48 protein-coding genes (2 of these 48 cut by a window edge) are annotated in these 57,671 nt (G+C 49.0%); 8 read left to right on the top strand and 40 right to left on the bottom strand.

Annotated features, from left to right (window positions below):
* A protein-coding gene (locus AC50YG_RS13470; protein ID WP_494827394.1) for a helix-turn-helix domain-containing protein crosses the window boundary here: on the bottom strand, window positions 1–869 show its beginning. 1,399 nt of this gene lie to the left of the window's left edge; only the first 869 of its 2,268 coding nucleotides appear in the window; it begins with the start codon at window positions 867–869; its stop codon lies off the left edge, out of view.
* A 570-nt stretch (window positions 870–1,439) separates the two neighbouring features.
* On the opposite strand from AC50YG_RS13470, the gene AC50YG_RS13465 reads away from it, so the two are divergent.
* Complete coding sequence (locus AC50YG_RS13465) at window positions 1,440–1,586, top strand: S-layer homology domain-containing protein (protein ID WP_494827776.1); 147 nt, start codon at window positions 1,440–1,442, stop codon at window positions 1,584–1,586.
* A 78-nt stretch (window positions 1,587–1,664) separates the two neighbouring features.
* On the opposite strand, the gene ltrA is transcribed toward AC50YG_RS13465, so the two are convergent.
* From ltrA to AC50YG_RS13425, 8 genes are all read right to left on the bottom strand, one after another.
* Window positions 1,665–2,927 (bottom strand): group II intron reverse transcriptase/maturase, encoded by a 1,263-nt coding sequence (gene ltrA, locus AC50YG_RS13460; RefSeq protein WP_494827392.1) that lies wholly within the window; start codon window positions 2,925–2,927, stop codon window positions 1,665–1,667.
* Between the two features lie 649 nt (window positions 2,928–3,576).
* The gene (locus AC50YG_RS13455) at window positions 3,577–4,251 is read right to left on the bottom strand and encodes a HoxN/HupN/NixA family nickel/cobalt transporter (RefSeq protein ID WP_494827391.1); all 675 of its coding nucleotides are present in this window, start codon (window positions 4,249–4,251) and stop codon (window positions 3,577–3,579) included.
* Window positions 4,252–4,286: 35 nt separating this feature from the next.
* Window positions 4,287–5,126: an urease accessory protein UreD gene (locus AC50YG_RS13450; RefSeq protein ID WP_494827390.1), complete on the bottom strand. Its 840-nt coding sequence runs from the start codon at window positions 5,124–5,126 to the stop codon at window positions 4,287–4,289.
* On the bottom strand, window positions 5,119–5,835 hold the full coding sequence (gene ureG, locus AC50YG_RS13445; RefSeq protein WP_473755188.1) for an urease accessory protein UreG: 717 nt from the start codon (window positions 5,833–5,835) through the stop codon (window positions 5,119–5,121). The genes AC50YG_RS13450 and ureG overlap by 8 nt, the downstream gene beginning before the upstream one ends.
* A gap of 56 nt (window positions 5,836–5,891) precedes the next feature.
* Complete coding sequence (locus tag AC50YG_RS13440) at window positions 5,892–6,614, bottom strand: urease accessory protein UreF (protein WP_494827388.1); 723 nt, start codon at window positions 6,612–6,614, stop codon at window positions 5,892–5,894.
* Between the two features lie 27 nt (window positions 6,615–6,641).
* Window positions 6,642–8,708, bottom strand: a complete 2,067-nt coding sequence (gene ureC, locus AC50YG_RS13435) for an urease subunit alpha (protein WP_494827383.1) — start codon at window positions 8,706–8,708, stop codon at window positions 6,642–6,644.
* Complete coding sequence (locus AC50YG_RS13430) at window positions 8,705–9,031, bottom strand: urease subunit gamma (RefSeq protein WP_341278614.1); 327 nt, start codon at window positions 9,029–9,031, stop codon at window positions 8,705–8,707. Before AC50YG_RS13430 ends, ureC begins: the two co-directional genes overlap by 4 nt.
* A 236-nt stretch (window positions 9,032–9,267) precedes the next feature.
* Window positions 9,268–9,852 carry a TetR/AcrR family transcriptional regulator gene (locus AC50YG_RS13425; RefSeq protein WP_494827381.1) on the bottom strand — a complete coding sequence of 195 codons (585 nt, stop codon included), beginning with the start codon at window positions 9,850–9,852 and terminating at the stop codon, window positions 9,268–9,270.
* 175 nt (window positions 9,853–10,027) lie between these two features.
* Between AC50YG_RS13425 and AC50YG_RS13420 the strand changes: the two genes are divergently transcribed.
* A complete protein-coding gene (locus AC50YG_RS13420) occupies window positions 10,028–11,272 on the top strand; it encodes an MFS transporter (protein WP_494827380.1) in 1,245 nt (414 codons plus the stop codon).
* A gap of 367 nt (window positions 11,273–11,639) precedes the next feature.
* Here the strand turns inward: AC50YG_RS13420 and AC50YG_RS13415 are convergent, their stop codons facing one another.
* The 3 genes from AC50YG_RS13415 to AC50YG_RS13405 all read right to left on the bottom strand — a co-directional run bounded on the left by AC50YG_RS13415 (window position 11,640) and on the right by AC50YG_RS13405 (window position 15,078).
* Window positions 11,640–12,683, bottom strand: a complete 1,044-nt coding sequence (locus tag AC50YG_RS13415; protein WP_494827378.1) for a Leu/Phe/Val dehydrogenase — start codon at window positions 12,681–12,683, stop codon at window positions 11,640–11,642.
* Between the two features lie 287 nt (window positions 12,684–12,970).
* On the bottom strand, window positions 12,971–13,363 hold the full coding sequence (locus AC50YG_RS13410; RefSeq protein WP_494827377.1) for a DoxX family protein: 393 nt from the start codon (window positions 13,361–13,363) through the stop codon (window positions 12,971–12,973).
* A gap of 53 nt (window positions 13,364–13,416) precedes the next feature.
* A complete protein-coding gene (locus AC50YG_RS13405) occupies window positions 13,417–15,078 on the bottom strand; it encodes an AraC family transcriptional regulator (protein ID WP_494827375.1) in 1,662 nt (553 codons plus the stop codon).
* Window positions 15,079–15,272: 194 nt separating this feature from the next.
* Here AC50YG_RS13405 and nikA point away from each other — a divergent pair, with 194 nt between their 5' ends.
* Window positions 15,273–16,910, top strand: a complete 1,638-nt coding sequence (nikA, locus tag AC50YG_RS13400) for a nickel ABC transporter substrate-binding protein (protein ID WP_494827374.1) — start codon at window positions 15,273–15,275, stop codon at window positions 16,908–16,910.
* 1 nt (window position 16,911) lies between these two features.
* Window positions 16,912–18,108: a staphylopine family metallophore export MFS transporter CntE gene (cntE, locus tag AC50YG_RS13395; protein ID WP_494827372.1), complete on the top strand. Its 1,197-nt coding sequence runs from the start codon at window positions 16,912–16,914 to the stop codon at window positions 18,106–18,108.
* 32 nt (window positions 18,109–18,140) lie between these two features.
* On the opposite strand, the gene AC50YG_RS13390 is transcribed toward cntE, so the two are convergent.
* From AC50YG_RS13390 to sbnA, 9 genes are all read right to left on the bottom strand, one after another.
* Window positions 18,141–19,721 carry a helix-turn-helix domain-containing protein gene (locus tag AC50YG_RS13390; protein WP_494827371.1) on the bottom strand — a complete coding sequence of 527 codons (1,581 nt, stop codon included), beginning with the start codon at window positions 19,719–19,721 and terminating at the stop codon, window positions 18,141–18,143.
* A 45-nt stretch (window positions 19,722–19,766) separates the two neighbouring features.
* Entirely contained in the window at window positions 19,767–20,720 is a 954-nt protein-coding gene (locus tag AC50YG_RS13385) for a FecCD family ABC transporter permease (protein WP_494827369.1), read from the bottom strand.
* Between the two features lie 44 nt (window positions 20,721–20,764).
* On the bottom strand, window positions 20,765–21,754 hold the full coding sequence (locus AC50YG_RS13380) for a FecCD family ABC transporter permease (protein WP_494827367.1): 990 nt from the start codon (window positions 21,752–21,754) through the stop codon (window positions 20,765–20,767).
* Between the two features lie 99 nt (window positions 21,755–21,853).
* Complete coding sequence (locus tag AC50YG_RS13375) at window positions 21,854–22,834, bottom strand: ABC transporter substrate-binding protein (RefSeq protein ID WP_494827366.1); 981 nt, start codon at window positions 22,832–22,834, stop codon at window positions 21,854–21,856.
* Between the two features lie 146 nt (window positions 22,835–22,980).
* On the bottom strand, window positions 22,981–24,855 hold the full coding sequence (locus AC50YG_RS13370; protein WP_494827364.1) for an IucA/IucC family protein: 1,875 nt from the start codon (window positions 24,853–24,855) through the stop codon (window positions 22,981–22,983).
* A 4-nt stretch (window positions 24,856–24,859) separates the two neighbouring features.
* Window positions 24,860–26,677 carry an IucA/IucC family protein gene (locus tag AC50YG_RS13365; RefSeq protein WP_494827363.1) on the bottom strand — a complete coding sequence of 606 codons (1,818 nt, stop codon included), beginning with the start codon at window positions 26,675–26,677 and terminating at the stop codon, window positions 24,860–24,862.
* Complete coding sequence (locus tag AC50YG_RS13360) at window positions 26,674–27,924, bottom strand: type III PLP-dependent enzyme (RefSeq protein ID WP_494827362.1); 1,251 nt, start codon at window positions 27,922–27,924, stop codon at window positions 26,674–26,676. The genes AC50YG_RS13365 and AC50YG_RS13360 overlap by 4 nt, the downstream gene beginning before the upstream one ends.
* Entirely contained in the window at window positions 27,915–28,934 is a 1,020-nt protein-coding gene (sbnB, locus tag AC50YG_RS13355; protein ID WP_341278632.1) for a 2,3-diaminopropionate biosynthesis protein SbnB, read from the bottom strand. The genes AC50YG_RS13360 and sbnB overlap by 10 nt, the downstream gene beginning before the upstream one ends.
* The gene (gene sbnA / locus AC50YG_RS13350; protein WP_494827361.1) at window positions 28,931–29,968 is read right to left on the bottom strand and encodes a 2,3-diaminopropionate biosynthesis protein SbnA; all 1,038 of its coding nucleotides are present in this window, start codon (window positions 29,966–29,968) and stop codon (window positions 28,931–28,933) included. Before sbnA ends, sbnB begins: the two co-directional genes overlap by 4 nt.
* A 232-nt stretch (window positions 29,969–30,200) precedes the next feature.
* On the opposite strand from sbnA, the gene AC50YG_RS13345 reads away from it, so the two are divergent.
* Together AC50YG_RS13345 and AC50YG_RS13340 are read left to right on the top strand one after the other, a co-directional pair.
* The gene (locus tag AC50YG_RS13345; RefSeq protein WP_494827360.1) at window positions 30,201–31,430 is read left to right on the top strand and encodes an MFS transporter; all 1,230 of its coding nucleotides are present in this window, start codon (window positions 30,201–30,203) and stop codon (window positions 31,428–31,430) included.
* Window positions 31,431–31,458: 28 nt separating this feature from the next.
* Entirely contained in the window at window positions 31,459–33,252 is a 1,794-nt protein-coding gene (locus AC50YG_RS13340) for an IucA/IucC family protein (protein ID WP_494827358.1), read from the top strand.
* A 344-nt stretch (window positions 33,253–33,596) separates the two neighbouring features.
* Here the strand turns inward: AC50YG_RS13340 and AC50YG_RS13335 are convergent, their stop codons facing one another.
* From AC50YG_RS13335 to AC50YG_RS13280, 12 genes are all read right to left on the bottom strand, one after another.
* Window positions 33,597–34,523 (bottom strand): ABC transporter ATP-binding protein, encoded by a 927-nt coding sequence (locus AC50YG_RS13335; RefSeq protein ID WP_494827356.1) that lies wholly within the window; start codon window positions 34,521–34,523, stop codon window positions 33,597–33,599.
* Window positions 34,487–35,590 (bottom strand): ABC transporter ATP-binding protein, encoded by a 1,104-nt coding sequence (locus tag AC50YG_RS13330; RefSeq protein ID WP_494827354.1) that lies wholly within the window; start codon window positions 35,588–35,590, stop codon window positions 34,487–34,489. The genes AC50YG_RS13335 and AC50YG_RS13330 overlap by 37 nt, the downstream gene beginning before the upstream one ends.
* A 13-nt stretch (window positions 35,591–35,603) precedes the next feature.
* Window positions 35,604–36,617: an oligopeptide ABC transporter permease gene (gene opp3C / locus AC50YG_RS13325; protein ID WP_494827352.1), complete on the bottom strand. Its 1,014-nt coding sequence runs from the start codon at window positions 36,615–36,617 to the stop codon at window positions 35,604–35,606.
* Window positions 36,610–37,551, bottom strand: a complete 942-nt coding sequence (locus AC50YG_RS13320) for an ABC transporter permease (protein WP_473755211.1) — start codon at window positions 37,549–37,551, stop codon at window positions 36,610–36,612. Before AC50YG_RS13320 ends, opp3C begins: the two co-directional genes overlap by 8 nt.
* 112 nt (window positions 37,552–37,663) lie before the next feature.
* The gene (locus AC50YG_RS13315) at window positions 37,664–39,349 is read right to left on the bottom strand and encodes a peptide ABC transporter substrate-binding protein (RefSeq protein WP_494827350.1); all 1,686 of its coding nucleotides are present in this window, start codon (window positions 39,347–39,349) and stop codon (window positions 37,664–37,666) included.
* 233 nt (window positions 39,350–39,582) lie between these two features.
* The gene (locus AC50YG_RS13310; protein WP_494827348.1) at window positions 39,583–41,094 is read right to left on the bottom strand and encodes a monooxygenase; all 1,512 of its coding nucleotides are present in this window, start codon (window positions 41,092–41,094) and stop codon (window positions 39,583–39,585) included.
* 30 nt (window positions 41,095–41,124) lie between these two features.
* Window positions 41,125–41,631 carry a MarR family transcriptional regulator gene (locus tag AC50YG_RS13305; RefSeq protein WP_494827346.1) on the bottom strand — a complete coding sequence of 169 codons (507 nt, stop codon included), beginning with the start codon at window positions 41,629–41,631 and terminating at the stop codon, window positions 41,125–41,127.
* A 102-nt stretch (window positions 41,632–41,733) separates the two neighbouring features.
* On the bottom strand, window positions 41,734–42,294 hold the full coding sequence (locus AC50YG_RS13300; RefSeq protein WP_494827344.1) for a nitroreductase family protein: 561 nt from the start codon (window positions 42,292–42,294) through the stop codon (window positions 41,734–41,736).
* A gap of 401 nt (window positions 42,295–42,695) precedes the next feature.
* Window positions 42,696–43,679, bottom strand: a complete 984-nt coding sequence (locus AC50YG_RS13295; protein ID WP_494827342.1) for a glycoside hydrolase family 43 protein — start codon at window positions 43,677–43,679, stop codon at window positions 42,696–42,698.
* A gap of 22 nt (window positions 43,680–43,701) precedes the next feature.
* Window positions 43,702–44,547, bottom strand: a complete 846-nt coding sequence (locus AC50YG_RS13290) for a carbohydrate ABC transporter permease (protein WP_341278645.1) — start codon at window positions 44,545–44,547, stop codon at window positions 43,702–43,704.
* A complete protein-coding gene (locus tag AC50YG_RS13285; protein ID WP_494827339.1) occupies window positions 44,544–45,401 on the bottom strand; it encodes a carbohydrate ABC transporter permease in 858 nt (285 codons plus the stop codon). The genes AC50YG_RS13290 and AC50YG_RS13285 overlap by 4 nt, the downstream gene beginning before the upstream one ends.
* An 81-nt stretch (window positions 45,402–45,482) precedes the next feature.
* The gene (locus AC50YG_RS13280; protein WP_494827337.1) at window positions 45,483–46,829 is read right to left on the bottom strand and encodes an ABC transporter substrate-binding protein; all 1,347 of its coding nucleotides are present in this window, start codon (window positions 46,827–46,829) and stop codon (window positions 45,483–45,485) included.
* A gap of 189 nt (window positions 46,830–47,018) precedes the next feature.
* Here AC50YG_RS13280 and AC50YG_RS13275 point away from each other — a divergent pair, with 189 nt between their 5' ends.
* The gene (locus AC50YG_RS13275) at window positions 47,019–48,101 is read left to right on the top strand and encodes a GntR family transcriptional regulator (protein ID WP_473755219.1); all 1,083 of its coding nucleotides are present in this window, start codon (window positions 47,019–47,021) and stop codon (window positions 48,099–48,101) included.
* Window positions 48,102–48,196: 95 nt separating this feature from the next.
* On the opposite strand, the gene AC50YG_RS13270 is transcribed toward AC50YG_RS13275, so the two are convergent.
* The 3 genes from AC50YG_RS13270 to AC50YG_RS13260 all read right to left on the bottom strand — a co-directional run bounded on the left by AC50YG_RS13270 (window position 48,197) and on the right by AC50YG_RS13260 (window position 51,395).
* Window positions 48,197–49,261, bottom strand: a complete 1,065-nt coding sequence (locus AC50YG_RS13270) for an LLM class flavin-dependent oxidoreductase (protein ID WP_494827335.1) — start codon at window positions 49,259–49,261, stop codon at window positions 48,197–48,199.
* Window positions 49,262–49,439: 178 nt separating this feature from the next.
* Complete coding sequence (locus AC50YG_RS13265; RefSeq protein WP_494827333.1) at window positions 49,440–50,573, bottom strand: SMP-30/gluconolactonase/LRE family protein; 1,134 nt, start codon at window positions 50,571–50,573, stop codon at window positions 49,440–49,442.
* A 42-nt stretch (window positions 50,574–50,615) separates the two neighbouring features.
* Window positions 50,616–51,395: an SDR family NAD(P)-dependent oxidoreductase gene (locus AC50YG_RS13260; RefSeq protein ID WP_494827331.1), complete on the bottom strand. Its 780-nt coding sequence runs from the start codon at window positions 51,393–51,395 to the stop codon at window positions 50,616–50,618.
* A 354-nt stretch (window positions 51,396–51,749) separates the two neighbouring features.
* Between AC50YG_RS13260 and AC50YG_RS13255 the strand changes: the two genes are divergently transcribed.
* On the top strand, window positions 51,750–52,415 hold the full coding sequence (locus AC50YG_RS13255) for a TetR/AcrR family transcriptional regulator (protein WP_494827330.1): 666 nt from the start codon (window positions 51,750–51,752) through the stop codon (window positions 52,413–52,415).
* 115 nt (window positions 52,416–52,530) lie between these two features.
* Here AC50YG_RS13255 and AC50YG_RS13250 read toward each other — a convergent pair whose 3' ends face one another.
* The 4 genes from AC50YG_RS13250 to AC50YG_RS13235 all read right to left on the bottom strand — a co-directional run.
* The gene (locus AC50YG_RS13250) at window positions 52,531–54,525 is read right to left on the bottom strand and encodes an ABC transporter substrate-binding protein (protein WP_494827328.1); all 1,995 of its coding nucleotides are present in this window, start codon (window positions 54,523–54,525) and stop codon (window positions 52,531–52,533) included.
* Window positions 54,526–54,733: 208 nt separating this feature from the next.
* Window positions 54,734–56,692: an AraC family transcriptional regulator gene (locus AC50YG_RS13245; protein ID WP_494827326.1), complete on the bottom strand. Its 1,959-nt coding sequence runs from the start codon at window positions 56,690–56,692 to the stop codon at window positions 54,734–54,736.
* Window positions 56,693–56,837: 145 nt separating this feature from the next.
* Window positions 56,838–56,969 (bottom strand): hypothetical protein, encoded by a 132-nt coding sequence (locus tag AC50YG_RS13240; protein ID WP_494827324.1) that lies wholly within the window; start codon window positions 56,967–56,969, stop codon window positions 56,838–56,840.
* A protein-coding gene (locus tag AC50YG_RS13235; protein WP_494827322.1) for an RNA polymerase sigma-70 factor crosses the window boundary here: on the bottom strand, window positions 56,966–57,671 show its 3' portion. Its footprint extends 194 nt past the window's final position; 706 of the gene's 900 nt are visible here — the last part of the coding sequence; the start codon falls outside the window, past its right edge; it ends in the stop codon at window positions 56,966–56,968. Before AC50YG_RS13235 ends, AC50YG_RS13240 begins: the two co-directional genes overlap by 4 nt.

The raw sequence follows: 57,671 nt of genomic DNA, 5'->3' as shown, positions 1-57,671 counted from the left end.
TTGCGGGTAATATAAATGATGTAGAGGACGGCTAACAACAAGGTAGCCAGCCCAATAATAATCCATACATAAGAAATGACAGATACCCAGGCGAACAGTTGACCCGCGCGGAGGCCGCTGCTGAACGTCCAGCCCAGCTTTGGCGACACTAGCGTCGTTAACACAGTGCCTTTCTCGTCGATACTACCCAGCCCTAAATTACCTTTAGGAAAAATAGTTTCGCCTTCCTGACCCGTTACATGAAGAAAGGAAACATTGCTGCGCGTCATATCATCTATCATTCGGCCTAGAGGATAGGCGCCGAGATTAATGACTAAAACGCCTTCCTGGCCGAAGGGAAGCGGCAGCCGCTTATGCATGCTGATGACTTCCTCTGGCTTATCGGATTCCAGCAGCTTGAAGGAACGGATTTGCGACCAGCGCTGGAAAGCTGGCTCATCCAGCGACTGCTCCAAATAAGCGCGATCAGCAAACACCTCCTGCGTCGTAAATCCATATTTACTAACGATACGCCGATCGGACAGACGGTATATATACATGGAATCCAGCAGTTCATTATTGCTTTCCATGACCCACAGCTTTTTGGCGAGCTCCAAAAATTCGGGACTGCCCTTCTCCACATCACCCGCGAGAAATTGTCCGTAAACCGGGTCATTTTCCATTTGGCGCAATATTTCCATCTCCACTTGATTGACCGCTCTATCGAGACTATCGACGACATAGGAAGTGGAAATGCGATTCGCCTTCTCCGTTTCGTTCCGTGAAATCTCATTTACAATGAGGAAGGAGAGGAAAATGACAATAGATATCGTCAAGATGAAAATCGGAAAATAGGAGAAAAGCAATCTGCGATACCAATTTTTTGACATAATCCTCACTCCATATCTGACAGCATCGAAATTGGCTTGTAATTATTCATTACCAACGCCATTAAATGATAGGTTTTCTAACATTGTATCAGATATATCGAGAAAACAAAGCTTAATTCTAAAAATGATGGCAGGAAAACCCTTACATTTGCAATTTAGGCTGGCTGCATAAATGGACAAAGAAAAAAGGAATGCCTCTAGGCCTCGACAAGCCCGCACATTCCTTGAAATGGTTCCACTTGCTTCCATTTACTCCTTGTACTCCTGTTTCTACTTGGCGATGTCGATTTTGTCCAGCGTCAGCATCTCATGCATGACTTTCGCCGCATCTCGATGCTTCGCCACCATCAGCGGTTAGCTTGTCCCACAGCTCGTCGACTTCCGCTTGCATCTCGCCGTTGCGTGACTCGCTAATGATTTTCGAATTTTTGAGAATTGAAATATAGAAAGCAATAGCCTCCTCAACGTTGTCATTGGACCATACAATGGGGTGATTTTTGCATGGATAGTCGCTCCTTAAATTTGAAATAGGGCTTTAAGTATGGCTGATATGGTTGCATAGTCTGATGGATAGGGTTTGATCATATTCCATATTTTTTTGCTCCATCACTTCAACAAGACGGAAGCTTCCAGCCGGATAAAACGCTGACGCGCGCTGAAATGGCGGCCGTCATCACGCGATTGATGGATTATTTGATCCAACAGCCGAATCAATAAATGTTCAAATCGAGTAGGAGGGGGCGCCAAGCCCCCGACCTCTCACACCACCGTACGTACCGTTCGGTATATGGCGGTTCATGTCATATTCCGCAATTGATTGTATCTGTCCGTTAGGCTTCTCAGACCAAGGGATAACCAGTATTGGCTATCCAGCGTTCGATGAAGAATTGGACTACATGCGATACGCCAATATTTCTTCCTCGAATTTCCCCACTCATAGGCTTTCTGTTTCGGAACTCCCAGCGACTGCAGTTTTCTAACCTTCGTCTTGGGTTGCTTCCATTGCTTCCAAACACACATTCGAAGTCTTCTTCTTGTCCATTCATCCAACTCTTGGAATACACTTTTCGTATCCACTAGTGCGTAATAACCACACCAACCTGTCAGATATTGATTTAATTCCTTTATTCGCATCTCGATTGGGATCGCTTTGCTGCGTGAGGTGATCATCTTGATCTTTGCTTTGACCCGCACTAAGGATGGTTTTGCGATCTTTATGCGCGGGTTCCTCTTATCCCAGCTGAATGTAAACCCTAGAAACTTCCGTTTCCATGGGCGGTCTACCGCGCTTTTCTCTCGATTAACCCTCAGTTTCAGTTTCCCTTCGATATATGCGGTAATGGATTTCATCACGCGATGCCCTGCTTTCCATGTTTTCACGTAGATGTTACAGTCATCGGCATATCTCACGAAACGAAGGTTCCTCTTTTCCAGTTCCTTATCTAATTCGTCAAGGACAATATTAGATAATAATGGACTCAGCGGACCTCCTTGCGGCGCTCCTTCCGTTGATGCTTGAACAAGACCACCTTCCATGACTCCTGCCTGCAAATACTTCCGAATGAGTTTCAAAACGGTTTTGTCCGTAACTCGTTCGGCTAGCTTCGCCATTAGGCGGTCATGATGGATACGGTCGAAGAATTTCTCCAAATCCATGTCTATTACAATACGATGTCCCTCTTGCATGTAACTACGCGCTTTCCTCACTGCATCATGACCCCGCTTTTGCGGACGGAATCCATAACTTCGCTCGGAGAACGTCGGGTCAAATACAGGTGTTAATACTTGCATGATCGCCTGCTGAATGAGTCGATCTGACACGGTTGGTATCCCTAATAACCTTATTACACCGTTCGGTTTCAGGATTTCCACCCGACGGACTGGACTAGGCTCATAGGTTCCATTTCGTATGTTTTCGCGAATCGCTTGCCAGTTTTGTACGATGTGTCTGCGTAAATCTTTTACCGACATACCATCTATGCCATGGCTTCCTTTATTCGTCTCGACCCTTGTTAGAGCCAAAAGCATGTTTGCTCGTGACAGCATTTCCTCAACCATCTTTCGATACACTCCCTTGCGTGAACGGTTCTTCTCTTTGTGCCTTAGATGGGCTCTGCCCTTCTGAGTACCCTCGCGTATTCACCGCTACTTTCCTCAGATAGGTCCCTTCAAAAAAAACTGGGATTGTCTGCTTTCAACGCCCATCCTCGAACGCCAAGTTGGTCCGTTCCTATTCCATGTTCAGCCCTTCCGCGAGCTGTTGCAACAGCTTGCGTACTATGGCCTCTGCTGACTTCTGTACGTTCAGCTTGTCCTCGCGAACAAGGTTACGAAGTTCACTTCGCTCTCGTACAGATCTCCCCAGGTAAGAGCACTATCTTCCTCTCCATCTATCTGCTCCATTTACTCTCGTACGCCTTCGGCAGTATGGACTTTGACTTGTGATGCAGCCTCATCCAACGTACGTTAGCCTTGTATGAAGTTCGTGTTCCTCAGACCGGAGATTTGCCGCCGACTTCCTTCAGATTCCGTCTCACGGCGGACACCCTTGCCTTAGGCTATGGCTACTACTGCCTTCACCATTCGGGACTTGAACCCTAGAGATAGCACCCATGCTGGGCGCACACCAAAAAAGCTCAAGACCCCGAGGTCTTGAGCTTTTTTGTACTTTTTGTCATAAACCACTTACACCAAGGCTTCTACTAAGCTACATCCATAATCCGAACAAGCCTTCATTCACACCTAGATTATACATATAATACAACCCAAATATAGCACTAACGATGCCGGTTGCCCCAATTAGGACGCGATTGAGCTTAAAGCGGCTGGAAGAGAGAATAAACGGAATGCTGATGAAGGTGGTAAAGCATAACATGCCGATTACCGTACCAACACCAAATACAGCGATATAGATCAAACCTTCGCTAATACTGTTCACAGTGCTCATCGTCAGGACGACCATGGCTCCACTGCCAGCGAGGCCATGAATGAAGCCAATCAGCAGCGATTTACGATAGGAGCCATGAAAATGCTGGCTTTCCTTAGCACCCGCACCCGCACCCGCATCCACATTCGCGCGCATGCTTCTAAGCGAAATAATCGTATTCACTCCCAGTACTACGATCATCACTCCAACCAGAAACTCTAAGGACATCGCCCATTTTTCCGTCATTTCACTTCTCATGGCCATGAGAATAAACCCGACAATAAACAGCGTCAGCGAATGTCCGATCCCCCAAAATACGCCGGAAAAAGCGGATTTGCCGATATGCTTGCTTTTAATCGCAATCGTGGATACCGCAATAACATGATCCGGCTCAAGCGCATGCTTAATGCCGAGCAGAAACCCAATGGCCAGCACAGAGAGTATACCCGCGTCCATCTCCCATAACCCCCTGTTTTTAATGCCTATAACAACTACTTCCGCAGCTTAAAAGCATCCTTACCCAGCAGCAGTGGACGCAGCTCGCTCCAAATGACATGGAACAGCGCCTCAAGCTCTGCCCCGCTATATCCAAGACAGCGCACGACTAGCCCGTTCGCCTCCAAAAGCGACACTCCGCCGTAAACCCTCTGCCCTGCTCCTCCTCCACTTGACGTCTTCACGTTTAGATAACGATCAAGCACCCGCCGCACCGCATCCACATGCTCTGCCCCGACAGCCTCGGATAAGCACCAGAAGCTTCCGAAATGAGAATATCCCCCGAGTACCGATTCAGGCGAAAATCTCAAAGGCTCCAGACGCAGCGAGTCCCATACGACCAGCCGATCCCCCCAATAGATCGACAGCTCGCTATGCAGCATTTCGTATTCAAACATCTCCCCAAAACCTGCGCGGCCAGGCGTCAGCATATCGCTCATAAACAGCTGCGCCCCCTGCTCCATATGTACCGACGTAATTCCTCTATAGCGAACATCCTTATAAGGAACGAGCGGACCGGGAAAATACTCCAGCGTAGCACCTTTCCCGACTCGAAAAAGATTGCTCTGTCCACTCGTTGTCCCGCCCATTCCCGGATGCAGCTTGCATGACGACTGTGTCGTAAGCAGAAGATGAGCATTTTCCCCTACTGTGCATTCCAGCTCCTGAACATCTCCGCCAAACAGGCCGGGAGACGATTCCATTAAATAAATAATCATCTCCCCGGACGGCCCTTTGAACGGGCGGGTAATTTTCAGCGGTGCTTGATGAGCCGAATAGCTCAAAACATTTTTCTCATTAATATAATCAATCTCACCCTGCCATCGGCTATGCATGGTCGTGATGATGCTCGTGATGGTGGTGATGAGTATGACTATGCTTTAGGGCTGGGCAAGCTGCGATAATCCATTCCACGACTTTAGCGGCACTTTCTTCACTTTTGAGATTGGTCATTACAAATGGACGATCACCGCGCATCCGCTTGGAATCCTCGCTCATCACTTCTAGGCTGGCGCCAACATAGGGGGCGAGGTCAATTTTATTAATGACGAGCAGATCGGAGCGGGTAATGCCCGGCCCGCCTTTGCGCGGAATTTTCTCGCCTTGGGCAACATCAATGATGTAGATAAACATATCGACCAGCTCTGGGCTGAATGCTGCCGCCAAATTATCGCCGCCGCTTTCAATGAACAGCAGATCCAGGTCGGCAAAACGCTCCTCCAGATCCTCGACCGCTTCCATATTCATTGATACATCCTCGCGCACAGCAGTATGCGGGCAGCCTCCTGTTTCCACGCCAATGATGCGCTCCTGCGGCAAAACACCTGTTTTGGTCAAAATAACTGCGTCCTCTTTCGTATAAATATCGTTGGTAATAATACCAATGCTGTAGTCCGGATACATGATTTCACTGATTTTCTCCAGCAGCGCTGTTTTCCCCGAGCCTACAGGACCGCCAACTCCGATTCGAAGCGCCCTTCCTCCTTGAAACGGCGTGCTGTTCCAGCTGTCATGGGCATGGCTATGAGTTGCTCCTCCACACATATAATCATCTCTCCTTCATCTTTTTTTATTGCCAGCACGGCTAACTTTCTCCACAATCAGGACATAAATAAACGGGAATACAAGCTCTCATGGCGCATAGCCGCAATTTCCTGCATGACGTTTGCAGTATACATCCGACTTGGCAAAAGCGGCTCTGTCGTTATCGCCGCCGCCTCGCGTTCCAGAAGCGGGAACAAGGCAGCCATCATTTTTTGACCATCTGTCTGGCCCAAGCTCCACATCCGAATTAAATTTTGCAGCATGCTGTTAACCGTCTGATATAAAAAGCTGAGCACCGCCATATGAGGCGTCAGCTGCAAATATGCGCAAATCCAGCCATGAACGATCGCCGCGTTTGCGTCCCCGCGCTCATGCTTAATCCAAGCCGCATAATCGCCCAGCAGCGATTCGGGGTATACCGCCTGCACGGTATGCAAATACCGTTTGCCGATTTTGCTTGCCCCTTCTCTTGACTCCCGCGCCAGGCGCGTCCCCGTCATCCTGCGCGATAAATCCAGCAGCTTCGCTTTAATCGTTTCCTGCTCCTGCTGCTCAGACTGCTGCAAGTAAGCAGGCACCCATATCGCGCTCCAATACACGCCAGTTCCTTCAATGGGGGCAACCGTACCACAAATGTAGCTATCCATCCACGCCAAAAAATCGGGAATTGTGCGAATCCGCTCCTCCTGCACATACGTTTCTAGGCCGAAGGAGTGGGAAAAGGCCCCTGTCGGAAAGGCCGAGTCCACCAGCTGCGCCACCTGCAAAAAAGACATCATACTCGGCTTCTCCCTCCAAGCGAGCTGCTAAAATAAGTAATACCGCTGTGCCATCGGCAGCTCGCTTAGCGGCTCGCATATAGCCTGCTCGCCATCTACGAGTACCTCATACGTATCTGGATTAACGGTGATTTCCGGCGTTAAATCATTCAACAGCATGTCACGCTTGCCGATGTTTCGGCAGCCCGATACCGGCAGTACCTGCTTTGCAAGGCCCAGCTGCTGCTTAATGCCAGCATCGGCAGCTGCCTTCGATACGAAGGTAATACAACTGCTGTATTTCGCCTTCCCATGCGCTCCGAACATGAGCCGACCGATTTTAGGCTCCGGTGTTGGAATCGAAGCATTAGGATCGCCCATGATCGCGAAGGCAGGCATGCCGCCCTTCAGCACCATTTCCGGCTTCGTCCCGAAAAATTCCGGCTTCCACAAGACGAGATCCGCCCATTTCCCCGCCTCGACCGAGCCTACATATTTCGAAATGCCATGGGCAACGGCAGGATTTATCGTGTATTTAGCTACAAAACGCTTCACCCTGCTGTTGTCGTTGGCACTCACCTCTCCCACTTTGCCATCCGCAACAGCCTCGACATCCGTGCCAGCCCCGCCATCTCCAGCCAATGGGCCGCGCTGGCGCTTCATTTTATCGGCTGTCTGCCACGTACGGGAAATGACCTCTCCCACTCGGCCCATCGCCTGAGAATCGGAGCTAATAATGCTAAGCGCTCCTAAATCATGCAAAATATCTTCAGCGGCAATCGTTTCAGGGCGTATGCGAGAGTCAGCAAAAGCGACATCCTCGGGAATGTTGCGATCGAGGTGATGGCAAACCATCAGCATATCCAAATGCTCTTCTATCGTATTAATCGTAAAAGGCTTTGTAGGGTTCGTCGAAGATGGAATGACGTTCGGATGGCCTGCGAGCGTAATAATATCCGGCGCATGGCCGCCGCCCGCCCCTTCGGTATGGTACGTATGAATCGTCCGTCCGTTAATGGCTTTAATCGTCTCTTCCACAAAACCCGCTTCATTCAGCGTATCGGTATGAATCGCTACCTGGATGTCCATTTCATCCGCGACTGTGAGTGCCGCGTCGATAACAGCTGGTGTTGACCCCCAATCCTCATGAATTTTAAGGCCAATCGCCCCCGCAGCTACTTGCTCGCGCAGCGTATCCAGACCGGATGAGTTGCCTTTGCCGAGAAAACCAATATTCATCGGGTATTCCTCAGCCGCCTCCAGCATGCGGTGGATATGCCAGCTGCCCGGCGTACAGGTCGTTGCTTTCGTCCCCTCGGCCGGCCCCGTTCCTCCGCCAATCATCGTTGTCACGCCTGAAGACAGCGCCGTCTCTATTTGCTGAGGGCAAATAAAATGAATATGCGTATCAATGCCGCCTGCAGTGATGAGCTTCCCTTCCCCCGCAATAACCTCTGTCGAAGCGCCAACGATGAGCTCAGGATGAACGCCGTCCATCGTGTCCGGATTGCCCGCCTTGCCAATGGCAACGATTTTCCCATTTTTGATGCCAATATCGCCCTTTACAATACCGGTGTAATCAATAATAACGGCATTGGTAATGACCGTATCGAGCACATTCTCATCCCGTGTACGAAATGCAGACTGTCCCATCCCGTCGCGCAGCACCTTGCCTCCTCCGAACTTGCATTCATCGCCATAATGGGCATAATCGCGTTCAATCTCTATAAACAGCTCTGTATCAGCAAGCCTAACCCGGTCGCCTATCGTCGGCCCAAACATGCTGATATAGGCTTCTCTAGAGATTGGCAAGCCTACCTGTTTATCCTCTCCTTCCGTGCTAAGCGGCGCAGCCCTCCCGCCATAAGCTACGAGCTGTACCAGCTTCTCCTCGCCTGGCTCGAAGCGCACAGCCGTGCCTGATGGAATATTGAGGCGAAAGCCTTCTGCTGCCGCACGGTCAAAATCCAGCTTCGGATTCACCTGTGCAAAAGGAAAATGCGACCCGACCTGAATCGGACGATCCCCGCGGTTCATAACTAATAGGTCTCTTACGATGCGACCTGTATTTTGCCATACCATATCCTGCTTTGGAACCACCTCACCGGGAATCATGCTTGACTCTCCTTCCTTCGCGGAACGATTGGATCATGAATCGTTACCAGCTTCGTTCCATCCGGAAAGGTAGCCTCAACCTGTACCTCATGAATCATCGACGAGATGCCCTCCATGACTTCATCTTCAGCAAGAATGGTACGGCCGTAACTCATGAGCTCAGCTACCGTCTTCCCATCCCTTGCGCCTTCCATAATTTCATAAGTAATAATGGCAACAGCTTCGGGATAATTAAGACGCAGGCCGCGAGCCTGCCTTCTCCGTGCCAAATCAGCCGCCAAAACGATAAACAGCTTTTCCTTCTCTCTCTCCAGCAAATACATAGCTACACTCCCTTTATAGCGTCATCTTCGTCATGTTGTATAAACTACAAGTCTCTTGTCATATATACTAACATGAAAACCCTTATATTTGGATATTTTGAATAAAAAAATAAATATTGCGTCCGAACGCCAGCCAGCCTCATAAAAAAAAGCCTCCAGCCCCACGAAATCCGTGGTTCTGAAAGCTGGGCAAAGGTGCTTCTTCCCTATCCTTCTAGCACCTCTTTCCATATCGGTTATGAATCTAGCAAACTCAATATCATATTCATGCTATTGTCAACAAAAGAACGATCTGGGCGAGCTTTCATCAAAACCGTAAGTCCAATTAACGACACGACCAGCGTCTGCGCCAAGCCCTTGGCGTTGATATTGCGATTAAGCTCGCCCGTGCTAATACCGCGTTCAATCGTCTCCTCAAAAATAACCGAAAGATACATCTGATGCTCTCTCGTCAAAATTTCAAATTTCTCATCGTGAGGGGACAGCTCCACCATCGTATTGATGCAAAAGCACCCCAGCTTTAAGCCTTCCCGGTATTCTATATCCAGCTTTTGCTCAAAAAAAGCACGAAACGCTGCTTTAACCGAAGTCTTCTTCTGCAGGCTCGCACGTACTTGAGCAGCATGTTCTCTTGTATATTTTCGCAGCGCAGCTTCAAACAGCGATTTCTTATCCCCAAAGGCCGCATAAATGCTTGGACGCTGAATGCCCATCGCCGCGGTCAAGTCACTTAAGGAAGTAGCTTCAAAGCCCTTCTCCCAAAAAATCCGCAGTGCTGCATCCAATGCCTGCTCCTCATTAAATTCGCGTATACGAGCCATAGAAACCTCCAATTAAATAACGATCAGTATACTATTATATTAAAATCCAATAGGAGAATTGTCAACGTAAAATCAATTATTCCTTGACAAGCTTCCAGCTTTAATTTTATAGTAAGCAAGCATAATTATGTACTGATCAGTACATAAACTCACATCCATAAAGGAGTTATTTTTGATGCTGAAAAAAGGATCACCATTTGCGGATCACGCCGCCACAACCGCACTCACTCAAGCAAACGACAACCCTGCCCCGGCTTTATCGCGAAAAACAGCCCTACTATTCGCTTTCGCCTGCGGACTTGCCGTAGCAAATATTTATTTTGCCCAGCCCTTGCTGGACACTATTTCGGGCGAGTTTGGCATTGCTGCCTCTTCAATAGGTGCGGTCATTACCGTTACCCAAATTTGCTATGCGCTTGGCTTGCTATTGCTTGTGCCGCTTGGCGATTTCTTGAATCGCCGCACACTCGTTGCCTCGCAAATGCTATTATCCGTCATCGCCTTACTCGTCGTCGGCTTCTCCACAAACTCAGCTGTTCTGTTTGCAGGCATTGCCGTCGTCGGGCTGCTTGCTGTTGTAACCCAAACCTTGGTCGCTTTCGCAGCCGCGCTAGCTTCACCTTCTGAACGCGGACAAATCGTTGGAGTCGTTACGAGCGGCATCGTGATGGGCATTTTGCTGGCTCGCACCTTTGCTGGAATTTTGACAGACATCGCTGGCTGGCGCTCTGTTTATTTAGCTTCTGCAGCCCTTACTCTTATGATGGCCGTCGCGCTGTACCGCATATTGCCACGCGATGAGCAGCAGCGTGACAGCCTACCGTACTGGCAGCTGCTGCGCTCTGTACTCACCTTATTTGTGGAAGAACGGGTGCTTCGGATCCGTGCTGTGCTGGCATTGCTCATTTTTGCCGCCTTCAGCATATTGTGGACGTCTTTGGTACTGCCGCTTAGCGCTCCGCCCTTCTCGCTTTCGCACACCGCTATTGGCGCCTTCGGTCTAGCCGGCGCAGCCGGAGCTTTAGCTGCAGCGAGAGCAGGACGGCTTGCTGACCGCGGCTTTGGCCAACGAACAACAGGCATCGCGCTTGCACTGCTGCTTATTTCCTGGCTGGCTATTCGTTATGCCGACCAATCCCTTTTCCCATTAATAATAGGTATTATCTTGCTCGATTTAGCCGTACAGGCCGTACATGTCACCAATCAGAGCATGATCTTAAGCGTTCGACCGGAGGCGCGAAGCAGACTGACCGCTGGTTATATGGTATTTTATTCCATTGGCAGTGCAACTGGTTCGATTGCTTCTACCAGCATTTACGCTTATGCAGGCTGGAGCGGCGTATGCTGGCTAGGAGCAGGCGTTAGCGCCATAGCACTTCTATTTTGGGCGGCAACCCGCTTGCCGAAAGTAGCTTCCTAGCTCTCCATTTTTTCAATGGTGCATCCGCCAATTGTATTGGGGTTTCCATTGCTTTAGGCCGTTATCCCCTTAGCTCAGAAAAAAATATCGGCTCACCATTTGACACAAAGCTTCTGAGCTAAGGGGATAACTTAGCAAAGCGCAAAAAACAGCATCAGCGTTTTGCATTAATGAAGGATACAATTGCGGCGGAAAGACCAGTTGTTCCAAACCAGCTGTTTAAATACATCGGAAAAGCTGCTGAAAACAAGCTAGTAATTCCCCAGGAAATAAATGAGCATATAACGACTACTGCAACAAGCTTGCGCATGCCTTTAGCTAGCCATTCTATTTAGTGTTCATTTGGCTATTACAAAATAACGCTCATTTATACCCGATGTTTATTTATCCGCATCTCTGCCAGTCGATCCGCTGCACGGAAAGAAGGAATTTGCTGCTCTCTCGATATTTCAAAAATACGCTGGAGCTGGCTGTAAATTCCCTCTACCTTGCTGAGCACTCGCTCCCTGTTATAGCCATATAATTCGTCAGCGACATTCATTAAGCCGCCGGAGTTGACGACGTAGTCTGGAGCATATAATATGCCCTGGGCCGCGAGCTGATCTCCATGCTTTTCTTCCTTCAGCTGATTATTGGCAGCACCCGCAACCACTTTCGCCTTAAGCAGCGGAAGGGTATCATCATTAATTATCCCCCCCATTGCGCATGGGGCAAAAATATCACATTCGACGCCATAAATATTATTCACTCCCACCGCTTTTGCCCCAAACTCAAGCACTGCACGCTCTGCATTTGCTTGCACGACATCAGTCACAATCAGCTTAGCACCCGCTTCATGCAAATAGCGGCATAAATGATAGGCAACACTGCCTACACCCTGTACCGCAATCGTTTTTCCCAACAGATCCGTTGACCCGAAAACCTCAAGGGCAGCGGCTCTGATGCTGTGAAATACACCGAGTGCTGTAAATGGCGAAGGATTACCCCCACTTCCAAACTTTGGCGATACTCCTGTAACGAACTTCGTCTTCTGACGAATAAAATCCATATCCGCCACAGTCGTCCCTACATCCTCCGCCGTGATGTATCGGCCGTTCAATGTTCCAATGAATCGTCCAAACGCATGAAACAGCTCCTCGCTTTTATCCGTCATGGGGTTGCCGATAATGACCGCCTTGCCCCCACCCAGATTAAGCCCTGCAACGGACGATTTATAGGTCATGCCTCGCGCAAGCCGGACGACATCGTGGACGGCGGCCTCCTCCGTTGCATAGGGATACATGCGAGTACCGCCAAGCGCCGGTCCAAGCGTCGTATCATGAATAGCGATAATTGCCTTTAAGCCCGATTTGTGATCATAACAAAAAACGAGCTGCTCCACATCATATTGCTCCAACCGCTCAAAATACAAAACACCCACTCCTATCTCCATTAAAATAATGTCAGATATAATAACACTATTATCATCCGTGAGGTTCATACCCTCTCGATAATCTATTCTTTAAAGCTATGATTTGACTCATCAGCTTGCCTAGCCAGCCATGCAAGTTTTACTAGACGGTTTGCCTTCGATGGGCCGCTCTTATAGATGGGCTGCAAACAAAAAACAGCCTTATTTTCTCGGCGATCCAGAACCGTAATCGTTCTGGACGCGAGTAAATAAGGCTGTTTAGGCAAGCAATTTCATCCTATCCCTCTTTATTTTTGAAAAGGAATTAGCTTACGGACTTGCTCGTTACGCAGCCAAATGCCGCCCCAAGCTAACACAGCAAGATATACTGGAAATAAGGTGTTGCTGAATAATGGAGCATCCAGGCGCAGATGGGTTACGATGACCCCGCCGAAATACCCGGTCAGCAGTACAACGCCGAGGAATGACGTACGCGGCAGCGCATACAAAATCGTTGATACTAACGCAAGAACACCCATAATAACAATATGATGCTCCTGAAATCCGAGCTGAATGGTCGACTCAACTACAACCGCAGGCTTAAACAGCTTCATAATGCCATCAAACAGCATAAACAAAATAACCAATCCACTCATGATCCAAGATGTCCAGAGCCGTCCTTTTGAAATGCGCGTGTTCATCGTTATTTTCCCCTTACGTTTTTTTGAACATATTGTATCACATTTCTCAGCTGCTACGGCAAGCGGAAAATACGTGGCAGCGCGGGCAAAAGCCTGTCCCTTGTAATTGGATCATCGAAATTCCATTTGGCCTCCGTTACATAAACCCGGCTGCTGTCAAACGACTTCCAATAACCGCTGTTTATAATTCGCGAAGCCTCGCTTCTGGAACGCTCGCTCTCACCTACTAATAAGAATAGACGGTCAGCATAATATTCACTCATTTGCTCCTGATCAATCCCTTGAAATGGTATTCCTGCTTCAATTAATTGCTTCACCTTGACAGCTGGCTCAAACGCCATTGGATGATAAAGCGTTAAGGCGATGCCCCTCATGCCCATGACATACAAATCGCCATCTACTAGAACGAAAATAGCAGCCGTTTCCCTCTCCATCGTGTGTAAATTCAAATGCCGCCACATTTCTCCGGCTTTGCGCTCATAGCGTTCAATCCACCTCGTTGCCTGCTCTTCCTTTCCGAACAGCTCCGCCACCTGCATGAGCCGGTCATAGGTGGGCTGCAAGCGATCAATGGATACGGTAGGCGCTATTTTGGACAGCTCCTCCATTCGATCCTGGCGGAAGCTGCTGTAGAGAATCAAATCCGGGTACAGCGCTTTTACCTTACCGAGCTCCCCCAGCAAGCCAATATCTGAAATATTTTTCAGCTCATTGCGATAAACGACCTTTCTGCCGATGACCGTCATGTCCGCTCCTACAGGCCTAATACCCAGAGATAACAATTCGCCAAGCACATAACCCACTACAACGACTCGTGAAAAAGGGCTAACGTCCTGCTTGATTGTCTGATTGCTGACGCCGTGCGTTTTAGCATATTGCTTCGGAGTCAGCCCCATGGCATGCCGGAACCTGCGGGCAAAATAATATTCGTCCTTGAACCCTGTTTGACGGGCAATAACACGCAAAGGATCATCTGTCAGCAGCAGCAGTTCCTTCGCGCGATTCAAACGAAGCTCCGTCAAATAATCGAGCGGCTTCTTTCCCGTCAAGGTTTGAAACAAAGCGCTATATTGCCAGCGGGCTACACCGGACATTTTCGACAGCTGCTCCACGGTCATTTCCTCCCGGTAATGCTCCACCATATAAGCGATGCTTTCCTGAACAGCAAGTTTAGCATCCGACAAGGAGTGTGAAGCTGCAACATGCTCCATCAGCAGCACAAGAAGCTCCTGTAACCGAATCTGCTGCTTGAATTGATCCACTTGCTTGCCACCTTGATTATTTGCGGCACCCTCAGCAGCCTGCTCCAACAAATCAATGAGCCGAGACATCGCTGCCACATCAATTCTCGTCTCGTAGGGCAAATTCAACCCGATCTCAAGCGCTGGCTCCCGTTCTCCCATACGATAGGCATCGAAAGCAATCACATATACCGCTCCGCGATGCCCCTGCATATCCCTTGCTTCTATTTGTGCTTGTGCACCGGGAGCAAGCAGAAAGCACGCCCCTTTTTCGGCATAAATGGCGTGGCCCTCCAGATGGAGCTTCCCTCCATTTTGAGCAAAGGCAATGATGCGATGCCCCTTGCTTTCTAATGAAGGGATTATCCGATCAAACCCACAATCTACTATGTTAACCGACGTAAGAATATACAAGTAAGGCAGTGATAGGGAAGCTGTTGTTTCACCCGGTTTTAACAATGGAACGTCATCCATTGGCGAGCCCCCTTCTCTTCATAATTGTACTAGTATATCGGAATATAAAAGGGCTATCAACAAACATTCGAGCCCGTTCTTCATTTTGTCCAATAAAAAAACAGACATTTCTCTATTGTTAGCTGCGATAATAATCCTTAGTATTATTGAACGTAATAATCATTCTCAATTGATGAAAAGGGGTACCTGCTCAGATGTCCAGAATAAAAGGAATTACCACCCTGCAGATGATTTTAGCTTTATTCGTATTAGTCATCCTCGCAATGGGATGCTCGCAGCAAGAGGCGTCATCTACGGGCAACAAGGCGGGAACGAATACAGCCGCCCCACAGGAAAAAGCGATTACCGTGGCTTGGCTAAGAGATATAGGCCCGCTTAATCCTCATGTCTACTATCCATCGCAATTATTTGCCCAGTCCATGCTCTATGAGCCATTGGTCAGCTACAATGAGGGTGGAGAGCTTAAACCGCAGCTCGCTGAGTCATGGGTCATTTCAGCCGATGGCAAAGAATATACGTTCAAGCTCCGCCAAAATGTCAAATTCGCGGATGGAACGCCTTTTAATGCAGCTATTGTCCAGAAAAACTTTGAAGCTATAATGCTCAACAAAAGCGTCCACAGCTGGATTGGACTCGTCAAAGTGCTTGAAAAAACGGAAGCTGTCGACGAATATACGTTCAAAATAACGTTGTCCGCACCTTACTATCCAACCTTGCAGGATTTGGCGATTGTGCGGCCTTTCCGTTTTCTTGCTGAAGCCGGATTCCCGGATGACGGTGATACGACGAAAGACATCAAGCAGCCAATTGGCACCGGGCCTTGGCAGCTCGCTGATTACAAGAAGGATGAATATGCGGTTTTCACCAGAAATCCAAATTACTGGGGAGAAATGCCCAAGCTAGACAAAATTACGGTCAAAATCATACCGGATGGCGAAACACGAGTTCTCGCTTTTGAGAAAGGCGAGCTGGATCTGATTTTTGGCGAGGGCGCGATCAGTATGGATGCTTTCCAGCAATTAAAGGATTCAGGCAAATATGAGACCGGACTGTCCGAGCCTGTTGGCACAAGAAGCCTGCTGCTTAATACGCTAAACGACAAGCTGGCTGATCACCGGGTGCGACTTGCGCTTCAGCAAGGCTTTGACAAAGCAACCATGGTAGATGGCGTAACGGGTGGCGTAGAGGAAGCTGCAAACAACATTTTATCCAAAAACTATCCTTATTCCAATATCGACTTTGCGCCTATCGGTTACGATGCTGCCAAAGCAAATGACTATTTGGAGGAAGCCGGATGGAAGCTCGAAGCAGGTAAAACGGTACGGGAAAAAGACGGTCAGCCGCTCGAGCTTGAGTTAATGTACGATAAGGGCGATCTTATTCAGAAAGCGATGGCCGAAACGATTCAATCCCAGTGGGCAGAACTCGGAGTCAAGCTGAACCTCAATGCCGTCGAGCTTGCCATGATTCCTCAGCGCTTGCGGGAAGGTACCTTCGACATCCACTTCTGGTTCAATTACGGCGTGCCTTATGATCCGCATACGCTTATTAACTCGGTCAGGGAGCCAGGCTTCGGTATATCGGAAGCACATAGCAGCCTCCCAATGAAGGCGGAACTGGATCAGCAAATTGTCACAGCACTCGCTTCCACGGACGAAGCCGAACGCCAGCAGCTGTATACGACCATTTTGAAAACATTGAATGAACAGTCGGTTATTTTGCCAATCTCTTATATTAAACAAACCGTCGTTTACCAGAAAAATTTGAAAAACTTCAAATTTCCCGCCAGCCGTTGGGATCATCCTTTTGAAGGGCTCGAACTGAATTCGTAAAATGGGCAAAAGCATAGCTGTCTCCGTATCCCCGCCTTTTATAAGGCTTTATATTGTAACCTTTTTATTTTTCAGTGCAAATCCGATTATTAATATCGTTGTTCCGCTGCGCGGTGAAGCCGAAGGAGCAAGCAATGCCGAAATTGGCATAATGATGGGCGCTTATATGCTTACCAGCATGCTGCTTCGGCCCTGGGCTGGCAATGTGGTCGCCCGTTTTGGCCCACAGTTTGTACTGCGTTTTTTATTGCTCGCGAACGTTATCATTTTGGCGTTATATGCGTTTCTCGGGCTGGAATGGTATTTTCTGCTGCGTGCGCTGCAGGGCGTGACGACCGCCTTTTTTTCCTTGGCACTGCAGATGGGCATTGTTGATGCACTGCCTGAAAAGGAGCGTTCGCAAGGACTTTCGCTATATTTGTTAGCTGGCATGCTTCCAACCGTTATCCTGCCAATGGCTGCACTTTACTTGTGGAATTGGGGCGAAATGCATACATTCGCCGCAGCCATGCTTATTATCGGCGTTGCAGCAGGCTTCGTGGGGTATAGTTCCCTCCTTCCTTCCCGCTTGGCCAGCTCTAACACTGGCGGGCAAACAAGCTCTACACTGGCACAGCTTAACCAGTTATGGAGCAATCGGGCTTTTCTCGTGTGCAGCACGGCCATGCTCATTGCTTCTATTGGCTTTGGTGCTGTCGTCACCTTTATTGCCCTGTATACGAAGCAAAGTGGGGTCGGCAATGCCGGCATTTATCTCATGATCCAGGCTGGCATCATCGTAATCTCCCGCTTTGCGCTGCGGACAAAACTGCCCTCCGATGGCAAGTGGCCTGCTGGCTTAACGATCAGCTTGCTGCTGTGTATGACGATAGGTACAGCGCTGCTAGCGATGTCGATTTATTGGGGTGCCGCCTATATGTATGTGGCAGCCGGATTTATAGGGCTTGGCATGGCTCTGCTTTATCCAACCTTAATGACCTATTTGACCTTTGTGCTGCCAGCCGCCTCCCGAAATACGCTCATTGGCTTGTTTATTGCCATGTCCGACCTTGGCGTTGTGCTTGGCAACATGGCGATGGGACCAATCGCCGATCATTTATCCTACTCCTTTATGTACAGCGTTTGCGCCTTATTATTACTTGCCGCTGCTGCCGTTGTACATATTAGCGGCCGCCGCTTGGCATCGGAATCCCACTAATACCTGTATGAAAAAAAACGCTCATTGATCGGCTATTTTGCCAGCAAATCAATGAGCGTTTTTATAATTTGCTGCCTTCCCAACGGCGTCCAGCTCATCACGAACCAATTAGGAATCGCATGTACATTCCCCTCATGAATAGCCCCTGTCTCCTGCCACGCAGCTGTTTGTGTCATCATCTTGAATATTTCCTCGCTGCCTGCCAAGACATGATGCTTCTGAATAAACAAATGCTCTGTCTCCAGTACAGGCAACGCTTCCGGCGGAATTTCCAGTCTCCACATCTCTTCAGGCACTTGTCCACCCGGCTTTAGAGCAAGCTCTTTATAAATCAGCTCATTAAGTGGATGGGCCGTTTTCCCTTGAATGCCGATTGCCCGGTGACTGACCTGCATAACCGTAATTCGTTCCTCGCCCATCGACTGGTGCAAAAGCTGCTTGGCATCTTCGATGCTCAAATCCAGACGAGTCAACACCGCTCCAGCTTCACGCTCCCGGTTTACAAGCTCGGCAATTTTCAAAAAGTTCCGTTTCCAATCCCACACTGAAAAATCAAGAAAAAATGGTGTTGCGATTTGCTTAAAGCTGTCTTTAAAATGCAAATGGTAATGATCTGCAATAATTAAGTCGCAATTGGAACGCTTTAGCTCTCTAAGCTGCTCATCCAACTGTTTGCTATACGCCTGTTCCCCTATGCCCGGATATTGAAACAAATCGACGACGCATACAGGCTCGATGCCGATGGACTGCAAATGCTCGTGAAAGCCAAGGGAAGAAGCTACCGCTATTTTCATCGTTCCGCGTTTCATATAAACGGTTGGCGATACGCCGACTAAACGCTGAAACATGCGGCTGAAATAAAACTCGCTGCGAAAGCCGACATAATCGGCCACTTCCTTCACGCGCCGATCTTCCTGATCGAGTATTTGCTTCGCTTTATCCATCCGAATTTGACTCAAATATTCAATAGGGCTTGCGACCTTCATTTTGCGAAAGAGGCGTGAGTAGGCTGTCGTCGTCATTTCGGCAGCCTCTGCCAAATGGTCGATGTTTATTTTCCGCATATAGTTTTCTTTCATATAAAGGATGCTGCGCTCAATCCGCTCATCGCTCGCTTCACGCTGCTCCGGTGCATTTGTAATAATAAAGCTTATAAACTCTTCCAACAGCAGCCGCAAGGAAAAAGCATCCGCCCTCGCTGCCCCTCTGCCTTGGTCATACATATGCAGCAATCGTTGAAGCACCTGCTGCGGCTGGCGAATAGGAATATGGCCCGGCAAAAAAGCGCCGGATAGCGATAATGATTTTACCCCTTCAAACTTTTTGCCTTCCTTCACAAGCATGATGGGCTCGAAAAAAAGACCATAATACGTAATCGTGCTGCAGCGGTCCGGAATATCAACGATCATTCCCGGCACTAACAGATACAGCTCGAAGGGGCGAATTCTGCACAATACACCATCTATTAAAAGGCTTGCTTCGCCTTCTAAAATAAAACACAATACATGCATGCCGATCCGATAGCTGCCTGCACCTTGATGAACGGGAAACTTACGTTTCCGTATATATGAAAATAAATAGAGCTGATTCGTCTTCGAAGAACGCAGCGGCATTCGGTTTAGCACCGACCTTTCGTAAAACCGTGACAATTTCTTCTATTATATAGTATTACGCCTCATCAGCAAATAGATCATATAAGGTGCGCCAATACATGCGGTAACTAGACCCGCCGGTATTTCATAGGGGGAAAATACCATTCTCCCTATCAAATCTGCAACGATAACGATTAAACCGCCAAGTAAAGCCGTAACGGGAAGACGCTTTAGGCTGCGCGTACCAACCAATCGCACTGCCATGTGAGGGGCGATAAGGCCAACGAACGCAATCGTACCCGCCATAGATACGGCCGATCCTGCTAAGGCGACGCTTATGAGGATAAACCAAAATCTCATTCGCTCCAGGCGCAAACCCAGCCCTTTGGCTGAATCATCGGTTAATTGAAACAGATCAAGCTGGCGTACACTTAACAGCACTAAGGGGAGCAGCACCACCGTCCACGGCAGCAAAGGCCAAAAATGCTCCCATGTCCGCCCATACAAGCTGCCCGCCATCCACACGGAGGCTTGGGAAACGCGAAATATATTGCCAAGTGTCAGCAAATAGGTGATACATGCTGCTGCCATAGCTGAAATGCCAATTCCGACTAACAGCAATCGAATGATTGAAATGCCGTTGCTCCAGGACAACAAATAGATCAGTGCCGCTACAATGACAGCACCAGTGAAAGCAGCAAAAGGCAGCTGGCTCATCGGATATGCTGGCACAAGAACCATGACAGCGACTACAGCCGCGGCTGCTCCCGAATTGAGCCCAATAATGCCTGGCGAGGCAAGCGGGTTGCGAGTAATGATCTGCAAAATCATGCCGGATACAGCAAGTCCGCAGCCAGCTAAGAAGCCGGTGAGCACTCTTGGCAGTCGTACCCCACGAATCGTAAAAGCAAATTCATCATTGCCGACATGAAGCGCCGTTCGAATCGCCTCGAGAGGAGGCACCGCTCGCTCTCCAAATACGATGCTCAAAAGCAGAACAAGCAGATTCAAGCCAAGCAAGAGCAAAATGATTCCTAAGTAGCGTCCCTTTATAATAGAAGAAACTATTTCGCTCCCCCCTTTCGCTGCGCCAAATAAATGAGAAAAGGCGCTCCCAGAAAAGCAGTCACTACGCCTACTGGCAGTTCCTCGCCAGGCAATATAAACCGGGCTGCGATATCAGCCAGCAATAGCAATAAAGCGCCTAATACAATAGCATATGGCAAAATCCAGCGATAATTGGTTCCGGCCATGAAGCGAGCCATATGGGGAACCGCCAGCCCAATAAAAGCAATAGGTCCAGCAATGGCAACGGCACTGCCAGCTAGAACAATAATGACGCCGATACAGAGCAGCTTAATGAATATGACCCGCTGCCCTAAGCCTTGGGCCATTTCCTCTCCCAGGCTAATGACATTCATATGTTCAGCTAATAAAAACGAGCCAACCAGACCAAGCAGCATATAAGGAAGCACTGCTAATAATAACTGCATATCCCGTCCCGTAATGGAGCCGGCAAGCCAGAAACGCATCGTATCCAGCGATTGTTCATTTAATATAAGAATGCCTTGCGTCAGCGAAGCCAGCAGCAAATTAATCGTCGCACCGGCGAGCACCAGCTTGACCGACGTTAGCGGCTGTCTGCCTATGGAGCTCAGTATAAATACCGAAAAACCCGCTATAGCAGCACCCGCAAAGGCTGACCACGTAAACAGTCCAAGCGAAGTTGTACCGAAAAGAAATGAAGCGATGACGGTTGTTAAAGCAGCCCCATAATTAATGCCGAACAGTTCCGGGCCTGCGAGCGCATTGCGGCTAAGCGCCTGCATCAGACAGCCAGCTGCTGCTAATGAGCCGCCAACCAGCATCGCGATCATCGCCCGAGGCAATCGGACTGACGTTACGATGAGCTGATCCCGCGATCCGTCAAAAGCCCAAAAAGCATCTATAACAGCTGCAAAAGGCACCCGTACAATTCCAAACATAATGCTGGAGGTCCATGCCAGCACAAGAAAAACAAACAGCACTGCCAAACCGGTCATTCTGCCCCTCAATGTTTCTACCTCCGAACGTAAAACGGTATAATCATACAGAAAGATTGGGCCGCCACTGCGGAAGACCCAATCTCCAATGAAACGATATGCACGAACCTTTTAACCTGCAACGTAGGTGTTTAAATCATCTGCCACTTTTGTAGCGGCTTGAATGCCTAGGCCACTCATCCAATATTCCCAATCTACCGGATGAACGCTATTATTTTGAGCACCCTTTAAGCTTTTCCATAGCGGACTGCTTTCCAGCTTGGCAAAGGCATCCTTCTCCCGGTCAAACCATAGTATAACATTTCCATCAAGATCAGCGATCTGCTCCTCCGTTAAATCTTTGGAGAACCCTTCATCGGTTTGCGCGGACGGACGGACGATGCCCGCTTCCTTCATAATACCGCCGGCAAATGTCCCTTCCAAATAAATTTGGATTTTATCCTGGCGCGGACGGAAGAGCGATACTTCCTTGCCCTCGACCTTTGCTTTCAGCTCATTTATTTTTTGCGTGTAAGCCTCCAGCAGCTTTGTTCCTTCAGCCTGCTTATTCACGGCTTCGGCATGCAGCTGCAAATTCTCCTTCCAAGTTACGCCCAGCGTTTCTACGAATACGGTTGGGGCAATTTGCGCCAGCTGATCATGAATCGCATCATGTGTATCTTTATTTCCAATAATCAAATCCGGTTTAAGTGCATCAATCGCTTCCAGATTAGGCTCATTGACCGATCCAATATTTTCAATGCCGTCCGTTCCCGTCAAATAGGCAGGATAGGGATCACCAGCAGCCAAAATCGATGGAGCTCCAACTGGTTTGATGCCCATCTCCAGCAAATTGTCCAGAGCGCCGATATCAAGCACAACAACACGAGCTGGATTTGCAGGAACTTCAACATCGCCATATGTATCCTTGACCACTCGGGTCGTTGCCGCTGGCTCCGTGCTGCTTGTGGTTTCAGGTGAAGCAGCTGGTGAAGCGACATTTGTTCCACCAGTAGCCGCATTGCCGCAGCCTGATAAAATGAGGAGCATAATCATGAACCCTGCAAAATAAATCGTAAAACGGTGTTTTTTGTCTATAGCTCTTACTAGCATGTACTACATCCCCCTGCGATTAATAATGATTATCATTAATAACAAGAATACCAAGCCCCTTGGCAAGCTGTCCATGCAATAAGCTGTCGATCTCATGCATTATTTTTATACCCAGTGAAAATTCAACCATTATTATCCATGAATCATTATTTATCAGCTAATGGATTGCGTACTTGATGGATGCGCAGCTCATTATCTGGGAATAGCCTTCTTTTCGTCAATTGCTCAACGCCTATGACCGCATCGAATAGCGAGAAACGTTCAAACTGCTCGGCATACTCTGGAAACTGCTGCTGGTACTCCACAATAGTCTGTTTAACCAGCTGCCAAAACTTCTCCTCGGCGAAGCCATAATGCTCCTCCATAAACAACGCCAGTTCCCCTAAGTTAATAAAGAAAAAGGCATCATGGACGAAATCGCGCACAGCTGCCGGGTCATCCGTTTCCAAAAACGAATTGCGATTGACCCGCTGATGATATTCCGGCACTTGCACAAGCTGCGGGCACTTGTCCGGCTGAGCAAGAGCTGCTTTCATAAACCGGATGCCGTCATGAAAATCCTTCAGTGCAACCCGCTGCGGTAGTCCCGCTTGATGGATCAGTATCATATTTTGGGCATGAGATTCGATAGCGATGCCATGGGCAAACAGAAAATGAATAATCGGGCGTACGCTCGCGCCCAGCAGCTCAGTCAGCCAGTTCTCTGCTCCATGCCGCTTAATCCACGGATCAATGATGGGTTCGCCGTTCAGGTCTGTGGCACATAGAGCATTGAATGGTACCGCTGATTCTTCCGGCAGCAGCAGCGGATGCAGGCTTTCCCGCCATATGCAGGCGAGCACCCCATAGGCTTGCGGCTGCAAAGCAGCAGGAATGTCGGCATTGACATAGGCTGTGCCAGCAATCTCGCCTAAGAGAATGACGCGCAAGTGGTCGCGCAAATAGCTGTCTTCAGCTGCCAAGCCTTGCAGCCAATCCGTAATGAGCGGTGCATTTTCAACTGTATGCGGAGCCAGAATCCTTCCGGTTGATGTGTTTAAAATACTCAAGGCCAGCTTGACATAGGCTTTATGGGGAGCAGTCCGATTGGCAAGTGTACGAATCGACTGCTGGGCGGTATAACGCTCACCAGCTGTGCCTAGCAGTATCATTTCTCCCGAGCGAATTTGCGCTGAGAATACCGAGGTTAATTTATTGTTCCATTGCCACGGATGGACGGGAAGCAGCACATAGGCGCTTGCCTCAATGCCGGCCTGCTTGAAATAAGCGGCAAATTTGGACCGGCTGCTCTCATCCAGCTGTGCGCTGACCCATTCGTTCAGGTCCATCTGCGAAAAAGAGGCGTTTTTGAGCTTCGCTGAGCAGCTTGTCCGCGCGAACTTCCGCTGCACGGCTACCCAAATAGGCTCGATTGGCTTAGCAAACTCCGGTCCATACGCCCAATGATCCGAAACATTAAAGCCTATACGTGATTTGTAGCTCGGATGATACGGATGCCCATCCATTATCAAGCTTTCCCAGTCCTCATAAGGCTGCTGATGGATGGGGATCGCCGCCTGATGCCGTTCATATTGGGCAAGCGTATCGTTGATTAACGTCTGTTCAAGCTCTTGGATAAAATGAAGCGTCCTCGCCTCATCCGCTCCGCTCCCAGCGGCAGTTTCAAGTAGAAACAGCGCGAGCGAATCAGCTTCCCGTTCGCTATTATTCATTCTGCGCCGCAGTGGCTGAGCATCCATTCGCAAGCGGTCGAACGTCAGATGGCGCGTGCCCTCGCAAATATAAGCGACCTCTTCCCCGCTTTGGCTCACCCCATGAATTTCACAGGACCAGCGATTATCCGGCGCAGGCTTCAAGCCGTCGACAATACCTTCATAGAGCATGGACTGAACCAGCTGCCGGAAAATCCGGCGTCTTACCTGCACAAAATGAGGTGAGCGCATCGCAAGCGCATAATGGTGTTCCTGCATCGCTCCCTCTTTCGGCGTTGCTGTTAAAACTTCTGTCTGACCGTTTTTCATCTTCTCACTCCCCTGCTACTGTGTAGTGCTTCGGCTGGTAGGCATGCAGCGGATTGCTTACGCTGTGAACGCAATCCTTCGGCCCCTCGTACAATCGGCGTTTCGTAAGCTGTTCCACCTCGATATCTGCTGCAAATAGATCAAATGTTTCAAATCGTTCACCAAGCTCAGGAAATTTCTCCTGATAGCCTGCGATAATTTCAGCCGTCATCTCCCACCAGGCTGCTTCCGCCAAGCCATAATGCTTCTCCAAAAAAAAGGCCAGCTCGGTTAAATTAATAAACATAAGCGCATCAAGCAAAAAGTCTTTGACCTCTTTAACATCCTCCTTCGCAATAAATGAATTGCGATTGACGCGTTGATGATTGGCTGGAGGATACATAATGTCCGGATAGCCTAGCGGGTGGGGAACAGCGGGCGAATAGCGAATGCCATCGTGAAAATCCTTCAGTGCCACACGTGTCGGCAGTCCCCGCTCCAATACAATAATCATATTTTGCGCATGAGACTCCAGCGCCGTTCCATGCGCATACAGCAGATGAATGAGAGGAAGGACTGTCACACTGATCAGCTTTTTCACCCAGTCCTCCAAGCCATGCTTCTGAATCCATTCCTCAATGACCGGCGTCCCATCTGTTTGCAGATAACACAAGGCCCCAAACGGAAGTGCTTCCTCGCCTGACTCCAAATACGGATGCAGGCTTTCTCGCCAGATGGCGCCAAGGGTGCCATAAACCTTTTGCTCAAGCAGATTTGGCAGCTTCTGATGCTGATAAGAAACACCCAGCACCTCCTTCAGCATAATGAGCCGGAGTTCATCGCGTAAAAAAGCATCGCCTGCCACCACCTCACCCAGCCAATCTGATATGCGTGCCGCATTAAGCAGCGTATGCTGGGCCAAAATACGGCCGGAGGACGTATTTGTAATACTTAGCGGCAGCTTGACATACGCCTTGGAGCTATCTGAGCGATTGCTAAGTGTGCGGATGGACTGCTGCGGAACATATCCATCGCTTCCATAGGCTAAATAAATCATTTCTTGCGTCTCCAGCTGCTCAAAAAATGCCATGGCCGCAAACCGCTCCCACTGCCAGGGGTGGACAGGCAGCAGTGTATACTCGCCGGGATTTTTACCCGCCGCCTCTATTTTCGCTTGGAATGCCGCATAATCGGCTCCAAGCTCCTGCTGCAAATAGCTAGTAAAATCAATCGCGCGAGAAATCGTAAAACTCGCAGATGACTGGTGCACCGCTACCCAAGCCAAGTGCAGCTCCGGCTTAAATTCTGGGCCATAGGCCAAATTGTCCTCCAGCGTAAAGCCAATTCTAGATTTATAGCAGGGATGATACGGATGGCCCGCTTGCACATAACTCTCCCAGTCGTCATAATCGGCTGGCTTGTGCTGCTGAAATGCCTTCAGCTGCTGGAGGGCCATCGTATCTTTCAGCAGCGTTTGCTGGATTTCATCGATAAAGACGGACAGCAGCGACTCTGTCGTTCCTATAGTCGGTGCGATTTCCAGCAGAAAACGAGGGAGAGAATCCGCCTCTACAGCTTGACCTGCCGCACAGCGTAAAACAGGCTCATCCGACAAGCGGATACGACCATAGCTTTTTTTGCGAGAAGCTTTAAACCGATAAGCGACCTGCTCGCCAGAGTCAGCCTTTCCGTAAAGCTCATATTCCGTTTCTGCAACGTTTACGATGGCAGGCCCGGTTACAATTTGCTCATACAGCAGCGACTCTATCAGTTGGCGGAAGATTCGCCTTCTTGCTTGAATCAGCTCATTCGAGTGCAGCAAGGACAAACTAATATGGCTCATAGGGCACCTCCAAAAAGAGTACTCAGCTCTTGGACATAAATATGCTCAGGGTGCGGATGGCTCAAAAAGTCATGATGCGAAATCGCCCAGCCATATGCGCCCGCATAACGAAACAGCAGTACATCCCCTACACGTACCTCTTTCATTTCAACATCTTGCGCCAGCACATCCTTTGGCGTACATAGCTGGCCGACTATTGTCGCCGAACCGTCATAAAGCGCCGGCCGCTCATAGGAATGCGGCCAATGCTCAATGGCGATCCGCTCGAACGGATGGCTGTGATTCCAGGAAACAGGCAGTCGAAAATGATGGGTGCCTCCTCGAATAATGACATAATCCTTCCCGTGATTCCGCTTAATATCCAGCACCTCGACGGCATAATACCCGCTGGACGCGGTGAGGTAACGCCCGCATTCAAACAGGATTGTGGTCGTAGGCTCCAGCTCCCTGCCTAGCATCGGCTCAAGCCCGCTAACAAACTTGGTCCAATTAAACTGCCGATCCAAATCCGCATAATTGACACCGATGCCGCCGCCCGCATTGATATAATTTATGGTCAAGCCGTATTTTGCAGCCCACTGCCGTGATAAGGTGCAATAATATTCAACCAGGCCAACATGCTGCTCCGCATCCAAATTATTCGATAGGGAGTGAAAGTGGAATCCTTCCACTCGGACATGCCGCAGCTTCTGCAATTGCCCCATAACCTCCGGCAGCGACTCTTCGTCAATGCCGAACTGAGTTGGCTTTCCACCCATCGCCAGCGTCGCTTGCGGAAGCGGGCCCCGCAAATTAATGCGCAGCAGAACCGGTGCCACAATGCCTCGCCTTTCAGCAATCGCATTCAGCTTATTCAGCTCATGACCGCTCTCCACATGAACGAGACTGACGCCGTATTCCATTGCGCCTTCCAGCTCCTCCTCCGTCTTTCCGGGTCCGCCGAATAAAATCGGAATTTCCGAGGATATTTCGCGCACTTTTCTGATTTCGCCTAGCGATGCGACCTCAAAACCGTGCACAATTTCAGCGAGTGCAGCAAGCACCTCGCGCTCCGAGTTTGCTTTAATCGCATAAAACAGCTTGCAGTGCTGGGGCAGCGATTGCACTCGCTCCCTCACATGACTGCGCAAGGCATCCATGTCACGCACATATGCACATAATAGGCCGGGCTGCTCCGCCTTCAGCTTTTGAATATAAGGAACGATGCTCTGGATTTCTGAACGTACGCCGCTTGAGGTTACAGACATAGACGCGTACCTATTCCTTTCTGCACGGCCTGCGCATAAATTTCCGCCGCGCTTGAAATATCCTCAACCGCCATTCCCATCGGATTAAGCAAAATAATTTCATCATCGCTTTCGCGCCCCGGCTTGCTGCCAATTACGATTTCACCCATCTCAGCATGCAGCTGCTCACGCGAAAACCTGCCCTCCAGCACGAGCTGATTGATCGTTTTTTTCTCGCGGTTGGATTGATCCCAATCGTCGACAACGACTTTATCCGCAAGAACGAATACGTCCTTATGCACATCCATAATCGAGATATTGCTGATGAACGTGCCTTTATTCAGCCATTCGTATGGAATATACGGCGCTGAGGCTACTGTTGCGGTGACGAGTACTTCCGCCTGCCGAACGGCTTGCTCCGCCGATTCCTCCACCTTGAAGTCGACCTGCTTGAACTGCTCTCGCAGCTCAGCTGCAAGCAGCTCGGCATTCCCCCTGTTCAGGTCAAATAAACGAACGGTGTGAATCGCCGCAAATTGCTCCACCAAGGAGGTGATCTGCATCTTCGCAATGACGCCGCAGCCGATGACTGAAACGGCACCAAAGCCTTTTTTCGCTAAATGCTTTGCACCAATGACGGTCACCGCCGCTGTGCGCATGCCGCTTATGAGACTTCCCTCCATAACGGCGATCGGATAATTGGACTCGGGATCATTCAAAATAATAAGAGCGCTTGCCCGTTCTTTGTTGCGCTTCGCCGGGTTATCGTGCTTGCTGCCAATCCATTTCAGCCCACTTACGGCAACTTCGCCACCGACATAAGCAGGCATAGCAATAATACGATCGGCAATATGGCCTGCGTCCCCGTTCACCCGCAAATACGGTTTTAGCGGCTGCATATATTCCCCCTTTGCATGCAGTTCAAACGCCCGGGTTACCGCTGCGACATATGGCGCTGAATGCGTTCCTCCAAGCTCCACAATATGCTGCTTGCTTAAATATAAAATTTCATGCTCCTGTACTTGGCTCATTCGTTGATCACTCCTGGCTCATATTGGTTTTGCTCTGCTGCATGATGGCCTTGAGGCAACTGCTCTACCCATCGCTCATCGTAAACGGTATCCAAATAGCGTTCTCCCCGGTCTGGGAGCACAGTTACTACGTTCGCCGCAGGCGGCAAGCTCGGAAGCAGCTTTTGCAGAGCAGCTACAAGAGAACCTGATGATCCGCCTGCAAAAATCCCTTCTCGCTCCAGCAATTTGCGGCAGCCCTGCACAGATTCGCGATCATTGACGTGGATGACCTGGTCGACCTCAAGAGAAGCAAATAATTCAGGGACACGGTTTGCTCCGATGCCGGGAAGCTCACGCTGTGCAGGCGGTGTTCCGAAAATAATCGAGCCTACCGCATCTACCGCGATAATTTTAGCCCGCGGAAATGCCTCCTTTACGCGGCGTGAAATTCCGAGTATACTGCCTGTTGTACTCACAGCGCATACTAAATAATCGATTGGGCGGTCCATTTGCTCCACGATTTCCTCTCCAGCCCCATAATAATGCGCTTCCCAGTTAAGCGGGTTCGCATATTGATTGATCCAGTAAGCATTGCGGTCTTGGCTCACAAGCTCCTTCACTCTGCTTATTCGCGATTGTAAATAACTGCCGTATTCATCAGGCTCCTTAACCATGTCGATATGGGCACCCAGGTAGGTAATCATTCGTAAATTGGTTGAGGTAATTTTCGGATCTACCACACAGGTGAACTTTAGCCCATACATCTTGGCAGCGAGTGCCAGGCCAATGCCCAGATTACCAGACGTACTCTCGATCAGATGGGTATTGGCCTGAATCGTTCCTTCCCTCAGCCCCTTCTCGATAATGTAGCGGGCAGGGCGATCCTTCATGCTGCCGCCGGGGTTCATCATCTCTAGCTTGGCGAAAATAGATGCCCCCTGCGAACCAAACAGAGAATTCAGGCGAACTAATGGCGTTCGTCCAATGCAATCGATAATCGTATTGGCGATTTTCGGCGACCTTTCTTTAACCTGCAAAGCGTTTTGTTCCATGCATGAACACCAGCTTTCCTCTTGTTTTGATGCCGCTTATACGCATAGTTGATAATGATTATTAATTTCAAAAATGCGACATAGGCTACATTATGCTATTCCTTTATTTACCTGTCAATATATTTTTATTTTGTATATTTTTTCTTTAATATCATTGACTTTGATAATATTTGTTGATAATCTTGGGTGGTATTTGATTATTTATCACGTTAGACAAGGCAGGCGAGTGAAAATGCAGCAATTATCTTGGAATAGAAGTGTGCGTATATTATGGGGAGGGCGGTTTCTTTCCAGCGCCGGCTTGACGGGTATCAGCCCGTTTATTCCGTACTACATGGAGTCGCTTCAGGCTGGAAGCCCGTCCCAGGTCCTCATGTGGACGGGGCTTGCCGTATCTGCGCCAGCGGTCTCTTATGCGCTGCTGACTCCTTTGTGGGGAAAGCTTGGCGACCGCTGGAGCCGGAAATGGATGGTCGTCAGAGCTTTGCTCGGGCTGGCGCTAAGCATGTTTCTGATGTCCATTGCCGCTACGCCGTTTCAATTTTTTCTGTTTCGGCTGTGCCAAGGCGCATTCGGCGGCATCTCCGACGCAAGCAGTGCGTTCATCGGAACCCATGCTCCGCCTAAAAGGCAGGGATTCGCGCTTGGGCAAATGGAACGCGCTTCCGCAGCTGGCTTGCTCGTTGGCCCTCTGCTCGGAGGCATTTGCGTTAATACATGGGGAAGCGGCCCTCTGCTGTTCATAACTGCCTCTTTAACCGCTTCCTTTGCCCTGATTGCTGCCTTTGTTTTACCTGGATCTGCGCAGGAAAAGCCGAAAGCTGCGATTCCCCCGTCTAAGTTTAATGGTATATTCGCTTCTTTTGCAGCGCTGTTAAAGCATCCTATCGCACGCTCCTTTATCGCTGCCGGCATTTTGTTCAAGCTTGCGGACTTCGCAACCTTTACGATTTTCACGCCGTATATGCGGGAGCTGCTTGATTCTCCCGCTAAAGCGGCGACGGCGGTAGGCATACTCATCGCCGCTTCTTCTGCCGGAGAATTAATAGGCGGTCCGTGGTGGGGAAAAAGGAATGATAACCACCAGCCCGCGCGCAATTTCACCGCAGCCGGACTGTTCTGTGCTCTTTGCATCATCGCCCAGATGCTGCCCTTTGGCGTTATTTGGCTATTTATTGTCCGCTTTCTGCAAGGCTTTTTTTACAGTGCCTTATTGCAAACCGTCATGCTGTCCGTCCTCAAAACCTCATCCGATCATGATAGAGGCGTTAGAATCGGGGCAACGAACAGCCTCCTCATGGCAGGACAAATATCAGGTCCAACCATCGGCGTCTTTATTGGGGCCCAATTTGGTCTTTCCTCCGTTTTTTTGGTCATGGGAGGCTTCATGCTGCTCGCCTCTATGTTAGTCTGGTTTCCCGCTGCCCATATCCGGCGGCAAAATCGTTTTTCTGCCCATTAGACCATCATTTGAAAGGAGCAAGTCCAGTATGTCGCAAGCACAATTAAAGCAAGATTCTTTGTCAGGCCCATCCATTCAGCGTTCGGAAAAAGAAAGCATCAGTCGCTTATTAAATGCCTATCTTCGCGAGTCGGGGCAATTCGAGCCCAGCGATGTTTCCTTTTTTCATCCTGAAATAACCAAAGTCGTCTGGCTCCCGCACACGAAGCTTGGTATTTACGGGACCGTTCTGCATTTGTCTGCTGGTGGACATCATGTGTTTGGGGATCATTTTTACACAGAAGAAGCTCAGCAGTGGAACAAAAGCTCCCTTTCCGAAATCATCCATCTCGTGCTAGATGAAATTAGCTTCGTCGAAGAAGACTCCACATCCAAAACGCAAAAACGGACGGAGCTGGAAGCTCTTATTCATAATAGCCAGCAGCGCATGTATCATTATTTGGCTTATGCGGTTGAGCAGGAGCAAGAACAGGGCGAAAAACAGCTCGATTTTCGTTATTTGGAGCAAGCGCTGCTGTGTGGACACCCTTTCCATCCGACTCCCAAAAGCCTGCAAGGCTTTACCGATCATGATTCTCAGGCCTACTCACCAGAATTCGGAGCCTCCTTCCCTCTCCACTGCTTTGCTGCGGCACCTGCATATATCGCGGAGGATTGGCTTGAGGGGCGGACAAATGAGGAACAGCTCGCGTGGATTCCACCTGCGATGAAAGCGGCAGCCGCAGCGAAGCTGGGCGCGGCGAGCAGCGATTATGTGCTGCTGCCCTGCCATCCTTGGCAGGCAGAATACGTACGCAACCTTGCGCCTGTGCAAAACTTGCTGAAGCAAGGACATCTTGTAGATTTAGGGGACACAGGACCACTCGTATACCCAACCTCATCTGTGCGAACAGTATGGAACCCGGAGCAAGCTTGCTTTTACAAGCTGTCACTGCACATCCGGATTACGAATTTCATTCGTGAGAACACGCCCGAGCAGCTGCTGAGAACGCTTGACGCCTCAAGGGCAATTGATGCTATTCGTGGGGAATATGCGACGGGGTCATTTAAGCTTTTGCTCGAGGAAGGTTATCGCACGCTGCGTTTACCTAACGCCGAGCCAAGCTTGAACGAGGAAATAATGTCGGCTTTCTCTATGATTGTGCGCGAAGCGCCAGAGGAATGTACTTCTGCCGAGGAGCCGCCATTTGTCATCGCCTCCTTGCTCGAAGTGCCGCCTGGACATAGCGAGCCGCTCCTATTCCGAGCGGTCCGCCAAGCGCTGCATCCAAAGCAGCCTGACTGGACAATTTGGCTGCGCCAATATTTGCACCTGTCGATGAAGCCGCTGCTGCATCTATACGCAGAAACAGGCATCAGCCTGGAAGCACATGTGCAAAATGCGATGCTGCGCTTGCACCAAGGCATGCCCGCCACTTTTTATGTCAGGGATCTTGAGGGCATTAGCATTAACGTGGAAATGGCCGAGCAGCGGGGCTGGATTAACACCTTGCTGCGGGAAGACAGCCCTGTCCTCTATTCCGAGGAGCAAGCCCGCCATCGCTTAAAATATTATTTTTTCGTTAACCATCTCTCCCATCTAATTGCACGAATTTCATATTATAGCGGGCAGGAAGAGCAGGTGTACTGGGCCATCGCGAGCAACGTGCTGCATGAAATCAAGCATGCTTCCTCCCATGCGCTTTTGCACAATCTCATTACAGATTTATTGACCAGCGCTACGCTCCCGGCAAAGGCAAATCTGCTCAGCCGTTTTCATCAGCGTGGCGAAACGCCCTTATACGTGGAAATACCAAATCCGATGCGCATAGAGGTACAATAAAAGCAGCGAGCTTGCCGTTTACGCATAAAAAAGGCCTGTCCCCGCAGTCATGATGACTCATGACGGAAGGACAGGCTGTTTTTCACCTAACGTTGGCTTCGCCTCTTTAATGGACAACTCTCTTCAAACATAGTCGCATGCTTGGTGGCGCTTTAGGCCGTTATCCCCTTAGCTCAGAAAGCTTGGAGCTAGAGCCGAACACAGCTCTTCTGAGCTAAGGGGATAATAGCTGTAAGCAAACGACAACTAGCCAACAGTATCCGGCAGACGGTTATTAGCCACAACAATCCGCTCATTGCTAACTATGCCACCAGTGCCCTTTTATAGCATGCCGCTTGCATTCATTATCTGCCGGTCCACAACGAAAAATCTTCTTCGGTAGCAAGCACGCTGTGAGTCGCCGAAACGGCCTGCTGCACCCCTCTCGCATAGTCGATCCCGCTGTCGGCATAGTCGTAGGAGAGGGTGATTCTCGTTTTTTCTTTCAACGGATTGGCATGGGGAATCGCCGACAGCAGCGACTTTGTATACGGATGTACAGGACGCTCGAAAATATCCTCCGTCGTTCCCGTTTCGACTAAATAGCCTAAATGCAGCACACCGATTCGATCAGAAATGTATTTAACCATGGACAGGTCATGCGAAATGAACAAAATAGCCGTGTTCGTTTCCTCTTGAATGCTTTTAAGCAAATTCACAACTTGAGCCTGAATCGACACATCAAGCGCACTGATCGCCTCATCGGCGATAATAAGTCCCGGCTCCATAATAAGCGCCCGGGCTATGCCTATGCGCTGCCGCTGCCCGCCCGAAAACTGGTGCGGATAACGGTTCGCATGCTCGCGTGACAGCCCTACTTTTTCGAGTATGCGCTCTACCTTTTCTTGGCGCTCCTGCTTGGTTCGGTACAGCTTATGAATATCTAGCCCCTGCGCAATAATGTCGATTACTTTCTTTCGCGGATTCAGCGAGGCCATCGGATCTTGAAAAATCATCTGCATCCTGGTGCGCAGCAGCGTCTGCTCCTTCTCCTTCAGCATGCCGGAAATATCCGCACCTTGAAAAGAAATCGCGCCAGCCGTTGGCTCATACAGCCGAATAATCGTTCGCCCAATCGTCGATTTCCCGCTGCCCGACTCTCCCACGAGCCCATAGGTTTCTCCTTTATGGATATCAAAGGAAACCCCATTTACCGCCTTGACTGTATATTGCTTGCTCACTCTAAAATGCTGCTTCAGGTCAGCAACTCGTAAGATTGTTTCTCTTCCCACTCGCTTCCCATCTCCTTCGCCACCTTGCCCAATCTCGCTTTCAGCGTCTCTGACATTTCAATTTTCGGCGCATTCTCGTGCAGCAACCATGTCGCGGCATAATGCGTATCCGTTACTTTAAACATGGGCGGCTCCAGCTTAAAATCAATATTTAACGCATGGACATTGCGCGGCGCAAACGCATCCCCAGTAATCGGATGAAGCAAATTCGGCGGACTGCCGGGAATCGTGTACAGCTTTTCATTCGTCGAGCCCATGTCCGGCATCGAGGAAAGCAGTCCCCATGTATACGGGTGACGGGGATCGTAAAAAATGTCTTCCACCGTCCCCTGCTCAATCATTTTTCCTGCATACATGACCGTCACATAGTCCGCCACCTTCGCAACGACGCCTAAATCATGCGTAATGTAGATGACGGAAATGCCTGTTTTGGCTTGAATGGTTTTAATCAGCTCTAAAATTTTAGCTTGAATCGTCACATCAAGCGCCGTCGTCGGCTCATCGCAAATGAGCACCTCCGGATCGCAGGCAAGCATAATGGCAATGACGACACGCTGCCGCATGCCTCCGGACAGCTGATGCGGGTAGCATTTCATCCGCTTCTCAGGATCGCATATGCCGACGAGCTGCAGCAGTTCAAGCGCCCGCTCATGCGCTTCGGCGCGGCTTTTTTTCAAATGGATGATCATGCTCTCCATAATTTGATTGCCAACGGTCATCGTCGGATTCAGCGATGTCATCGGATCTTGAAACACCATGGCGATTCGCCTGCCATTGATTTGCGAGCGCATTTCCTTTTGTGACAGCTTGAGCAGATCATGGGTAACACGTTTACCTTTTTCCTCATAGTGGAATAGGATAGAGCCGGCATTAATTTGCCCATTGCTGCTCAAGATTCGCATAATCGCTTTTACCGTAACAGACTTGCCACTGCCGGATTCGCCGACAATCGCTACCGTCTCCCCTTTGCGCAATTCCAAATCCACTCCGCGTATGGCATTTACGAGTCCACTGGCCGTTTGAAACGATATCGATAAATTTCGGATTGAAAGCACCGTTTCGCTCATTTGCTTTCCCCTCCTAGCTTTCCTTCATTTTCGGATCAAGCGCATCACGCAGCCCGTCTGCGAGCAGATTGAAGCTCAGCATCAGCAGCGCCAGCACAACGACCGGCGCGACAAGCATATACGGATAAATCGTCATGGACTTGAAGCTTTCGCTAATAAGCGAGCCTAAAGACGCCATTGGCTGGGGAATGCCGAGACCGATAAATGCCAGAAAAGCTTCTGTAAAAATCGCGCTCGGCACTGAAAACATCGACATGATAATGATTTGCCCAAAAATATTAGGTAAAATATCTTTGAAAATAATACGAAAATGACCCGCCCCGAGCGTTCGGGACGCCAGCACAAACTCCTGTTCCTTCAGCTTTAAAATTTGTGCCCGCGCTACCCGGCTCATCCCAATCCAGCCCGTAATCATTAAGGCGAGCGTTATCGTCACAAACCCCGGCTTCAGCACGACAATGAGCAGCGTCACAATGACCAAATTCGGTATACCACTTAATATTTCAATAAACCGCTGCATGACATTGTCAACCGAGCGGCCGAAATAACCGGAAACAAGGCCATAGCACATGCCAATAATCATATCTACTGCAACGGCGATTACCGCGATGTATAAGGAGATGCGCGTTCCCTCCCAGGTACGGGTCCATAAATCCCGCCCCAGCGTATCGGTGCCGAAAATATAATAGACGTCGGTCAGCCCCTTCTGCTCGTACACATTAACCCCATTGGCTGCTCCATTAAAAATAAAAAAGTTTTCCAAGCCTTCAATGCGCGGGGGCAAGCTTTTATGCTTAATATGGATTGATTTATACGTATGCTCATTCATCATCGGCCCGAAGGCTGCAAAAAAAGAAATGATAATAATAATGACTAAGCCAATAACCGCACCTTTATTCGCCTTAAACCGCAGGAAGGCATCCCGTCCATATGATTGGCTCGTATAGGTATGATCGAATTGCACCCGCTCGCTATTGCCAGCAAGTTCGAAATCGCCACCTGTATAAGATTGAACCGGCTTACCCATGCTTCTCCCCCTTCGCCAAACGAATGCGCGGGTCTATGACGCCATATAAAATATCTACGGCCAGCATAATCGCAATAAACATCATGCTGTAAAGGAAGGATACGGCGATGATGACGTTATAGTCATTGATTTGAATCGCTGTCACAAGCAAGCTGCCGATGCCGGGAATTGCGAAAATTTGTTCAATAACGAGACTGCCAGTCATTAAAGCGACAACGAGCGGCGCGAGCACCGTAATAATGGGAATGAGCGCATTTCGCAGCGCATGAACGATAATCAGCCTCGCGCTCCCTACTCCCTTGCTCTCCGAAAGCCGTATGTACTCCGAGCTAAGCACTTCAATCATTTCAGAGCGGGTAAACCGCGCAACGGTCGCAATCGTAAACATTGAAAGGGCGATCGTTGGCAGCACGGTAGACACAAATGGTGAGGCAGAGCTATATAAGAGCGGAAACCACTTTAGCTTCCACCCCAGAAAATACGACAGGGCGAGGGCAAATACATAAGAGGGAAAGCTGACACCAATCACTGATATAAACGTCGTCAAGCTATCTGCCAAGCTATTGTGCTTAAGGGCGGCTACAATGCCGAGCAGTAATCCAATCACCGTTCCCAGCAGAACGGCCTGAAACCCAATTTGTATGGATACGGGCAGACGCGCCTCCAGCATCGCGGATATCGGCATATTTTTCTGAATAACATAGGAAACCCCAAAATCGCCGCTCAGCATCGCTTTAATATAATGGACAAAGCGATTAAACACAGGCTGGTCAAGGCCATATTTAGCATCCAGCACCGCCCGCTGCGCCTGGGTAATTTTCTCATCGTTAAAGGGTGAGCCCGGCATAAGCTCCAGCATAAGGAAGAGCGCCAGCAAAATAACGAGCAGAGTCACAACGGCTAAGCCTACTCTTTTTAACACATAGTTTCTCAATCGTTTCACCTCTATAAGTGTAAAACTTATGAATGCTTATATTTTAAAAATGCCGAATCACAGCCCTTTGAACTTTCGCTTCTGTGATCCGGCCCTTTGAGGGAGCAGCCCGTTATTGTTTATCGGCTAATTTGTAAGAAATACTGCCGCCTATCGTGCCAAGATTAACTCCGGTTACCTCCGGTTTAATTAATATAGCGTTGCCCTTCTGATACACGGGGAAAATAACCGCTTGCTCCAGCACTTTCGCCTCAAGCTGCTTTAACGCTTCCCACCGCTGCGCAGGCTGGCTGGCAAGATTGCCTCTGCTCACCCGATCCGCGAGTTCATCATAGGCTTTCTCGCTCCATTTGCCAAAATTGTTCGGATTATCTGTCGTCCACATCGCCAGATAGGTCATCGGATCGTTATAATCTGGCCCCCATCTGGTCAGGCCCACTTCATATTCGCTGTTGTACATCAGCTCGACGCGATTTTTCTTCGGCTGGGACTTCAGCGTAAAGGTCACTCCCGGCAGCGTCGTTTCAATTTCCGATTGAATGAACTGTGATACGAGCGTCGCTGATTCCGTATCTTCAAACAGCAGCTCCAGCTCAATCGCATCAATGCCAAGCTCAGCCTTCGCTTTTTCCCAATATTTCAGCGCTTCTTCCTTATTGTTCGATGGATAGCTGCCTGCCGTTTCCCGGTAATCCTTACCGTCCGGCCCCGTCGCCAGAAACTGCGGAACGGCAAAATCTGCTGCGATGGAGCCATCCTTCAATATCTCATCAACGACCGCCGTTTTGTCGTAAGCAAGCGAGAGCGCTTTGCGCAAATTGATATTTTCTAAGCCGGGAACCTTCTGATTGGGCGATAAATACCAGAGATAGCCTGTCAGCACGCTCTGATATTCAGGGCTTTGCTGATAGCTTGTAATTTGTTCGCCGGAGAGCGCAACATAGTCAATGTCTCCATTTTCATAGGCGAGCACCGATTGCTGAGTATCTTTAATAATTTTATAGTTTAGGCCATCCAGCTTTACGCTGTCAGCGTCGTAGTAGTCGTTATTTTTCTCCAAGTAAAAGGTTGTGCCGCCGACTTCCCAGGTTTTCAGCTTGAACGGGCCATTCGCCAGCAGCGCTTCTGGGGTTAAAGCGAATTCCGTGCCTTTCTCCGTCAAGAAGGCTTCATTTACAGGAAAGAATGAAGGAAAGGCGATTACAGAGTTAAAGAAAGGGATGGGACGTTCAAGCTCCACCGTCAGCGTCTTGTCATCAACAGCCTTTACGCCAAGCTCGTCGAAGCTTTTCTCGCCGGCGATGATGGCATCGGCATTTTTCAAACCGGCTACCCCTGCGATGAAGCTGTACTCACTAGCCGTTTCCGGATTAACAAGGCGCTTCCAGGCAAACTCAAAATCTTTCGCTGTGACTGGAGTGCCATTGGACCACTTCGCATCCCGCAGTGTAAACGTATAATGGAGGCCATCCTCGCTCAAATCTACCTTTTCAGCTAGAGCCAGCTGGGGCACGCGATTCTCATCAATCGAATACAAGCCTTCTGTCGTAGCGGCAATGACTTCAAAAGACAACCCGTCCGTCGCAATGGCGGAATCCATCGAAGCAAGCTCCACATCTTTGCCCAAATTGAGCACCTTCAGCGCTTCAGGACTTGCTTCCGGTGTTGTGCTCTCTGAAGGGGCACTAGAGCTTTCGGCTGAAGCGGGCGTTGTACCCGAGCCCTGCTTTGCGCTTGTGCAGCCTGCTAATAATAAAAGGATCGAGAATAGGGCGATTGCTATCTTTACTTTTTTCAACAAGGTTTCCTCCCCAAATACTAGAAATAAAAAGGAATCTCATTCCATGTAAAATTCAGGATGTTTCAACCTTTTTCTGCATTATACAAGTCGATATTTTTAAAGTCAACTATTCTTATTGGAATTATCAATTTAATTGATATAACGATAGAAATATCAAATAACCCCCATCTCGGCAGCGAGATAGGGGGAATAGACTAGCCATGCTATTAGGAAATAGATGTGGAAATTCCTTATTTCAAGTGTATAGAACCTGGCTCACACCAACGGGCAAGTCCTGCTTTGACCGCCTCCAGTGGCGCCGATGCTGTACAGTCAACCGCCCATGCAATGTAGCCGTCGGGGCGAATTAAAGCCGTATGGACATTTTCCCACCCGACTGCTGCTTCAGCTATAGAAGCTTGCACACCTTCCACATGCGCATATTTCTCCCAATCGACTAGCTCGCCAAATTGGGGGTCACCCGCGAGGTGAAGCAGCACATAGGAGCCTGCATGCATGAGCTTATAGGATTTTAGAAGAGAGCCGCTCCCCAGCCTTAAAGTAAGCTCCGAGAATCGGCGTCCATTCAGGGGATGTGGCGGCGAGTGGGGGTCAGGCGCATACCCCACATCAAAGGCTGAAATTTGGGCAGAGAGCAAAGCATTGGCTTCGGGTATTTGCAGAAGGGATGCCATAAGCTTTCTTAACTCCACCACGCCCGGAAGCTGCCTAATCAATAGAGCCTGCGCTTCGGTATTGCGAAGCAGCGCCGTGCTTACAGGATAACGTTCCTCATGATAGCTGTCCAAAAGCCAGTCCGGAGCCCAGCCATTCAACTGGGCAGCCAGCTTCCAGCCTAAATTCACAGCCTCCTGCAAACCGACATTCATCCCTTGTCCGCCTGCTGGAAGATGAATATGTGCCGCGTCTCCGGCGAGGAAAACCCGATTTTTGCGAAAATGCTCAGCCTGGCGGGTTGCATTGCCGAATCGCGAGAGCCACTCCGCCTCTCTAATCCCAAAATCCTGTCCATAAACACGCAGCATGCTGGACTTAAGCTCAGCGAGTGTGACTGGTTCGTCCTTAGCAATCGCCAGCCGCTCGGAATCGAATACAATGACCCGGTGAATCTGCTTAGTCACAGGTACAATCATGATGCTGCCCTGTTCCGAAAATTGGGATACGATTTTCCCTGACTCAAGCTCTGGCAGCTTGACATCTCCAAGCATACCGGTAAAAGTAGCATCCGTTCCTAGAAATGCGATCCCCAATTGTTTGCGGACAAGGCTTCCGCCGCCATCAGCGCCCACGGCGTATTCAGCGGTCAGCCTATATTCCCCTTCCGGCCCTAGCGCCGTCACTTCAACTCCTTCGTCGTGCTGGCGGATCGATTTTACTTCTGTTTCCCGGAAAATAGCTACGCCTAGCTCACGTGCCCGTTCCTCCAGCAGCTTCTCGGTTTCACTTTGCGCAAGAACTAATGTATAGTTCGAGGCTGAATCCAAAATAGAAAAATCCAAAGGCGTTGTCAGCCCCGCGAAATGCCCTCTTGGAATGGGCCTCCCCCTCTCCAGCAGATCCGTAGTCATACCTCGCATATCTAAAACCTCCAGCGTGCGGGGATGAATCGTTAATGCACGGGAATAAGGCGTTGTTTCCTTCAAACGCTCCAGCAAGCACACTTTTATGTTAGCTAAAGCAAGCTCAGAGGCTACCATCAGGCCGACTGGTCCAGCTCCCACAACAATGACGCCATAATTCATCTTTCGTCACACCTCTCCATCGATCATTCATCATGTTTGCTCCGTTATCTTCACAACACTATGCTCATAAAAACCGATCAAATCCAGCATAAACCGTTTGACTACTTCAAGCTCGGCCTCGTTATAGGCATGCAAAATCCCCATAAATTGCGCCTGCACCTTGTCATGCAGCTCTTCATGAATGGCATACAACTGCTTGCCCGGCGAAGTCAGACGAAAAAAAACTTCCTTTTTGTTGTCATTTAATTGTGTTCTACGTACCCAGCCGTTTTTGAGAAGGCGATTCGTCACCTTGGAGACATTCCCTTTGCTCAGTGCCATCTTATCAGCAATTGCCGTCAAATTAAGCGGCTCATGCTGCCCGATGCAGGCTACCACATGAATCTCCGTCATATTAAGCGGCGTATCGAATTCAATGCTTTTGCGCAGCTCCTGTAAAAAAAAGCTGCCTTCCTCCTGCTCAAACTGCTCCTGCTGATGCAGCAGCTTTATCAGCAGTTCATAAACATATTGCTTGTTCATTTGATGTTTTTCCATGCTTAACCCATCCTTTGCTAGCTTCACTCCTTTCAGTATAGCGTATAAATTGTTTCAAAAGAAACAATTTGATTAATAAAAATAATGCGCCGCAGCTACAGGTCACAGGATGGTCAGTTTCTTTTCAGCCGGCGTACGCGGCTTTGCTTTCGGAATCTTATCGTAATAGCCCATAAGCAGTATACCAACCATACGCTCATCCGGCTTGACGCCTAGCCCTTCACAAAATATAGGTGAGCGGATACATTCGAGCGTTGACCAAACCATCCCGATCCTTTGCTCCCAAGCCAGTAGCTGAAAGTTTTGAATGAGGCAGCTGACGGCTCCATAATCCTCCTCTTGCTTATGCGCATCCTTGTCCGCTTTCATCACAACAATTAGAAACGCAGGGGTTTTGCTGTAATGCTGCATCATCATTTGCTTCAGCTTTCCAGGCATTAGCTTAAGGCGTTTCAGATGGCTCATCGACTCCATCATTAGATCGACCAGCCTGGCTTTTGCCTCCATACGTTCGGCTACAATAAAGCGCCATGGCTCCCGCAGCCCGTGATTGGGTGCCCACACGGCATCATTTAACAATTGGAGCAGCATATCCGGCGCAAGCGATTTTTCGTTAAAGTGCCGAATGCTGCGCCTTTCACGAATCGTAACTGCAATGCTCATTGAAGGGCTCTCCTTCCATTTTATTTTTCAATCCAGAACTTTTGTTTCAAAGGAAACAATATAGATAAAGGTAGAGAATTACACTCTGCAATCTCCATATATATTGTTTCCCTAGAAACAATTTAATCACATCCATCCTCTTTTCGTCAATGAAGAGTTGAAAATAGTCGCCGCGCCAAAACCTATAGCCCCATTTCACAATCAAAAAAAACAGGAAGTGTCTTCAAACTGATCAAACACTAAACGAGGGGGTGATAACGCGGTTCCAGCCGCTTTAGGCAGGTAACGCCATTTTTCCCTATCATCGTTTGTGAATCTTCTTGTTTGAAAACATTCCCTGGCTAGCTTCCTTTTTTTGATCATGAAAGTGGCATTCGTATTTGTTAATATGCCTTCTTAAATTAGGAAGGATCGTCAACCGGCGGCTCTCCGAATACCGGATTCCCATCCTCATCCCAGTCTATTTTTTTTATCCTTGCATGGCGATTGGGGTCATACAGCGGATTGCCTACGATCTCCTTATAGCTCCGGGCATGATAGACAAGCACATCATCAAGCTCGTTCTCCGCAACCGTGAAGCAGTTATGCCCAGGTCCGTATTGCCTTGTCCGCTCGCTCGTCTGAAACACGGGCTGTGGGGATTTGCTCCAAGCAGCAGCATTGAGCGGATCACAGTCCTCATCTGCTGTCAGAAGTCCCAAGCAATAATGATGATCCGTTGCGCTTGCAGAATAGGTGATAAACAGCTTTCCGTTTCGCGCTAGCACCGCAGGCCCTTCGTTCACCTTGAAGCCTATGATTTCCCAAGAAAGCTCTGGCTTCGTCAATAGCACCTGCTCGCCGCGCAGCGTCCACGGATTTTCCAGCTCTGAAATGTACAAATTGGAATTGCCTGCAATATGCGGCGCTTTCTGCGCCCAAACCAGATACTGCTTGCCTTTATGAGAGAAGCTGGTCGCATCAAGCGCGAACGTGTCCCAAGCGGTATAGATTTGTCCCTTCTCCGTCCAGTTGCCCTCCAGCGGATTGGACGAAGCATTTTCAAGGACAAACATGCGATGGTTGAACAAGCCGTCAACGATTTCTTCAGAAGGTGCCGCCGCGAAATAGATATACCATTTTTCTTCAATAAAATGAATTTCCGGCGCCCAGATTAGAGCGCTCATCGGCCCCATGCTCGGCTTCGTCCATACAGCGACTGGCGTGCTTTCGGCAAGACCATTCAGCATCTTAGCCCTGCGCAGCTCAATTCGGTCGAATTCAGGCACGGAGGCTGTGAAATAGTAAAACCCGTCAGCATGCCGATAAATCCATGGGTCCGCTCTTTGTTCGATAAAGGGATTAGGAAAAAGCTGATTATTTACTGGATTAGCTGTAACTTTCATCGTTGTGAGCCTCATTTCGTCGTTAGCCTTTTACCGCGCCCGCCGTAACGCCGCCAATAATATAGCGCTGAGCGAATCCGTAGAAGATCATAATAGGAATCATGGACAGGATAATAGCTGCGAATGCCATATTCACCTGGGACGTATATTCGCCGAAAAACTGGAATTGCACAAGCGGCAGCGTGGAAACCGCCTTTTTCTGCACAAGCACCATAGAAACAACGAAATCATTCCACGCCCCAAGGGCGCTAAGTACAATGATGGTCATGTTAATTGGCTTCAGCAGCGGAAAAATAATACTAAAAAACGTTCGATACCGTGAAGCTCCGTCCAGCAATGCCGATTCTTCCAGTTCCCTTGGAACCGTCTTGATGAAGCCTACATAAAGGAAGCAAAAATAACCGATCTGCACGCCCGTCAACGAGATGACGAGCCCAGGCAGCGTATTCAGAATATGAAGGTCCGCCCATGTTTTGTACAGTGGAAACATCAGCACCTGAAACGGCAGCATAATGCTCGACATAAATAAATAATAGAAAAACGTATAAAAGCGGGTATTGTTTCGGGCAATGACGTAAGCTCCCATGGAGCAGACAAGAATCGTCAGAGCAACCGTCGCCGACGTTGTCACCACACTGTTGCGAAGCGCAAGGAAAAAGTTGGAGGCTTCAATAGCATCCGCATAATTGCTCCATGAAATGTGTTTGGGAAAGCTGAGCGGACTTTCGGCCGTCTCCATCGGCGTCTTAATGGAATAGACGATTGCGATATAGAAGGGGAACAAGAACAGCAGGCCAATGGCATAAAGGATAGCAATGCGAATTCGTTCCACCCATTTAAATGGCTTGGTAGCTCGCGATGTGTTCAATATTCCACCTCCCTTCTGCGGAAATAGCCGGTAACGAGAACGGTAATAAAGAGAATGAAGGCGAAAAGCACAATGGCGGACATCTGCCCGTAGCCTGCCTTGAAATAAGGGAATTCATAATTGTATACATACATAGCCATCGTCTGGGAAGACGTCCCTGGACCACCTTTTGTCGCGACCATTGAGTAATCAAATTGCCTTAAGCCTGTCCCCAGCCACAAAGGAATGCAATACGTAAAGGCAGGCATCAGCAATGGGATCGTAATGCTGCGGAACTGCTGTACGATGCCAGCGCCATCAATGCGGGCCGATTCATACATGTCTTTCGGAATGGTTTGCAGGCCCGCATAATAGATGACCATCGCAAGACCAACCTCTTTCCAGACAGCAATGATGACAATGCCCAGCATGACAGTTGAAGGATTTCCAAGCAGACCGCTATCGGTGTGGAAGAGAATCGGATAAATATCACTGTAGATATAGCGCCAAATGATGGAGGCCAACACAAGGCTGATGACCATCGGCATAAAAATGAACGTCTTTAACAGGTTGACCCCTTTGAATTTTGTATTGAGCGCCACGGCTAGCAAAAGACCCAATACGTTTACGAGCAACGTCGTGGAAAAAGCGAAAAACAGCGTATTCTTAATCGGCTCGATAGCATCGGTGTCACTGAACAGCAGCTTGAGGTTGCGCAAGCCAACATAGTCATAGGTTGGACTAATGCCATCCCAATTGGTAAACGCAATGTTCAACCCGCGGAAAAAGGGGAAAATCACAACTAAAGAAAAAAACAAAAGAGCCGGAATCAGGAACGTAAAGGTTACGAGGTTGTTTTTGTATAGTCGCTTCATCCACTCACCGCCAAATATTTATTAAGAATGTACAGCTTTTCGGTGCCCCTATGCCATTCAAGCGCCGAAAAGCTCGAGCTGTTACTTCATTTTATTAATTTTTGCAAAGCCATCGTCCAGCTTCTTAATCGTCTCATCCACATTGCGCTCGGCAGGGTCGGTAACGAGGAAGAAGGTCATCACTTTTTGCCATGTATCGTCATATTGGCCGTACCAAAGCGGCTTCACCTGATTGTTGACAATTTTTCCGGATTGGAAAACGGCTTGGAACTCCGCCGAGATCGGGTCCTGCTGTGCTGGTTTAATATCTTTGGATATAGTGCTGATGGTCTGTACGCCATCCGCCCAAATTTGCGCTCCCTCATCGGAGGCCATAAAATCAAAGAATTTTTTCGCCATCTCGACATTCGCCGACTTGGCCCCAATCATCCATGTGTCATCCGTGGAATACGTCATGTAGTTGTCTTCTGGATTATCAGTCGCCGGATACATAAATACTCCGAAATTACCGCTCGGATTGTAGCTGCGAATGCTGCCTATCGCAAAGCTGCCCATAATATCCATCGCGGCTTTACCTTGTGCAAAATATTGCAGCGAACGATCATAATCAATATCCTTGGCGTCGCTGTTCGCATAGGCGCTAAGCTGGTTTACGCGCTGCAGGAAGTCCTTGTAGCCAGGTACGTCCGAGAAGCTTTTTTCACCAGCTATAATTTTGCTCGCATAATCGGGGTTGTTCACGAGCAGTGTCCCCCACATGTCCGGCCACATAAAGCTCATGTAGGAAGCTCCGTCCTTCCATGAGGCTGCAAATGGCGTAATGCCTTTGGATTTCAGCGTCTCCGCGGCCTTCAGCAGCTCCGTATAGGTTTTCGGCACCTCAACGCCTGCCTCTTTAAATAAATCCTTGTTGTAAATGACGGCATTCGTCATCAAATCAATCGGCAAACCATATACCTTGCCTTCATACGTAACATTTGGAATATAGGCCGGATCAACCCTTTTAACAAAAGCTTCATTCGTTACGTCCAGGAAGGCTCCGGCCTTCGTCATGTCAACCATGCCTGCAGGGCGTCCAAATATAATGTCAGGCGTATCTCCTGCGCTGACTTTCAGCTTAATGTTATCGTTGTATTTATCTACTGGCATAACCGAGATATCGAAGCTCACGTTTGGATTCAGCTCAGTGAATTTGTCCGTCAGCTTCTTGAAGGTATCTACCTTCGGCTTCTCAACCATGTAGTGAACGACGCTCAGCGTAACTTTCTCGCCTGCGTCTGTTTTGGCAGGAGCGGACGCAGGCGAGGATGGAGATGCACCTGTCTGGGAGGAACCCACATTGCCGTTGCTTGCACTTCCGCAACCAGATAACATCGTTACTGCCAAAAACAAGGTGCTTGCCATTGATAACGCTTTCGCTTTTCTCATTTTGTTGACCTCCGCTTTAGTTATGGATGGGCATTTCGAATTGTAACCGCTTTCTATTTGGATTATAGAATAAAGAATAGCGATATTATATATCCAATTGGTTATAAAAATCACTTAATTATATTTTTCTTTTAAGTCCCTCTATTTTGATGATATATTATAATTATCTTTCCTTTTGAGGTGGCGCCAATGGGCAAAATGCCTTTATACAAACAAATACAAAGCTATTACAGAGAGCGGATTCTAACAGGCGAATTGCGCTACAAGGACAGAGTGCCTTCCGAACAAGAAATTATGGAGGAATTCCGGGTAAGCAAGATTACGGTGAAAAATGCATTGATCTCTCTGGCGGAAGAAGGACTGATCACCCGTATTCAAGGGAAGGGCACATTCGTCGCTCAAGTGAACGATGAGGCTCTCAGCGTGAAATCGGAGCTGCAAAGCGGTTCGCCTGCTGAAGGCATGAATAACATTATTGGGTTTATCATTCCTACCTTGAAGACAAAGGTCATTCAAAAGCTGGTAGATTACGTAGAGCTTCATGCGAAGGAAGCGGGGTATCAGACGATTTTGCATATTACGAGGGAATCCTCTGTGGAAGAGTCAAAAGCGATTAACAAATTGACTGAGATCGGGGTAAAGGGCATTATCGTTTTCCCTACCGAGGATGAGAAATACAATGAATCCTTGCTGCGATTATCGCTCGATAAGTTTCCCTTTGTATTTATTGACCGTTACCTGCGAAACATTGATACTTATCAAATTATTTCAGATAATGCAGCCGGGTCCTACGAGACGATCAATTATTTATTAAGCAAAGGGCATCAAAATATTGCTTTAATCTCACCAGACAATACGAATACAGCGATTGAAGACCGCACGCTGGGTTTTGAGAAGGCGTATATCGATAAACGTATCTCCATCGACAAAACACTGTGGTGCCATGTTCCGCTCGATATTTTACGCACAGATCAGGCCGAGCCGTATGTGACGGCCTTCCTTAGCCTTCATCCCGAGGTGAGCGCCATCTATGCTTTGTCCGCTGAAGCCGCTCAAATTGCCTATCAATCGCTTGGGAAGCTTGACCGTAGGAAAACCGAAATCGTCTCCTTCGATAATCCCGACCTTCCCGGCATTTCCTATGTCAGCCAAAACGAAAATCGGCTCGCCCAAGCAGCTGTCTCCTTGCTGAAATCGCAAATAGAAGGGGAATATTTGCCGCAGCAAACCGTCATTGAAGTAGAGCTTGTTTTATGCGACCAACTGCCTTGAAATTAGAGTCAGCCCCTTTCAAACAACCTAAAGCCAAGAGGAATTCCCCCTTGGCTTCATCCTTAACGATAAAACGTTATCGTCTTGACTGACTATTAGACCTTCTGATACGTAAATAATGGCGAGGCTTCCCAAACCTTGCTCGGAATTTCCCGCTTTAATACCGGAATGACATCGGCTGCAAAACGCTCCACCTGCTCGCGCTGCTCTGCCTCCGTCAGTCCATCCACGCTAATGCTTAGCACCTCGTGCCCAAACGCTTGATGGTAATCCAAAATCTTCTCAATCACATGCTCCGCACTGCCGACAAGGGCTGGCCCATTTGCAATGTTATCCTCCAAATCCTTGAATGGCGATTGATTATGCTTCGCAGAATCCGTTGACTGAAAGGCGTTATAATAGGGGCGATAGCGCCGAATCGCCTCTTCATTCGTATCTGCCAAATACAAGCTGCCGGCTCCCGAGCCAACGAGCGCATCCTTCGGATCATGTCCATAAAACGCCCAACGCTCCCGGTAATGATCAATGAGCGCTTTATATTTTGCCTGGGGATGGAAGCTGTTGGAGGAAAAAATCGGCTCGCCGTATTTAGCCGCCAGCTCCGTCGATAAAGGGCTTGATGCGCTGCCATGCCAGATCGGAATACGCGCTTGGAAAGGGCGCGGCTGCGTCGTTACCTTGTCGAGCGGAGTGCGGAATCGGCCTTCCCAGCTTACATTTTCCTCGGCCCATAGTCGATTAAGCAGCCCATATCGCTCCGCCATGGACTCCCACTGCTCCTCTTCCGTAATGCCAAACAGCGGATAATGCCGCGGATCGTTGCCCTTGCCAATAATCAGCTCCAGCCGCCCGCCGGACAGATGGTCCAGCGTCGCATAATCCTCGGCTACACGTACCGGATCAAGCACGCTTAATACGGTAACCGTCGTGAGCAGACGAATGCGCGACGTTCTGGCGGCAATCGCGGTGAGGATGACCGGAGGCGACGAGGACAAAAACGGCGCGCCATGCCGCTCCCCCACTCCATAAGCATCAAAGCCAAGCTTTTCTGCCAGCACCGCCTGATTCAGCACATTTTGAAATTTTTGCTGCGTGGTGAGCGCCTCTCCAGTGACGGCATTGGGAATATTCATCAGCAAGCTGAATAAAGCAAATTTCATGCTTGTTGCTCCTTTCAGGTTATAAAGTCAATAGACAACTATTCACCTAAATATAGTATGAATTAAGTTGAATCCACCTTATCACCTGTTTCCTGCTGCCGTCTAATAGAGATTTTTTATTTTCTCATTTAAATATCCGATCCGCAACAAGCTACAACTGGTGAATACGCCCAGCCTATTAGGACAAAGGTACGCGGTATACACCCTCGCTGCCTCCCGGCGCTGTCCCGATATATAAATAGCCGTTATGATCAACCGCTGTCGTTATTCCATAAATCGTGCCTGACGGTTCATGCCAGCTTTCGAGCAGCTCCCCTTGTGGGCTGTATTTGGCAATAAGTCCATGCTTCACCGGCGCGCTGGCACCATTAAGCAGCGCTTGCGGCACTTTAGCCATCAGTCCAGCCAGCCACGGGCTGCTGTGCATTTGATCGGCAAACGCCAAGCGGGTCGTGAAAATGCCGACCCAGAAGTTCCCTTGCGCATCCCGCGTTACATTGTCCGGGAAGCCAGCCATATTTTCAGCAAAAACATCCGCCGTCCCCTGCTTCTCCCCTGAAAGCCAATAACGGGTCATCTGATAGCGATACGACTCTGCCACCAGCACATACTCCTCATCTGCCGACAACGCAATTCCGTTGGCAAAATAAAGTCCTTCCAGCAGCACTGACGTTTGCTTCGTCGCCGGATCATATTTGAGCAGCCGTCCATGCGGCTTGTTTTCCGCCATTTCCTTGAAGGTCACCTTGCCATAATTCGACGTATCGGAAAAATAAACCGTGCCATCCTTCGCAATATCGAGCTCATTAGCTAAATAAATCGGCTCGCCGTCCACTGAATCGGCAAGCACCTCTATGCTCCCAGTCTGCGATACCGCAAGCAAGCCTTTCTGCACATCGGTCACAATGAGATTCCCGTTAGCATCAAACATCATGCCATTGGGTGTTCCTTGCGTATCTGCATACACGACTGCCGGCCCGGGATTACCCTGCGCATCGAAAGGCACTTGATAGATTTTACCGTCGGAATCCCCTGTATAAAGCTGCCCTTCCTTATCAAAGGTAATGAATTCCGGAAAATGCGGGGTATCCGTAACCAGCTGGGTGGAGCTGAGCTTGTCGTTCTGCTGCCACGGTCCTTCCGCCTCGAAAGAAGGCGCGGTTGGCGCGATCCATTTTACCGGCTCGACTGGGGATGGCATAATAATAAAGACCAACGCTCCTGCCACGAGCAGCCCTACTAGGAATAAGGCCACCCTGCTGATGATTTTTCTTTTGGCGGTAGCTTTAGGTTTTTTCACGGTAGTTGTCATTTAAATAACTCCTCTATGTTGATGTAATAGCTACTGGGATGGTTAGCGCGGCTTCAGCATGCCGCCTACGATCCGAAGCGACTGCCTGCGAGTAACGAAGCGCGACAGCTGCGCACCGAGGTAATTTTGCATACCCGGTACAAAATACGACTTGCCTTGCGCCAGCTTGCGCAGCGCCTCCTTGACGATTCTTTCCGGTGTATCTTTTTTCCCGACGGAAGCTGATTCCGTACCTACGACCTTAAAGAAATCCGTATCGGTCGAGCCGGGACAGAAGGCAAAAAATTTCACGCCGCGGTTGCGATTTTCCCACGATAGAGCATCCGTGAACGATAAGACAAAAGCTTTCGTCGCCCCGTAGACGGCCATATAAGGAATTGGCTGAAAGCCCGCAGTGGATGCTACATTAATGATGGTTCCTGAGCTTCTGCGCAGCATGCCCGGCAAAAACAGATGGGTCAGGCTCACTACCGCTGCAACATTGAGCATAATCTCCTCATGCTGCCGCTCGCCCGATACTTGCTCGAACAAACCATGTGTAGCAAAGCCTGCATTATTAATAAGCAGCTCAATATCCAGCTTCAGCTGCTGGCATTGCTGATACAGCTCGCTCGGCGCACCTTCCTTGGACAGATCGAGCGCAATGACCTTTGCTTGTATGCCGTGTTTTTTGCTAAGCTCGGTGGCGAGGCTGTTCAGCTTGCTCTCCGACCGCGCTACAAGCACCAAATGGCTGCCTTTCTCGGCCAATTGTCTGGCGAACTGCTCTCCTATACCTGATGATGCCCCCGTAACAAGTGTCCATTTTCCTTGAATATTCATATAACGTCCTCCTATTGATATACAATGTAATTTTAAAGAAACACTGTTACCAAACCTTTAAAAATAAGCACCATTACCGTGGGTTAGCCAAGTGAGCTTTCGTTTGGTAACAGTGTTTCTTTATAGAACCATAGTAATTCAGTCTGCTCATGCTGTCAATGCTTTTTTTATCATTCAAAAAATTCCTCTACAGTCGGTTTCTAAGCTGCTCGGTCAACCTTCCACTATACCCCGCTTTCAGCCTGCTGTTAATTCGCATTGACAAGCCCACGTCGTCTGTATAGAATTTGGGTAAGCAATTTGGAAACTCTGTTTCTGATTAAAAACAGATTGACCGAGACGAGGGTGATAAAAATGAGTGAACAGGATCATCCCCTTAATACGAATAAGCGCGAGCTGAAAACCTACCAGGAAGCCCGGCTGCAAAATACCGAAAATCTCCGCAAGCTCGTCGTAGATGCTGCGGCTACTATTTTGCAGGAGGAAGGCCCTGAGGCGGTTACCGTTCGTAAAGTATCACAGAAAATGGGCTGCTCTACCAAAATCATTTACAGCTTGTTTGTCAATAAAGAGGGGCTTGCGCAGCAGCTGTATCTCGATGGCTGCAAAATAATGGCTCGCGAGTTTGAAGCAACGCCTGCACTAGCCGGCCCGAGAGCGCATTTGCTCGCTTTAGGCGAAACCTATTGGCAGTTTGCCCAGCGCTACACCAGCTACTACAAGCTAATGTTTGGCGGAGCTTTCGGCGATTTCAAGCCGGATGAGGAAAGCATGCAGGGCACCGTGACGGCTATGCGCCAATTAATCCATGTCATCGGCAGCGCCCAGCAGCAGGGTCTCCTATCAGCGGCGGCACCGACGGATACGATAGAAATTGTCCGCCTCGTCTGGGGCGCCCTCCACGGTGTCATCCATTTGCAAATGGGCGGGCATTTTGGCGATGTTCCCTCCGCCCACGCCACTTATCAGCAAACGATCTCCCTATTAGCAAGCACCTTGTTCGCTAAACAGGAAGGTTAAAATCGCACCCTGCCACTTAGCTGTTAGTCAAACTGCTAGATGATTAATCCGACGTCCTTATCCCAGCGTGAAAAAGCCGCCAATCCTCTAAACAGGACTGGCGGCTTTTCATCTTTTATTTTTGCTTCGCCGTCATGACGCTGACGATTTTCTCCAATTGAAGCTCCAGAGAATACGGATCTTCCATAACGAACTCATCGCCATTTTCGCCAAAGGTGCCGTATTTATATACTTGGCCCTTTTGCACGGCAGGCAACTGCTTCCACAGCTCGCTGTTCAATATTTCCTCGCTTCCTTCGTCCTCTGCCCCGTATAAGAAGATATGATCGCCCGTATATTGCGACAAGACCTCCAATGAAATACTTGCAAAGCCATCCTTCATATCTTTCGCTTGCTGGGTTGGCGGCAGCTCCAGCATTTGATAAATGGTCGAGCTGCCATAATTGCCGCCCTCAGCCGCGATGACATACAAGGCTTTGTATCCGAATTGAACGATGGAGACCGTTTCGCCTTCCTTGACGATTCCGGCTATTTTCGCTTTTGCCTCTTCAACCTTTGTATCATACTCTGTGATCCACTGCTCGGCTTCCTTCTCCTTCCCGAATATTTTGCTGACGTTCCGGAATTTCTCCAGCGGTCCTGCTGTCTTCAGCTCTTCCCAATAAGGCAGAAACACCGTCGTGCCTACCTTCTCGTATTGCTCAATATTTTCATCAATAGAACCAATGATTAGATCTGGCTCCAAATACGTCAGCTTCTCCAAATTCATTGGAAAACCGCCCAAATCCTCTATGCCATCCAGTACATCCTGCGAAATGCCGGAATCCCCAAGCCAGGCCTCATTCAACATAAAACTTCTGACCCCAACTGGAATAATGCCCAGCTTCAGCAGATGGCCCATATATTGATCGGCGGCAACCCGCTGCGGATTGGCAGGCACCTCTACGTCACCTTTAGGCGTAGCTACAATTCGGGTCGCGGCTTGTGGCTCCGCTTGCTGAGCCGCAGGCGATGTCTCCGTATTTGAAGCTCCAGCCGACTGATTAGCCGGCGCACTCGAAGGACTACCGTTGGTATTCGCCACGCCTCCACATGCGCTTACGAGCAAGGTAAAGCACATCACTAAAGCCATAACTGCTATTTTCGTTCTTCTTTGCATCAATAACTCTCTCCCTGTCCGATAATGAAAATGATTTTCAGTATCATTATAGGGATAAAACGGAGGTTGCAGAACGGCAATTCCTTGCATCGATAAGGGCAAATCCCGACCTTTCCCTTCCATGCCAAACTTCTCTCTATATCGAGCTGGAGAAATCCCCTTAAATTTTTTGAAGCTTCGGCTTAAAGAATGGGCATCTGGGAAGCCTACGTTTTCGGCAATTTCCTGCAGGGTCGCATCCGTCCGCAGCAGCAGCTGCGTCGTACGCTGGGTCCGGATCTGGCCTAAGTAATGCATAGGGCTGCTGCCTGTTTTATTTTTGAACAGTCTCGACAGATGCCCTTCGCTGCATTCCAATGCCACAGCGATCATATCCAGCGTAAGCGGCTTAGTGTAATGCTCATGAATATGGTGAATGGCCATCGCTGCTAGGTCCGGTCGAATCGGGTCCATTTCCTGCTGATGCCATTGCCAAAGCAGCTCATAGACGAACTGGTAAAAGCCTGCCTTCACCTGCAGCCTGCCCAGCCCCGTCTCCTGCCTCCACTCCTCATACAAACGCTCGACTTTATCGAATAAAGCAAGCGGCGCGCTAGGCTCAAACGCATATTGATAATGGAAAGGATTATCCTTCTCTATCCGCTTCGCTAGATCCTGTGCGCTCGGCAGCGCAAGCGTCGGCTTGTACAAAATCATATAATATTCCAGCTCATCCTCCGCCAAAATAGTCAAGCTCATGCCTTTGCCGCCATGAAAAATATGAAATCGCTTAGCCACATGCATTTGCCGGTCCAGCCAGATTTTCGCGTTTCCCCGCACCGTATACATAAACGCACTGGCTGGCAGCCGATAAGAGGAAAGCTCTTCCCCTTTGTCCATTGCCGAATAGCGAATATCAATTATTTTAATAAAAACATGATTCCATAGCCTTATATGTTCATTTAATTGCATACTGCCGCTTCACTCCCCTGTTGCAAACCCACCCGAACGTTTAAATTAGTTCCATTATAATTGATAATCATTCTTAGTGGCAACCAATTCAGGATACTTTAATGAGCAGTGTTCCGTATAAAAACCGTATACTTTCCTATATTAAAAAAACGCTCTGCTCTGAATGAATAGAGCAGAACGTTTTATTTTCAACATAGCCGTCTTACAGTTACTTGCTTGCCGTTGTCGCCAGCAAAGCGTTCGTAATGACATCCAACTGCGTATTCAACGAATAAAGATCGGTGTAATAAAACAAGCCGAAATCCGCATCGATGACATGCCCGGCCTTCACTGCAGGCAAGCTGCTCCAAACCGGATGTCCCGACAGATCATCCATCCCCTCCCAAGAGGAGCGTATCACATAATCGCCCGCAAATTGCGACAGCACTTCCATGGATACCATTTCGCTTTCTACCGTTTTCGTCTTCTCCAGCTTCTGCTGAATGATTTCCGGCGCTTTCATGCCTAAATAATCATACACAATTTGCGAGCCCCGACCATATTCCTTGCTTTCAATGATCAGCATTTCTTTCGTGCCGCCTTCGATAATCGTAATTGTCTTGTCCAGCAAGCCAGCCGAGCGAAGCTTTTCTTTGCTCTCTTCCACCTTGCTCTGGAAGCTATTCAGCAGCGCCTGCGCTTCCTTTTCCTTGCCAAACACTTCACCAAGCTTCGTAATCCGCTCTACTGTGGATACTTGATCGGCAGGAATGAGCACGGTTGGCGCAATATCCTTAAGCACCCTGTAATTATCCTCGGAATTGGCGATTATCAGATCCGGATCAAGCGCCATGACCGCCTCCGGGTTCGTTTCATTCCAGTGGCCCAGTGATTCCACACCTTCCAATTGCCCTGAGAAGGCTGCGCCATCATAAACTTCAGAAATGCCGATTGGCTTAATGCCAAGAGCAACTGCATCACCGAGCATATACAGCACAACGATACGCTTTGGCTCCGCTGGAACAACAACATCACCTTTTACCGTGGATATGGTCCGTGTACTCGCTTCACTAGCAGTATCGGCATTAGCCGCAGTAGTTGCGGTTACGTTCGTCGCAGTCTGGGATGTGTTTGAACCCGCATTGGTTCCTCCAGTAGAGCAAGCGCCAAGCACTAATGTCAAGCTAAGCAGCATGCTCAATACGAGTGCTGCATTTTTATTTCTTTTCATATCTGTAAACCCTCCGCCATAATATTGATAATGATTATCACCACCATCCATACTATAACGTTGCCGTTCGTACGATCCAATGGACAATTTGGCACTGCCCAATGGACTATCTTCCTTTATGCTGCCGCCTCGCTCCTTGGCTTGATAACGTGCTGGCGATAGGCCCGTCTGCTTCTTAAATAAACGGCTGAAATAATATTCATCCGTATAGCCTACATAGGCTGCGATATCCCTAAGCGTCGCTCCCGACTCCAGCAGCAGCTTTTTCGCTTCCTTAATGCGAATTTGGATGAGATAATCAATCGGGCTTGCGCCCGTCTTCTTCTTGAATTTCATCGACAGATAACGCGGACTATAGTTAAAGCGATTGGCAAGCTCGTCCAGCGATATCCCTTCTTGATAATGCTCATGCAGAAAACGTATCGCCTGAGTGACAAGATCCGGCTCGCCGCTCGCCATCTCCGTTGTTTTCAGCTGGCCCAGCACCTCATGTACAAATTGGTAGAATAACCCCTTAATTTGCACGCTGCCGAGACTTCCGTCATTTCGGAGCGTCTGATTCATCGTTGACATCAGCACGAGCATCGCCAGCGGCTCATCGGGCTCAAACCCATATTGAATTTCAAAAGGGCTTCGGCGCTCCAGCAGCTGGCGAATTTCCCTCCAGCCCGAGAAAGCGAGCTTTGCCCGATAATACAGCAAATAAAATTCAAATTCTTCCTGCGCTTCGATTTCCAGCTGCATTCCCTTTGCGCCATGCAGCAAATAAAAACGCCGCGACTGATAAAAATGGCCGTCCAGACGCATATTCGCCGCTCCTTTTACCCCGTACAAAAAACCGCTAGCCGGAAAACGATAATCACTCAGTCGTTCCCCAGCATTCATGACAATATGCCTAATATCAAATATTTTCACCGCCGTATGATTCCATACGGCTATATGTTCACCCAGCTTCATGCTGCTTCTCTCCTACTGTAGCTAAACCCCTTTTTCCCTATTATAAATGATAAAACTTCTCAATTAAAGTTAAAAAGAAGAGCATATGCCCAAAGCGCATGCTCTTCTTTCATACTATTCCTCTAGATTTATGCCGCGGTGCCTTTTATGATTCCATCGACAACGAATGAAGCAGATTAAATTGCGACAAATATTGAATTTTATCCTGCTTTTTTATATCATACGGATGGCTTTCCGCTTCACTCAACGTTCCAAGAATAAAAATTTGCAAGGTCATTGCATCGCCTCCATAACTAGCTTAAAGGCCTGCTCGTTCATTCGCTCCAGCTTATCCGGATTGCGGATAATATAAATATTTTGCAGCAGCCCGTTTTTGATATGGAGGAATACGGCGGAGGTTACGCGCTCTTGCTGCTTGAACATGATGGCGGTCTGGCCGTTCAGCTGCGTTATCTTGATGTCGAAGCCACCAACCTCTCCTTCGCTCGCCTTGCGAATGATGCCAAGCAGGAAACGGGCCACATGCTCGCTCGTCTGGATCGGACGAATAGCGGCACTCACCTTGCCGCCTCCATCGGATAGCAGTACAGCATCACTGGCAAGCATCGACAGCACGGTATCCACCTTACCCTCGGACAGAGCGGAGAGAAATTGCTGCGCCCACTCGTCGCTAACCGCTCCTGCTCCCGCCAGCTCCTGCTCCGTAACACCCATTTTCCCCCGGGCCCGGCTAAGCAGCTTGCGGCAGTTCATTTCACTTTTGCCCGTCATTTCTGCAATAGCAGCGTAATCGAACGAAAGCGCCTCTCTTAGCACAAATACCGCCCGCTCGGCTTGCGATAGCCGCTCTAACAAGGCAAGCATCGCATAAGATAACAGATCACCACGCACGACAGCTTCAAATCCATCATCAGCGGTCATTTGCAGCGGCTCGGGCAGCCATGGCCCGATATACTGCTCCCGGCGTTTACGCGCCGAT

It is taken from the genome of Paenibacillus sp. J31R34 (assembly GCF_059383715.1).
This window is presented reverse-complemented; position numbering and strand designations above follow the sequence as displayed.

Bases quoted from the DNA above. Each gene is read 5' to 3' on its own strand.
- ltrA (WP_494827392.1), bottom strand. From the start codon at position 2,927: ATGGTTGAGGAAATGCTGTCACGAGCAAACATGCTTTTGGCTCTAACA.
- AC50YG_RS13455 (WP_494827391.1), bottom strand. From the start codon at position 4,251: ATGGACGCGGGTATACTCTCTGTGCTGGCCATTGGGTTTCTGCTCGGC.
- AC50YG_RS13450 (WP_494827390.1), bottom strand. From the start codon at position 5,126: ATGCATAGCCGATGGCAGGGTGAGATTGATTATATTAATGAGAAAAAT.
- ureG (WP_473755188.1), bottom strand. From the start codon at position 5,835: ATGTGTGGAGGAGCAACTCATAGCCATGCCCATGACAGCTGGAACAGC.
- AC50YG_RS13440 (WP_494827388.1), bottom strand. From the start codon at position 6,614: ATGATGTCTTTTTTGCAGGTGGCGCAGCTGGTGGACTCGGCCTTTCCG.
- ureC (WP_494827383.1), bottom strand. From the start codon at position 8,708: ATGATTCCCGGTGAGGTGGTTCCAAAGCAGGATATGGTATGGCAAAAT.
- AC50YG_RS13430 (WP_341278614.1), bottom strand. From the start codon at position 9,031: ATGTATTTGCTGGAGAGAGAGAAGGAAAAGCTGTTTATCGTTTTGGCG.
- AC50YG_RS13425 (WP_494827381.1), bottom strand. From the start codon at position 9,852: ATGGCTCGTATACGCGAATTTAATGAGGAGCAGGCATTGGATGCAGCA.
- AC50YG_RS13420 (WP_494827380.1), top strand. From the start codon at position 10,028: ATGCTGAAAAAAGGATCACCATTTGCGGATCACGCCGCCACAACCGCA.
- AC50YG_RS13410 (WP_494827377.1), bottom strand. From the start codon at position 13,363: ATGAACACGCGCATTTCAAAAGGACGGCTCTGGACATCTTGGATCATG.
- AC50YG_RS13405 (WP_494827375.1), bottom strand. From the start codon at position 15,078: ATGGATGACGTTCCATTGTTAAAACCGGGTGAAACAACAGCTTCCCTA.
- nikA (WP_494827374.1), top strand. From the start codon at position 15,273: ATGTCCAGAATAAAAGGAATTACCACCCTGCAGATGATTTTAGCTTTA.
- cntE (WP_494827372.1), top strand. From the start codon at position 16,912: ATGGGCAAAAGCATAGCTGTCTCCGTATCCCCGCCTTTTATAAGGCTT.
- AC50YG_RS13390 (WP_494827371.1), bottom strand. From the start codon at position 19,721: ATGCCGCTGCGTTCTTCGAAGACGAATCAGCTCTATTTATTTTCATAT.
- AC50YG_RS13375 (WP_494827366.1), bottom strand. From the start codon at position 22,834: ATGCTAGTAAGAGCTATAGACAAAAAACACCGTTTTACGATTTATTTT.
- AC50YG_RS13370 (WP_494827364.1), bottom strand. From the start codon at position 24,855: ATGAAAAACGGTCAGACAGAAGTTTTAACAGCAACGCCGAAAGAGGGA.
- AC50YG_RS13365 (WP_494827363.1), bottom strand. From the start codon at position 26,677: ATGAGCCATATTAGTTTGTCCTTGCTGCACTCGAATGAGCTGATTCAA.
- AC50YG_RS13360 (WP_494827362.1), bottom strand. From the start codon at position 27,924: ATGTCTGTAACCTCAAGCGGCGTACGTTCAGAAATCCAGAGCATCGTT.
- sbnB (WP_341278632.1), bottom strand. From the start codon at position 28,934: ATGAGCCAAGTACAGGAGCATGAAATTTTATATTTAAGCAAGCAGCAT.
- sbnA (WP_494827361.1), bottom strand. From the start codon at position 29,968: ATGGAACAAAACGCTTTGCAGGTTAAAGAAAGGTCGCCGAAAATCGCC.
- AC50YG_RS13345 (WP_494827360.1), top strand. From the start codon at position 30,201: ATGCAGCAATTATCTTGGAATAGAAGTGTGCGTATATTATGGGGAGGG.
- AC50YG_RS13340 (WP_494827358.1), top strand. From the start codon at position 31,459: ATGTCGCAAGCACAATTAAAGCAAGATTCTTTGTCAGGCCCATCCATT.
- AC50YG_RS13330 (WP_494827354.1), bottom strand. From the start codon at position 35,590: ATGAGCGAAACGGTGCTTTCAATCCGAAATTTATCGATATCGTTTCAA.
- opp3C (WP_494827352.1), bottom strand. From the start codon at position 36,617: ATGGGTAAGCCGGTTCAATCTTATACAGGTGGCGATTTCGAACTTGCT.
- AC50YG_RS13310 (WP_494827348.1), bottom strand. From the start codon at position 41,094: ATGAATTATGGCGTCATTGTTGTGGGAGCTGGACCAGTCGGCCTGATG.
- AC50YG_RS13305 (WP_494827346.1), bottom strand. From the start codon at position 41,631: ATGGAAAAACATCAAATGAACAAGCAATATGTTTATGAACTGCTGATA.
- AC50YG_RS13300 (WP_494827344.1), bottom strand. From the start codon at position 42,294: ATGAGCATTGCAGTTACGATTCGTGAAAGGCGCAGCATTCGGCACTTT.
- AC50YG_RS13295 (WP_494827342.1), bottom strand. From the start codon at position 43,679: ATGAAAGTTACAGCTAATCCAGTAAATAATCAGCTTTTTCCTAATCCC.
- AC50YG_RS13285 (WP_494827339.1), bottom strand. From the start codon at position 45,401: ATGAAGCGACTATACAAAAACAACCTCGTAACCTTTACGTTCCTGATT.
- AC50YG_RS13280 (WP_494827337.1), bottom strand. From the start codon at position 46,829: ATGAGAAAAGCGAAAGCGTTATCAATGGCAAGCACCTTGTTTTTGGCA.
- AC50YG_RS13275 (WP_473755219.1), top strand. From the start codon at position 47,019: ATGGGCAAAATGCCTTTATACAAACAAATACAAAGCTATTACAGAGAG.
- AC50YG_RS13270 (WP_494827335.1), bottom strand. From the start codon at position 49,261: ATGAAATTTGCTTTATTCAGCTTGCTGATGAATATTCCCAATGCCGTC.
- AC50YG_RS13265 (WP_494827333.1), bottom strand. From the start codon at position 50,573: ATGACAACTACCGTGAAAAAACCTAAAGCTACCGCCAAAAGAAAAATC.
- AC50YG_RS13260 (WP_494827331.1), bottom strand. From the start codon at position 51,395: ATGAATATTCAAGGAAAATGGACACTTGTTACGGGGGCATCATCAGGT.
- AC50YG_RS13255 (WP_494827330.1), top strand. From the start codon at position 51,750: ATGAGTGAACAGGATCATCCCCTTAATACGAATAAGCGCGAGCTGAAA.
- AC50YG_RS13250 (WP_494827328.1), bottom strand. From the start codon at position 54,525: ATGCAATTAAATGAACATATAAGGCTATGGAATCATGTTTTTATTAAA.
- AC50YG_RS13245 (WP_494827326.1), bottom strand. From the start codon at position 56,692: ATGAAGCTGGGTGAACATATAGCCGTATGGAATCATACGGCGGTGAAA.
- AC50YG_RS13240 (WP_494827324.1), bottom strand. From the start codon at position 56,969: ATGACCTTGCAAATTTTTATTCTTGGAACGTTGAGTGAAGCGGAAAGC.